Annotated in this window: 49 protein-coding genes and 1 pseudogene (1 of these 50 running past the window's edge); 23 read left to right on the forward strand and 27 right to left on the reverse strand. The window is 57.9% G+C overall.

Annotated features, from left to right (window positions below):
• Positions 1-58: 58 nt before the first annotated feature.
• From ypfH to dapA, 6 genes are all read right to left on the reverse strand, one after another.
• The gene (ypfH, locus tag IM317_RS12875) at positions 59-754 is read right to left on the reverse strand and encodes an esterase (RefSeq protein ID WP_033146166.1); all 696 of its coding nucleotides are present in this window, start codon (positions 752-754) and stop codon (positions 59-61) included.
• A 73-nt stretch (positions 755-827) separates the two neighbouring features.
• Positions 828-2774: a tRNA(Met) cytidine acetyltransferase TmcA gene (locus IM317_RS12880; RefSeq protein ID WP_033146167.1), complete on the reverse strand. Its 1947-nt coding sequence runs from the start codon at positions 2772-2774 to the stop codon at positions 828-830.
• Positions 2774-3643 (reverse strand): neutral zinc metallopeptidase, encoded by an 870-nt coding sequence (locus IM317_RS12885; RefSeq protein WP_033146168.1) that lies wholly within the window; start codon positions 3641-3643, stop codon positions 2774-2776. The genes IM317_RS12880 and IM317_RS12885 overlap by 1 nt, the downstream gene beginning before the upstream one ends.
• A gap of 120 nt (positions 3644-3763) precedes the next feature.
• Positions 3764-4477 carry a phosphoribosylaminoimidazolesuccinocarboxamide synthase gene (purC, locus tag IM317_RS12890; RefSeq protein ID WP_023332985.1) on the reverse strand — a complete coding sequence of 238 codons (714 nt, stop codon included), beginning with the start codon at positions 4475-4477 and terminating at the stop codon, positions 3764-3766.
• Between the two features lie 109 nt (positions 4478-4586).
• Positions 4587-5621, reverse strand: coding sequence for an outer membrane protein assembly factor BamC (bamC, locus tag IM317_RS12895; RefSeq protein WP_033146169.1), 1035 nt, complete (start codon positions 5619-5621; stop codon positions 4587-4589).
• A 16-nt stretch (positions 5622-5637) separates the two neighbouring features.
• Entirely contained in the window at positions 5638-6516 is an 879-nt protein-coding gene (gene dapA / locus IM317_RS12900) for a 4-hydroxy-tetrahydrodipicolinate synthase (RefSeq protein ID WP_033146170.1), read from the reverse strand.
• 145 nt (positions 6517-6661) lie between these two features.
• On the opposite strand from dapA, the gene IM317_RS12905 reads away from it, so the two are divergent.
• Together IM317_RS12905 and bcp are read left to right on the forward strand one after the other, a co-directional pair.
• Entirely contained in the window at positions 6662-7231 is a 570-nt protein-coding gene (locus IM317_RS12905; RefSeq protein WP_033146171.1) for a glycine cleavage system transcriptional repressor, read from the forward strand.
• Positions 7231-7701, forward strand: a complete 471-nt coding sequence (bcp, locus tag IM317_RS12910) for a thioredoxin-dependent thiol peroxidase (RefSeq protein ID WP_032659360.1) — start codon at positions 7231-7233, stop codon at positions 7699-7701. The genes IM317_RS12905 and bcp overlap by 1 nt, the downstream gene beginning before the upstream one ends.
• 96 nt (positions 7702-7797) lie before the next feature.
• On the opposite strand, the gene IM317_RS12915 is transcribed toward bcp, so the two are convergent.
• The gene (locus tag IM317_RS12915; protein WP_033146172.1) at positions 7798-8862 is read right to left on the reverse strand and encodes an AI-2E family transporter; all 1065 of its coding nucleotides are present in this window, start codon (positions 8860-8862) and stop codon (positions 7798-7800) included.
• 221 nt (positions 8863-9083) lie between these two features.
• On the opposite strand from IM317_RS12915, the gene bepA reads away from it, so the two are divergent.
• On the forward strand, positions 9084-10547 hold the full coding sequence (gene bepA / locus IM317_RS12920; RefSeq protein ID WP_033146173.1) for a beta-barrel assembly-enhancing protease: 1464 nt from the start codon (positions 9084-9086) through the stop codon (positions 10545-10547).
• Between the two features lie 18 nt (positions 10548-10565).
• Positions 10566-10922: an arsenate reductase (glutaredoxin) gene (arsC, locus tag IM317_RS12925; protein WP_023308762.1), complete on the forward strand. Its 357-nt coding sequence runs from the start codon at positions 10566-10568 to the stop codon at positions 10920-10922.
• Here the strand turns inward: arsC and IM317_RS12930 are convergent.
• Entirely contained in the window at positions 10919-11743 is an 825-nt protein-coding gene (locus IM317_RS12930; RefSeq protein ID WP_033146174.1) for a helix-turn-helix domain-containing protein, read from the reverse strand. The two genes, arsC and IM317_RS12930, sit on opposite strands and share 4 nt — an antisense overlap.
• 146 nt (positions 11744-11889) lie before the next feature.
• Here IM317_RS12930 and celB point away from each other — a divergent pair, with 146 nt between their 5' ends.
• The 3 genes from celB to IM317_RS12945 are packed head-to-tail and all read left to right on the forward strand — an operon-like array spanning position 11890 to position 15590.
• Positions 11890-13209, forward strand: a complete 1320-nt coding sequence (gene celB, locus IM317_RS12935) for a PTS cellobiose transporter subunit IIC (protein ID WP_024907562.1) — start codon at positions 11890-11892, stop codon at positions 13207-13209.
• Between the two features lie 3 nt (positions 13210-13212).
• On the forward strand, positions 13213-14169 hold the full coding sequence (locus IM317_RS12940; protein ID WP_033146175.1) for a N(4)-(beta-N-acetylglucosaminyl)-L-asparaginase: 957 nt from the start codon (positions 13213-13215) through the stop codon (positions 14167-14169).
• On the forward strand, positions 14169-15590 hold the full coding sequence (locus IM317_RS12945) for a M17 family metallopeptidase (RefSeq protein ID WP_033146176.1): 1422 nt from the start codon (positions 14169-14171) through the stop codon (positions 15588-15590). Before IM317_RS12940 ends, IM317_RS12945 begins: the two co-directional genes overlap by 1 nt.
• A 41-nt stretch (positions 15591-15631) precedes the next feature.
• Here IM317_RS12945 and IM317_RS12950 read toward each other — a convergent pair whose 3' ends face one another.
• The 4 genes from IM317_RS12950 to IM317_RS12965 form a co-directional block, all read right to left on the reverse strand.
• A complete protein-coding gene (locus IM317_RS12950; RefSeq protein ID WP_211438414.1) occupies positions 15632-16333 on the reverse strand; it encodes a DnaA inactivator Hda in 702 nt (233 codons plus the stop codon).
• 96 nt (positions 16334-16429) lie between these two features.
• Positions 16430-17719 carry a uracil permease gene (uraA, locus tag IM317_RS12955; RefSeq protein WP_029739962.1) on the reverse strand — a complete coding sequence of 430 codons (1290 nt, stop codon included), beginning with the start codon at positions 17717-17719 and terminating at the stop codon, positions 16430-16432.
• Between the two features lie 83 nt (positions 17720-17802).
• Entirely contained in the window at positions 17803-18429 is a 627-nt protein-coding gene (gene upp, locus IM317_RS12960) for a uracil phosphoribosyltransferase (protein ID WP_023308769.1), read from the reverse strand.
• Positions 18430-18655: 226 nt separating this feature from the next.
• Positions 18656-20086, reverse strand: a complete 1431-nt coding sequence (locus IM317_RS12965) for a 6-phospho-beta-glucosidase (protein WP_033146177.1) — start codon at positions 20084-20086, stop codon at positions 18656-18658.
• Between the two features lie 266 nt (positions 20087-20352).
• On the opposite strand from IM317_RS12965, the gene purM reads away from it, so the two are divergent.
• From purM to ppx, 4 genes are all read left to right on the forward strand, one after another.
• The gene (gene purM / locus IM317_RS12970; protein ID WP_033146178.1) at positions 20353-21390 is read left to right on the forward strand and encodes a phosphoribosylformylglycinamidine cyclo-ligase; all 1038 of its coding nucleotides are present in this window, start codon (positions 20353-20355) and stop codon (positions 21388-21390) included.
• Entirely contained in the window at positions 21387-22028 is a 642-nt protein-coding gene (gene purN, locus IM317_RS12975; protein ID WP_023308771.1) for a phosphoribosylglycinamide formyltransferase, read from the forward strand. The genes purM and purN overlap by 4 nt, the downstream gene beginning before the upstream one ends.
• 207 nt (positions 22029-22235) lie before the next feature.
• Positions 22236-24296, forward strand: a complete 2061-nt coding sequence (ppk1, locus tag IM317_RS12980; protein ID WP_033146179.1) for a polyphosphate kinase 1 — start codon at positions 22236-22238, stop codon at positions 24294-24296.
• Positions 24297-24299: 3 nt separating this feature from the next.
• On the forward strand, positions 24300-25838 hold the full coding sequence (ppx, locus tag IM317_RS12985) for an exopolyphosphatase (protein ID WP_023308773.1): 1539 nt from the start codon (positions 24300-24302) through the stop codon (positions 25836-25838).
• Between the two features lie 4 nt (positions 25839-25842).
• On the opposite strand, the gene IM317_RS12990 is transcribed toward ppx, so the two are convergent.
• A complete protein-coding gene (locus tag IM317_RS12990) occupies positions 25843-28083 on the reverse strand; it encodes an EAL domain-containing protein (protein ID WP_033146180.1) in 2241 nt (746 codons plus the stop codon).
• A 352-nt stretch (positions 28084-28435) separates the two neighbouring features.
• On the opposite strand from IM317_RS12990, the gene IM317_RS12995 reads away from it, so the two are divergent.
• A complete protein-coding gene (locus IM317_RS12995) occupies positions 28436-28624 on the forward strand; it encodes a YfgG family protein (protein WP_053087497.1) in 189 nt (62 codons plus the stop codon).
• Here the strand turns inward: IM317_RS12995 and IM317_RS13000 are convergent.
• On the reverse strand, positions 28621-29511 hold the full coding sequence (locus tag IM317_RS13000; protein ID WP_032659380.1) for a LysR family transcriptional regulator: 891 nt from the start codon (positions 29509-29511) through the stop codon (positions 28621-28623). The two genes, IM317_RS12995 and IM317_RS13000, sit on opposite strands and share 4 nt — an antisense overlap.
• A gap of 97 nt (positions 29512-29608) precedes the next feature.
• Between IM317_RS13000 and IM317_RS13005 the strand changes: the two genes are divergently transcribed.
• From IM317_RS13005 to IM317_RS13015, 3 genes are read left to right on the forward strand one after another with little or no spacing between them, the layout of a single operon-like run.
• Positions 29609-30838 carry an MFS transporter gene (locus tag IM317_RS13005; protein WP_033146181.1) on the forward strand — a complete coding sequence of 410 codons (1230 nt, stop codon included), beginning with the start codon at positions 29609-29611 and terminating at the stop codon, positions 30836-30838.
• Positions 30839-30888: 50 nt separating this feature from the next.
• Positions 30889-31356 carry a DUF6130 family protein gene (locus tag IM317_RS13010; protein ID WP_033146182.1) on the forward strand — a complete coding sequence of 156 codons (468 nt, stop codon included), beginning with the start codon at positions 30889-30891 and terminating at the stop codon, positions 31354-31356.
• Between the two features lie 11 nt (positions 31357-31367).
• Positions 31368-32111 (forward strand): alpha/beta fold hydrolase, encoded by a 744-nt coding sequence (locus tag IM317_RS13015; RefSeq protein WP_033146183.1) that lies wholly within the window; start codon positions 31368-31370, stop codon positions 32109-32111.
• A 10-nt stretch (positions 32112-32121) separates the two neighbouring features.
• On the opposite strand, the gene IM317_RS13020 is transcribed toward IM317_RS13015, so the two are convergent.
• Positions 32122-32565, reverse strand: coding sequence for a helix-turn-helix domain-containing protein (locus IM317_RS13020; protein ID WP_023308780.1), 444 nt, complete (start codon positions 32563-32565; stop codon positions 32122-32124).
• 115 nt (positions 32566-32680) lie between these two features.
• Between IM317_RS13020 and IM317_RS13025 the strand changes: the two genes are divergently transcribed.
• The gene (locus IM317_RS13025; protein WP_033146184.1) at positions 32681-33895 is read left to right on the forward strand and encodes an MFS transporter; all 1215 of its coding nucleotides are present in this window, start codon (positions 32681-32683) and stop codon (positions 33893-33895) included.
• Here IM317_RS13025 and iolB read toward each other — a convergent pair.
• The 10 genes from iolB to IM317_RS13075 all read right to left on the reverse strand — a co-directional run bounded on the left by iolB (position 33861) and on the right by IM317_RS13075 (position 46986).
• On the reverse strand, positions 33861-34685 hold the full coding sequence (gene iolB, locus IM317_RS13030; protein WP_033146185.1) for a 5-deoxy-glucuronate isomerase: 825 nt from the start codon (positions 34683-34685) through the stop codon (positions 33861-33863). The genes IM317_RS13025 and iolB overlap by 35 nt on opposite strands.
• Before the next feature lie 9 nt (positions 34686-34694).
• Positions 34695-35585 (reverse strand): myo-inosose-2 dehydratase, encoded by an 891-nt coding sequence (iolE, locus tag IM317_RS13035; RefSeq protein WP_033146186.1) that lies wholly within the window; start codon positions 35583-35585, stop codon positions 34695-34697.
• An 11-nt stretch (positions 35586-35596) separates the two neighbouring features.
• Positions 35597-37501 (reverse strand): 5-dehydro-2-deoxygluconokinase, encoded by a 1905-nt coding sequence (iolC, locus tag IM317_RS13040; protein WP_033146187.1) that lies wholly within the window; start codon positions 37499-37501, stop codon positions 35597-35599.
• Positions 37502-37513: 12 nt separating this feature from the next.
• The gene (locus IM317_RS13045; protein ID WP_033146188.1) at positions 37514-38647 is read right to left on the reverse strand and encodes a Gfo/Idh/MocA family protein; all 1134 of its coding nucleotides are present in this window, start codon (positions 38645-38647) and stop codon (positions 37514-37516) included.
• 8 nt (positions 38648-38655) lie between these two features.
• The gene (locus IM317_RS13050; protein WP_028014045.1) at positions 38656-39684 is read right to left on the reverse strand and encodes an ABC transporter permease; all 1029 of its coding nucleotides are present in this window, start codon (positions 39682-39684) and stop codon (positions 38656-38658) included.
• An 11-nt stretch (positions 39685-39695) separates the two neighbouring features.
• A complete protein-coding gene (locus tag IM317_RS13055) occupies positions 39696-41243 on the reverse strand; it encodes a sugar ABC transporter ATP-binding protein (RefSeq protein WP_033146189.1) in 1548 nt (515 codons plus the stop codon).
• A gap of 48 nt (positions 41244-41291) precedes the next feature.
• Entirely contained in the window at positions 41292-42221 is a 930-nt protein-coding gene (locus tag IM317_RS13060; RefSeq protein WP_033146190.1) for a substrate-binding domain-containing protein, read from the reverse strand.
• 31 nt (positions 42222-42252) lie between these two features.
• Positions 42253-43239: an inositol 2-dehydrogenase gene (gene iolG, locus IM317_RS13065; protein ID WP_033146191.1), complete on the reverse strand. Its 987-nt coding sequence runs from the start codon at positions 43237-43239 to the stop codon at positions 42253-42255.
• A gap of 304 nt (positions 43240-43543) precedes the next feature.
• Positions 43544-45469, reverse strand: a complete 1926-nt coding sequence (gene iolD, locus IM317_RS13070) for a 3D-(3,5/4)-trihydroxycyclohexane-1,2-dione acylhydrolase (decyclizing) (protein ID WP_033146192.1) — start codon at positions 45467-45469, stop codon at positions 43544-43546.
• An 11-nt stretch (positions 45470-45480) separates the two neighbouring features.
• Positions 45481-46986 (reverse strand): CoA-acylating methylmalonate-semialdehyde dehydrogenase, encoded by a 1506-nt coding sequence (locus tag IM317_RS13075; RefSeq protein WP_033146193.1) that lies wholly within the window; start codon positions 46984-46986, stop codon positions 45481-45483.
• A gap of 292 nt (positions 46987-47278) precedes the next feature.
• Here IM317_RS13075 and IM317_RS13080 point away from each other — a divergent pair, with 292 nt between their 5' ends.
• From IM317_RS13080 to IM317_RS13095, 4 genes and pseudogenes are all read left to right on the forward strand, one after another.
• Entirely contained in the window at positions 47279-48109 is an 831-nt protein-coding gene (locus IM317_RS13080; protein WP_033146194.1) for a MurR/RpiR family transcriptional regulator, read from the forward strand.
• A 568-nt stretch (positions 48110-48677) separates the two neighbouring features.
• Positions 48678-50228 carry a hypothetical protein gene (locus tag IM317_RS23960; protein WP_223998008.1) on the forward strand — a complete coding sequence of 517 codons (1551 nt, stop codon included), beginning with the start codon at positions 48678-48680 and terminating at the stop codon, positions 50226-50228.
• 94 nt (positions 50229-50322) lie between these two features.
• A pseudogene (locus IM317_RS13090) lies at positions 50323-50596 on the forward strand (transposase); the annotation flags it as partial.
• A gap of 184 nt (positions 50597-50780) precedes the next feature.
• Entirely contained in the window at positions 50781-51689 is a 909-nt protein-coding gene (locus IM317_RS13095; RefSeq protein ID WP_033146570.1) for a hypothetical protein, read from the forward strand.
• 117 nt (positions 51690-51806) lie between these two features.
• Here the strand turns inward: IM317_RS13095 and guaA are convergent, their stop codons facing one another.
• Positions 51807-53384, reverse strand: coding sequence for a glutamine-hydrolyzing GMP synthase (guaA, locus tag IM317_RS13100; protein ID WP_033146195.1), 1578 nt, complete (start codon positions 53382-53384; stop codon positions 51807-51809).
• A gap of 67 nt (positions 53385-53451) precedes the next feature.
• On the reverse strand, positions 53452-54918 hold the full coding sequence (gene guaB, locus IM317_RS13105) for an IMP dehydrogenase (RefSeq protein WP_023333022.1): 1467 nt from the start codon (positions 54916-54918) through the stop codon (positions 53452-53454).
• 158 nt (positions 54919-55076) lie between these two features.
• Between guaB and xseA the strand changes: the two genes are divergently transcribed.
• The 3 genes in view from xseA to IM317_RS13120 are tightly spaced (at most 58 nt apart) and all read left to right on the forward strand, a layout consistent with a single transcriptional unit that may run on beyond the window.
• Positions 55077-56450, forward strand: coding sequence for an exodeoxyribonuclease VII large subunit (gene xseA / locus IM317_RS13110; protein ID WP_033146196.1), 1374 nt, complete (start codon positions 55077-55079; stop codon positions 56448-56450).
• 58 nt (positions 56451-56508) lie between these two features.
• Complete coding sequence (locus IM317_RS13115; RefSeq protein WP_033146197.1) at positions 56509-57528, forward strand: M4 family metallopeptidase; 1020 nt, start codon at positions 56509-56511, stop codon at positions 57526-57528.
• On the forward strand, positions 57529-57671 hold the 5' end (the start) of the coding sequence (locus IM317_RS13120) for a protealysin inhibitor emfourin (RefSeq protein WP_033146198.1). 208 nt of this gene lie beyond the right edge of the window; only the first 143 of its 351 coding nucleotides appear in the window; its start codon is at positions 57529-57531; its stop codon lies off the right edge, out of view. It begins immediately after the preceding gene.

A 57671-nucleotide genomic window follows, 5' to 3' on the forward strand; every position in this document is an offset into this window, starting at 1 on the left:
CTCCCCAGAGGGGCGAGGGGAGCCATGTTCCCTCCCCCTTAGAGGTGAGGGGAAATAATCACATAAACTCTACAATATCATCGTTATCCGGCTTGCCGCCGCTGAGCGCTTCATCAAAGTAGTGCTTCGGTACGGTATAGCGCAAACGATCGAGCGCGAACTGCATGCTACGGTCGTCAATCGCGTGGCCCAGATCGTCAACGATATCCAGCGTCACGTCTCCACCTTCGCGAATCAGCGCTTCCTGAGCGGCAACCGCATGCGAGAGCTCAATCACCCGGTCTTCGCCACCGTGGATCAGGTGGATCGTGGTCTGCGTGGTCGCGCTTGTCGGTAACGTCGCAAAACGACCGTTAAACGCAATGACGCGTGACGCCAGACCCGGCTGCGCTTTTACGCTTTCCAGCGACATGATTGACCCCTGCGAGAAGCCAATCAGCGCGGTCGCGTCAGCACCCACGCCGCTCTGCTGCTGCCAGTAGCGGACGACGTCGATAAAGGTGGGCATGATGGCGTCGATGCGAGCCTGACGATTCTCTTCCGTCACGCCCTGAACAGAGAACCACTGGCGTCCGTTCGGACCACATGGCTCTACGCCACCGATGCTGACAATCAATGCTTCCGGAAACACGGGCGCAAACCAGCTGCCAATCTGACCCATATTGACGGCATTATCGCCAACGCCATGAAACAGAAGCAGTAACTGTTTAGCCGGTTTGTCAGGGCTTTGAACAACAAAATGGTCGTGTTTCATGGTGGTCTCCTTAATAGATGACCTGGATTCTACGCCTCCCGACGTGAATGACCATGCCACTTTACTGAAGAAGTCATTGAAAAAATTGCCATTGCAAAATGTCTTCTTTCAACTGCTGGCTACGGAGATAATCAAGACTTTCAATCGCTTGCGCGGTTTCATTTCGCAACGTTGCCAGCAACGCTTTTCGCCCGACGTCTTCCGTTTTTCCGTCCATTTTCCCGCGCAGGGCCGGAAGCGGCATATCCACGGTTAACAACAGCCGCGTCAGTGCGGCAACCGAGGTTGAAAACGCCCGATGAGCAAAAGCAAACCCCGCCAGCTCCAGCCAGTCGTCATTATTAAGGGTAGCTTCCCAGCCGTCTTCCACGGGGATCTTTTCACCGTTCCAGGCCGATAGCACCCGCGCATCGCGCTTCAGACGCTGCTGCGCCTGCTCGCACAGCTGACGCCCGGCCTCGCTCTGCGGCAGCAAGGCCATCGCGGTGAAGCAGCCGCTGCTGGCTTCACGATGGCTGCCCATCCGCACCAGCTCAAACCCACATTGCTGCCAGAAACGCCACAGCTCATCGGTATAACCAAAGCTCACCGACAGATAGTCTTCGCCGCTGGCGCCGCGAACAAGCGCCTGGCCAATCCCTTCCCGCTGACGGTGAGGATGTACGGCAATGCGGGTCACCCGTCGTCCTCTGAGCGTCGCCGCCAGCGGAGAGCCGCCGTGCGCCGCAAGAGACTGCGCCACCAGGTTACCGCGCGGACGCCGGTATCCTGCCCACACGGCGCGGCTAAGCTCAGGGGAGAGCCCGCCCTCCTCCACCAGCCAGAGCGCCCCGGCGATAACCGGATTCGTTTCGGCAACGGCAAACTGCTGCCCGGGCGCGTCCATCATGCGGCGTAAATCGAGCGGCGAGGTGCGATAATGCGCCGCGCAGAGAAGCTCGTATACGCTCGCTGCAAGCGCCGGGCGGCTTTCCCATGCCGTCGGCGTCAGAGACGTTAAACGCACCTCCCCTTCCGGGCGTCGGTCAATCAGCGTATCGTCAAACAGCAGCGCGCTGGCAACAACCCGCTCAAGCGGGCAGCCCGCCGCCCAGCGTACCGGTGTAGATAAGCTGTAGCGCTGCAGCCCGGCAAACCGACCGCAGAATTTAAGCAAGAATCCCCGGCCCGTCCCCTCATATCCCTGCACCGTGGTGGTCAACAGCACGCGAGGGAAACGGGCAACTAGCTTTTCAAGCAGAGGTCCGGGGATCGCAGCGGCTTCATCGACAATTAGCCAGTCAGCCCGGTGTGAAGAGGCAAGCAGCGCGTCCGGGGCCATAAAATGAAAACGCTCTCCGGCAAAGCGGGCGATGATATCCGTCGCCCCCTTCGACGGCGCGGTAACCACGGCGCTGCCCGCAATGCGGTTTAGCAACATGCCCGCCAGGGCTGATTTTCCGCGCCCGCGCGCGGCGGTGACGGCCACGATGCCCTCCGCCATCCCCTGCAGCACATCCAGGATCTCAGCCTGCTCGCGCTGCGGGGCGCCGCTGGCAGGCTGCCAGTCAGGCGCGTCGGGTAAAGGTGGAAGAGATAACGCACGGCCCTGATGCCAGACAATCGCGTCGGGGTCGGCGGCAATCGTCCGGCAGAAATGGCGTACAAAATGCGGAGTGGCTATCGCTTCGGCGCTGTCGCTCCAGCGCAGTGAATCGCTGTCTGGCAACCCGGGCCACGCGTCGAGCGGCGGAACCCGCAGCACCAGAAGGCTTCCGGCGCTCAGCGTTCCGCTCAGGGCGGCAAACGCGGCGACATCAAACCCGGCGCTGGCGTCAAAAACAGCGTGCCGGTACTCGCGTCCCAGCAGGCCGCCGATGGCTTTTGAAGGGTGTTCGTCAAGCCTTACCCAGTCTCCGGGCAAGGCGTCACGCAGGGTCAGCGCCTGGGTTAACGTCCACTGCGCCTCACCGCTGAGCACCACCAGCCGACGATGGCCGGTGCGCTCAAGCTCGCTTATCAGCTCTTCAAACTGCAGCATTACATCGCTTTGCCGAAGGTATTACACTGCGCCGGATCGCCGCTGTCGAAGCCGCGTTTGAACCAGCTATAGCGCTGCTGTGAAGTACCGTGAGTGAAGCTGTCCGGCACAACGCGCCCCTGGCTCTGCTGCTGAAGGCGGTCGTCACCGATAGCCTGAGCGGCATTTAACGCCTCTTCAAGATCGCCGGATTCCAGCACGCCCTGCTGCTGCATGCTGTGGCCCCAGACCCCCGCGAAGCAGTCCGCCTGCAGTTCCATTTTAACGGAAAGGCGGTTCACGTCAGCCTGAGACGCATTTTGCTGAAGCTGGCGCACTTTGGGCTCAATCCCCAGCAGCTTTTGCACGTGATGACCGACTTCATGCGCGATCACGTAGCCCTGGGCAAAATCACCGTCAGCGCCAAGCTTGCGTTTCATGTCATCGTAAAAAGAGAGATCGATATAGACGGTGCCGTCTGCCGGGCAGTAGAACGGCCCCATCACAGATTGCCCGGTACCGCATCCGGTGCGGGTTGCCCCCCGGTACATCACCAGTTTCGGCTGCTGGTAGGTACGCCCCATCTTCTCAAACAGCTGACCCCAGGTGTCTTCTGTTGTGGCGAGAATAACGGAGGTAAATTTGGCCGCTTCATCTTCATTCGGGCTGATGGAGCGCTGAGAATGCTCCTGCTGCTGCAGCGGCTGACCGGTCATCAACCCGGTGAGGTCAACGCCGTAATACCCCGCAACCAGCACGACAATCAGCAGGATTATCCCGCCCTTGCCGCTGGGTAACCGGAAGCCGGGCCCTCCCATTGAAGGACCGCCGCCGCCATCACTGCGTCTGTCTTCTACATTGTCACTTTCACGACGCCCTTGCCAGCGCATAACCACCTCGAACTATTCCATTTATAATAGCTATGATCGTAGGCGGTTAACGGCAAGATTACCATAGGAAACAAGGGTAAGACGCCAAAGGATGGGAACATCCTTTGGCAAGTGAGGGAGTTAGTCGAGCTTAACGCCTAAACGGTGAGCAACCGCTTCGTACGCTTCAATCAGGCCACCCAGGCTCTGACGGAAACGGTCTTTGTCCATTTTATCCAGGGTTTCTTTATCCCACAGGCGGCTACCGTCTGGTGAGAACTCATCGCCCAGCACCACTTCGCCTTTGAACAGACCAAACTCCAGCTTGAAGTCGACGAGGATCAGGCCCGCGTCATCAAACAGTTTTTTCAGCACATCGTTGGCTTTGTAGGTCAGCTCCTGCATACGCGCCAGGTTCTCTTTGCTCACCCAGCCGAAGGTTTCGCAGTAGGATTCGTTGACCATCGGGTCGTGCATGGCATCGTTTTTCAGGAACAGGTCGAACAGCGGTGGATTCAGTTCGATACCTTCTTCAATGCCCAGACGCTTCACCAGGGAGCCCGCCGCACGGTTACGAATAACGCACTCAACCGGAACCATATCCAGTTTTTTCACCAGACATTCCGTATCGGACAGCAACGCTTCCATCTGGGTCGGGATGCCCGCTTCGGCCAGTTTGGTCATAATGAAGTGGTTGAACTTGTTGTTCACCATGCCTTTACGATCGAACTGCTCAATGCGTGCGCCATCCCCTGCTGACGTATCATTGCGGAACTCGAGCACCAACAGATCCGGGTTTTCCGTGCTGTATACGGTCTTCGCTTTGCCACGATACAACTCAGCTTGCTTCTGCATCTTCATTACTCCTGGTGTGATGATTTGTGTTCAAAACTGGGGATATTATGCCACGCACACGTTTGCGTAGCACTAAAATAAAAAGGGCTGGATTCACCAGCCCTCGTATTTATTTGCTGAATGCTGCCTGGAAGACAGCGACCAGCGCATCGTTCTGCGACTGGGTCAGCGTATGACCTTTTGGATCGATAAACTGCAGACTGCTGCGGTTATCAAGGTCGCCTACCTGAATCTTGTAGTCACCGGAGGCAAGCTGAGGATCTTTCGCGCCCAGTTCCTGCCATGCGCTGTCGGAGAGCGGCTTATACGTTGCCGTCATGCTGCCGGTTGAACGCGTGCTGTCGGTCACTTTCATGCCCACTTTTTCCAGCGTCGCTGGCAGACGCTGCCAGGTCTGGTTAAACGGTGCACGCACCACCAGCATTGGCAGGCCGGTATCATCCGCACCGCTTTGCACATCGAAGGTCGCGCCGTTGCGGCTCTGCGCGGCGTTGGCGGCATCGGTAGCGGTCTTATCCAGACCCGCGGCAATCACGTTCAGCATTTCGGTGCTGTAACGCTGCAGGGACGCGGCATCCGCAACCGGTTTACCCGCCTGCTCCAGGTTCAACAACTTAACGTTAACCGCCTGCTGGTAACCCTGTGGTTTAACGGAGACTTGATAACGACCGCGGTACTGCTGGTCTTCATCCAGGCGGTTCCATTCGATCCAGTCGGTGGTTAACGTCTGGCTGGCGTCATCGCGTTTATCGATGGTGTAGTTCTTCGACTGAATGACGCTGACAACCTGCGGCCACAGCGTGCTACCGCGCGCGCTCTCAACCATCAGAGACGCCGTATCACCGGTGAACTGGGTACGCGCCCCGCTGACCAGCGCCAGAGGCTGTGCTGGCGGACGAATATCAAGCGCTTTACCGACCAGGCCGCTGCCGTTGGTCACGGGAATATTATAATCGCCGTTCTGAATCGGCAGGATCATACCAGCCGGTGCGTGAAGTTCAGCAAGCGGGGTCGCATCCAGATAGGACTCATCACCGCTCACCTGGCGCTTGTAGCGCGAATCTGAACTACAGGCAGCGAGCAGCATAACAAGCGAAACACTCGCAACCTTCGCCAGGCGCGACTTCTGTACTGAATAAGCCATCAAATCTCCCTAAACTCTACAGCAAACCGGCATGCTTCAGCGCCGCCCTGACGATGTCACGACCGTGGTCGGTAATCGGTGTCATTGGCAGACGCAGCGTATCGGTTGCTACAAGCCCCAACTCCTTACATGCCCATTTCACTGGGATCGGATTGGGTTCGACAAATAATTTATTGTGCAGCGGCATCAGACGCTGATTAATGACGCGCGCTTCATCAAAGTGACCGGCTGCGGCCAGTTTGCACATTTCAGCCATATCGCGCGCCGCAACGTTTGACGTTACGGAGATCACGCCATGACCACCGAGCTGCATAAAGTCCAGCGCGGTCGCATCATCACCACTCAACAGGATAAAGTCGTCTGAAACCAGCTCTTTGATCTGATGAACGCGGCTTAAGTTCCCTGTCGCCTCTTTAATACCGATAATATTTTTTACTTCCGAGAGACGACCAACGGTTTCCGGCAGCATATCGCAACCGGTACGGGACGGCACATTATACAGAATTTGTGGCAAGTCAGTATGTTCAGCGATGGCTTTGAAGTGCTGGAACAAACCTTCCTGAGTAGGACGGTTGTAATAAGGGGTCACCGTCAGACAGCCCACGATGCCGCTGTCGTTAAAACGCTTGGTCAGGCTGATAGCTTCTGCGGTTGCATTAGCCCCTGTCCCCGCGATGACCGGAATACGTCCGTCCGCCAGTTCCAGGGTCAGCATCACCACATCGCCGTGCTCGTCGTGGCTCAGCGTTGCGGATTCACCGGTAGTCCCTACCGAAACGATCGCCGAGGTTCCGTTGGCGACATGGTAATCAATGAGCTTCTTCATGCTTGACCGGCAGACATTACCTTTTTCATCCATCGGTGTAACAAGCGCGACAATACTTCCCGTGAACATGAGCCATCCTCTGTGCGAACAAGAGCCTCAATGTTACGTTTGGAACTGTAATAAAAGCAAGCGACCTGAGGCTCGCAGGCGGTTGTATGCATGTTTTTTTTATGCTTTCCTTAGGAAGACTTAACCATGCAAAGGAAGAACAGGTTTGACAACCTCATCACAACATTACCTGGTTATCACTGCGCTGGGTGCCGACAGGCCGGGTATCGTGAACACCATCACCCGTCACGTAAGCAGCTGCGGCTGTAATATCGAAGACAGCCGTCTGGCGATGCTTGGCGAAGAGTTCACATTTATTATGTTGCTTTCCGGGACATGGAACGCCATTACGTTGATTGAATCGACCCTGCCGCTGAAGGGGGCCGAACTGGATTTGCTGATTGTCATGAAGCGCACCACCGCGCGTCCGCGTCCGGCACTGCCTTCTACCGTCTGGGTGCAGGTTGAAGTGCCTGATTCACCGCATCTGATTGAGCGTTTCACCGCGCTTTTTGACAATCATCAGATGAATATTGCCGAACTGGTTTCCCGTACGCAGACAAGCGATGACCATGGTCTTCCGGTGCTGTTTATTCAAATTACCGCGCACAGCCCTGCCTCACAGGATGCGTCAAATATCGAGCAAGCGTTCAAAGCCCTCTGTACAGAATTAAACGCGCAGGGCAGTATAAGCGTCGTCAATTATTCGCAGCACGAACAGGATGGAGTTGAGTAATGAACCCACTGAAAGCCGGTGACATCGCACCGAAATTTAGCTTACCGGATCAAGACGGCGAGCAAGTAAATTTGACCGACTTCCAGGGACAGCGTGTTCTGGTCTATTTCTACCCGAAAGCCATGACCCCCGGCTGCACCGTACAGGCCTGCGGCTTACGCGACAACATGGACGAGTTGAAAAAAGTCGGTGTGGAAGTGCTGGGTATCAGCACGGATAAACCAGAAAAGCTGTCACGATTTGCTGAAAAAGAGCTGCTGAACTTCACGCTGCTTTCTGATGAAGATCATCAGGTGTGCGAGCAGTTCGGCGTCTGGGGCGAGAAGACGTTTATGGGTAAAACCTACGACGGCATTCACCGCATCAGCTTCCTGATTGACGCTGACGGTAAAGTTGAACATGTGTTTGACGACTTCAAAACCAGCAACCACCACGACGTGGTGTTGAACTGGCTGAAAGCAAGCGCCTGATAAACAGCAAAACGGCAACCCAGGTTGCCGTTTTTAATGTTTTCCCCCTCTCCCCGTGGGAGAGGGTCGGAGTGAGGGCATCAGGCCGCACAAAAACTACTTCTCTTCCACCGCCGGCACATCCGGCCACGCGTGGACCACGGCCTTAATCAGCGTCGCCAGCGGAATCGCAAAGAACACGCCCCAGAATCCCCACAGCCCGCCGAAAATCACCACGGACAAGATAATCACCAGCGGATGCAGGTTCACCGCTTCGGAGAACAGCACCGGTACCAGCAGGTTACCGTCCAGGCCCTGAATAATCAGGTACACCGCAAAGCAGCTCCAGAACTCTGTCCCCAGCCCAAACTGGAACAGCGCGACCCCAACAACCGGAATGGTCACCACAAACGCGCCGATGTATGGAATCAGGACCGACAGCCCCACCAGCACCGCCAGCAGCAGCGAGTAGTTCAGGCCGAAAATCAGGAAGCCAATCCAGGTGGCGACCCCCACGACAATCATCTCCAGCACCTTGCCGCGAATGTAGTTGGTGATCTGCTGGTTCATCTCTTCCCAGACCTGCCCTGCCAGCCCGCGGTTGCGCGGCAGAATACGGCGCACGGCGTTGAGCATCTGATCTTTATCTTTCACCAGGAAGAAAACCATCAGCGGCACGAGCACAAGGTAAACCGCCAGCGTCAGCAGTCCGACCAGCGAGGCCAGAGAGTACTTCACCACCGAATCGCCCATCGTCATGATGCGGGCGCGCATATTTTCGGCCATCGCGTCAATAATCCCGGCATCCATCAGGGCCGGGTAACGGCGCGGCAGCGTGGCGGCAAAATCAGACAGCTTGTTCAACATGCCGGGCATGTCGCGGATCAGGTTAATTCCCTGCTGCCAGGCGACCGGCATCACCACAAAGGCCATTAGCAGCAGGATGCCGACAAACAGCACCAGCACGATGCTGGTCGCCCAGCGGCGGGAACAGCCGATGTGTTCCAGGCGCGCCGTCGGCCACTCCAGCAGGTATGCCAGCACAATCGCAACCAGCAGTGGCGCGAGCAGGCCGCTGAAGAAGAACAGAATACCGAACCCGGCAACCAGAATAACCAACAAAGCAATGGCTTCCGGGTCGCTGAACCGACGCCGGTACCACTGCATTAACATTTCGAGCATACAACCCTTCCCTGAATCGAATGGCGGGAGTGAGACGGTGAATTGTATCTAACTGTCACAAAAAAGACTTTCGCTTTTTGTATCCCGATCGCAATCCGCAAAAGCCTGATGAATGGGATTTTCTTCATGCCGTAACACGGCTACACTCGCAGAGCAGCAGAGATGAACGTTATGCCGGTTCATCGGTCAAATTAGCACATCCAACATACAGGACAGTGGTTATGTTCAGGCAGTTGAGAAAAACACTGGTTGCAACACTGATTGCCGCGGTGACGGTCGGTCAGGTGTTGCCCGCTTTTGCTGACTCGTCCGATTCATTGCCGGACATGGGCACCACAGCAGGAAGCACGCTCTCTATTGGGCAAGAGATGCAAATGGGGGATTACTATGTTCGCCAACTGCGCGGTAGCGCCCCGCTGATCAACGATCCTTTGCTGGTACAGTACATTAACGGGCTGGGGATGCGTCTGGTTTCGCACGCCGACTCGGTAAAAACGCCCTTCCATTTCTATTTAATCAATAATGACGAAATCAACGCCTTCGCCTTCTTTGGCGGAAACGTGGTGCTGCATTCGGCGTTATTCCGTTATTCCGACAACGAAAGCCAGCTGGCCTCGGTAATGGCGCACGAAATTTCGCACGTCACCCAGCGTCACCTGGCGCGCGCCATGGAAGACCAGAAACGTAACGCCCCCCTCACCTGGGTGGGCGCACTGGGCTCCATTCTGCTGGCGATGGCCAGCCCGCAGGCCGGGATGGCGGCCCTGACCGGTACGCTGGCGGGAACGCGCCAGGGGATGATCAGCTTTACCCAGCAAAACGAACAGGAAGCGGACCGCATCGGGATTCAGGTGCTGCAGCGTTCGGGCTTTGACCCGCAGGCCATGCCGAGCTTCCTCGAAAAACTGCTCGATCAGGCGCGTTACTCTTCCCGTCCGCCGGAAATTCTGCTGACCCACCCGCTGCCGGAAAGTCGCCTGTCGGACGCGCGTAACCGTGCCAACCAGATGCGTCCGGTGGTGGTCCAGTCTTCGCAGGATTTCTACATGGCGAAGGTGAGAACGCTTGGGATGTACAACTCCGGGCGTAACCAGCTCACCAGCGATCTGCTGGATACCCTGGCGAAAGGCAACGTGCGTGAGAAAAACGCCGCGCAGTATGGTCAGGCGCTCCAGGCGATGGAAGCCAGCAAATACGACGAGGCGCGCAAAGCGCTGCAACCGCTTCTGGCTGCAGACCCGAACAACCCGTGGTACCTCGATCTGTCGACGGATATCGATCTGGGCCAGAAGAAAACGGCCGATGCGATCAACCGTCTGAAGGGGGCGAAAGACGTCCGTACCAACCCGGTGCTGCAGCTTAACCTGGCGAACGCTTACTTACAGGGCGGTCAGCCTGGCGAAGCGGCGACCATTCTGAACCGCTATACCTTTAACAATAAAGACGATCAAAACGGCTGGGATCTGCTCGCTCAGGCGGAAGCCCAGCTCGGCAACCGCGATCAGGAGCTGGCGGCGCGTGCCGAAGGTTTTGCCCTGGTGGGCCGCCTCGATCAGGCGATTTCCACGCTCAGCAGCGCCAGCGCGCAGGTCAAACTCGGCAGCCTCCAGCAGGCCCGTTACGACGCGCGTATCGATCAGCTGCGCGGCCTGCAGCAGCGCTTTAAGCCGTACGAGAAGATGTAATAAAGGAGAATTCACGTCATGACAGACGCCGTAAAAATTTATCACAACCCTCGCTGCTCCAAGAGCCGCGATACCCTGAGCCTGCTGAAGTCTAACGGCGTTGAGCCGGAAGTCGTGCTGTACCTCGACACCCCACCTGACGCGCAAACCCTCCGCCAGCTGCTGCACATGCTGGGAATGGGCAGTGCAAGAGAGCTGATGCGTCAGAAAGAAGATCTGTATAAGTCGCTTAACCTGGATGACAGCCGTCTCACCGAGGCTGAGCTGATCCAGGCGATGGTTGAAAATCCAAAGCTGATTGAGCGCCCGATAGTGGTGGCGAACGGCCAGGCGCGCATTGGACGCCCGCCGGAAGACGTGCTCGAGATCCTCTAGTCCTTATGCCGCAGCGCTTCCAGAAAGGCCTGCGGCGTACTCTCTCCCAGCTTTTTCTGCGCTTTTCCCCGGTTGTAAAATTCGCACAGCTGGATCAACAGCTCGCCTGCCGGTTCACTGTTCAGACGTGGGATGATTTCACATAGCGGTAGATCAACCTGAACGGCGCGGTATTGCTGTGGATGCACCGTTACGGTGGTATTACGCTCCTCAAGCTTCACCTCGAAACCAAAAGTCTCAACAGATTGAATATCAGCCGGACAGGCTGCCAGCGCGTCATTCGTCCAGTGGGCCAGCAGCTGCGGAGAAATGCCCGCGTACAGCCGGGCGTAGCACCAGCCGCTCACGGGTTCACGCGCCCAGAGCAGATGCTGTTCCCCGCCATCGTCCATATGCAGCGACAGAGGCTGATGATGTAACAGGAGTTTTTGCGGCACGATACCTGCCTTCAGCGCCTTTTTTCCCTGCAACGTCGCGCCCTTCTGCTTTATCGAAGCCGGTTTGAGATAGCGGTTCAGGGTCGCGCGGGACACGGCGATCCCGAGTCCGCTATTGACCATCTGCAGCAGGTCGTCCAGCGGGGCGCCAGTGATATCCCGCAGGGCATTGACCAGCGCAACCTGCTCCTGTCTCAATGCTTTGTGTATCACTTTTGGCGTCGTGTGATTATCCGAAACCTGCTCGCGGTTGCGCCAGCGCCTGACGGTAGTGACCGAAATACCCAGCTCCGTGGCCAGCTCCCTGTCGCTTTTATCTGACTGCTGTAGATAGCGACGGATGCGCGGCGTCGTGGTGGCATTAGCATGCAGTTTAATTTCCATCGCAGGATCCTCGGAACCAATCTTATGAGATTTATACTACACCAGCGATTGCTTTGTGACCGATTTCACCTTTCGCTCGCCGCGCTTCACTGATAATCCCCAGACATAACACAAACAACACCCCTCAATCTTGTACGGAGTTCACAATGAACAATGTTCTGGGATTTCTTGAAGCAAAACTGATGCCGCTGGCGGCCAAAACGGCCCAGCAGCGTCATCTCGGGGCCATTCGCGGCGCCTACGTGTCATTCATGCCGTTTATCATCGTCGGCTCTATTCTGCTGGTGATCTCGTCGTTCCCGAATCAAGCCTATCAGCAGTTTATGTCTCAGGCCTTTGGTGAGAGCTGGAGCGCCATTATTGAAATCCCGTTCAACGCGGTCTTCTCCACCATGTCGCTGTTCATCAGCTTCCTGGTGGCCTTCCGCCTGGCGGAACACTACGGTGAAGACCGCATCTCCTGCGGTATCCTGGCGCTGGTCGCCTTTCTCATCCTGACGCCCTTTATCAAAGTGGCGGAAAACGGCGGTATTACCGTCATTCCGGTGGAGTGGATTGGCAGCAAAGGGCTGTTCGTGGCGATGATCGGTTCCCTGCTGTGGACGGAACTGTTCTGCTGGCTCAAGCGCAAAAAACTGGTGATCAAAATGCCGGACGGCGTGCCTCCGGCGGTGCAGGAGTCGTTCGCCGCGCTGATCCCGGCCCTGCTGGTGATGATTCTGGTGCTCGGTATCCGCATCGTGTTTGAAAACACCCACTACAACACCATCCACCAGTTTATTTACGAAGTGGTTGCCACGCCGGTGCGCCACTACGGCACCTCTTACTTTGGCGCGCTGATGACGGTGTTCAGCATCACCATTCTGTGGTCAGTGGGCATTAACTCCGGCTCGATGATCAACGGCATCATTCGCCCGCTGTGGATGGAGAACCAGACCGACAACATCGCCGCGATTCAGGCAGGCACGACGCCGCCGCACATTATCACCGAACAGTTTTTTGACATGATCTGGATGGGCGGCGCGGGGGCCACGCTGTCGCTGGTGATTGCGATGCTGATTTTCGCCCGCAGCAAAAACATGCGTGAAGTGGCGCGCCTCGGCGCCGGGGCATCGGTGTTTAACATCAACGAACCGATCCTGTTTGGCCTGCCGGTGATTATGAACCCGATAATGCTTATCCCGTTCAACCTGGTGCCGCTGGTGCTGGTCACCGTGCAGTATGCGGCGATGAAGATTGGCGCGGTTGCCGTCACCACCGGGGTGTTTATTCCCTGGACGCTGCCGCCGGTTATCAGCGGCTTTATCGTTACCGGACACCTGAGCGGCAGCGTCATGCAGCTTATCAACCTGCTGATTGGCGCCATGCTGTACCTGCCTTTTATGCGTATCGTGGACAAACAGTACCGCGCGGCGGAAATGGCCACCGTTACGCAAACCGACACCACCCTTGCAAAACAGGAGTAAAGCATGTGGGGAATTATCGCGACCTGGAGAATGGCGCTTGAAGGCGTTACGGAGTCTGCGTCTGCGCTGGCTGCGGGTAAACCGGTCTCTGCAGCGGTGGTGGATGCCGTCGCCGCCGTCGAAGACTTTCCGTTTTATAAATCCGTCGGCTACGGCGGGCTGCCCACCGAAAATGGCGAAGTGGAGCTGGACGCCGCCTACATGGACGGCGATACGCTGGCGTTTGGCGCCGTGGGCAACCTGGTGGATATCGCCAACCCGGTGCGCGTGGCGCATGCGTTAAGCCGCCAGCGCTACAACAGCCTGCTGGTCGGCCAGGGTGCGCGGGAATGGGCGCTGAGCCAGGGCTTTGCCGACAAAACTATGCTCACTGACCGCGCCATGCAGCACTACCGCAAACGCTGCCGCGAAACGCTGGATAAGGGCTTAAGCCCTTACGACGGGCATGACACCGTCGGCATTATCGGCCTTGATAAACAAGGGTCAATGAGCGTCGCCACCTCCACCAGCGGCCTGTTCATGAAAAAACGCGGTCGACTCGGGGATTCACCCATTATTGGTTCCGGCTTTTACTGCGACAGTGAAACCGGCGCGGCCACCGCAACGGGCGTCGGTGAAGATCTGATGAAAGGCTGCACCAGCTACGAAATTGTCCGCCGCATGGCGCAGGGTATGACGCCCCAGCAGGCGGCGGATTCGGTGGTGTTCGAGCTGGAAGACAAGCTGATGTCGCGCTTTGGCCGCGCGGGCGATCTTTCCGTGGTGTGCATGAACAACAGGGGCGAATTCGGGGCCGCCACCAACATAAAAACCTTCTCGTTTGTGGTGGCGACGGCTCGCCAGCCCCTCATCGTTTTTCGTACTGAACGCCTGCGGGAGAAAACGCATTATCACGCCGTAGACGATGAGTGGATGCAGGCCTATGCCGCGCGGATCCGCGCGCCGATTGAGGAGTCATAATGATCACGTATCAGTTTATCACCGCGCTTTCTGACGCGGCTCCGCAAAGCCATTTGATTGCGTCCGCCTCCTGTACGCATTTGCCCGAAACGGCGCTTGTCGCGGAAATGCGCGAGTCTGCCAGCATCGCTGACACCCGCTTTGGCTGCGCCCCGTTTGCCCGGATCACTCTGCTGCCGGATGCCCTCTGGCAGGATAGCCTGACCGAAGGATTGCTGACGGCGCTTCGCCCGCTGCTGGCCTCGCCCGTCAGCCTCGGGCTGATACTGGACGTTACCGATATCAACGATGTGGTGCTGGCGCAGGTGCTGCGCTTTCTCTTTAATCAGGCGCACAGGCTGAGCGACCTGAAGCTGAAGAAAACGGATGAATCGGCGGTGCGCCTTACGCGCATCACCGCCCTCTGCCTGCCGGAACAGCAGGCAAAACTGGAGGGTGTCTTCCGCCAGCAGCAGGCCATCGCCCGCGGCATGGTCGCGGCGCGACGTCTGGCGGATATGCCGTCCGACCGCTGCACGCCGCAGTTTGTAGTGGAAGAGGCGCAAAGGCTCTGTGCCGCCTTCCCCGCTCTGCGCTGCGAAGTGCTGAACGAAAAGGCTATTGCTGAGCAGGGTCTGGGGCTGCTGCACGCCGTTGGCAAAGGGGCGACCTGTCCGCCGCGCCTGCTGGCGATCCATTATAACGGCGTCAACGACGGCCCGGTGCGCTGCTATGTGGGAAAAGGCATAACCTTCGATACCGGCGGCCTGTGGCTGAAGGAAGGCGCGGGCATGTACACCATGAAATACGACATGTGCGGTGCGGCTAACGTGCTAGGCCTGATGCTGACCGTGGCAGAGCTGGCGCTGCCCGTACGCATCATGGGCGTGCTGGCGCTGGCGGAAAACGCCATCGGCCCGGACGCCATGCAGCCCGGCACGGTGGCGACGGCCTGCAATGGCACCACGGTTGAAATCAACAACACCGATGCCGAAGGCCGACTGGTGCTGGCGGACGCCATCGCCTGGGCCAGCCTTCGTCATCCGCAGGCGCGCTATATTATTGATATGGCGACCTTAACCGGTGCGGTCGTGAAGGCGCTGGGGTATGAGCTGAGCGGGCTGATGACGCAGGATGAACCGCTGCGTGCGGCGCTGACGCTGGCGGGTAAGCAAAGTGGCGATGAAGTGTGGTCCCTGCCGCTGGATGCGCGGCTGAAAAAACAGACCGACAGCGCCATCGCCGATCTGTGCAACACGCCGACCAACAATGCGGCAATCAGCGCGTCGGCGGCGTGGCTGCTGCACCACTTTTGCCCGCCGACCATTCCGTGGGCGCATCTGGATATCAGCGGTACGGCGCTGTGGCGAGAGAGCGGCAGGAGCGTGGCATCGGGAAGACCAATTCCACTTTTGGTTGAACACCTGCTGGGGGATGTCTAGTTTTCGTAGGCCGGGTAAGGCGCAGCCGCCACCCGGCACAACTACAGCTTGAGAATATCTTTGACAAACGGAATGGTCAGCTTGCGCTGGGCGGTAATGGAGGCGCGATCGAGCTGATCGAGCGTGTCAAACAGCGTGCGCATTTCGCGATCCAGCCGCTTGAGCAGGAAGCGCCCCACGTCCTCCGGCAGCTCAAACCCGCGCTGCTTTGCGCGCAGCTGTAACGCCTGAAGCTTATCTTCATCCGACAGCGGCTGGAGCTTGTAGATTTGCCCCCAGTCCAGACGAGATGCCAGATCCGGCAGCCCCAGATTGAGCTGTCTCGGCGGACGATCGCCGGTGATCAGCAGCCGGGTTTTGCCCGACTCCAGAATGCGGTTGTAGAGGTTAAAGATCGCCATTTCCCACGGCTCGTCCCCCGCCACGCATTCGATATTATCGATGCAGACCAGCGAGAGATGTTCCATTCCCTCCAGCACCTCAGGCACGAACCAGGTACGTTTATCCAGCGGCACGTAGCCTACTGCATCACCGCGCGCCGAAAGCTCCGCGCAGGCGGCATGCAGCAGATGGCTGCGCCCCGCGCCTTCACGTGACCAGATATAGATGTATCCGCTGTGATCCTGGCGCAGCACGTTTTGCAGTGCAGCCAGTAAAGAGGGGTTATCACCCGGCCAGAAACTCGCGAAAGTTTCGTCGTCAGGGAGATAGAGTGGCAGAGAGAGCTGTGCCGGTCCGTTCAGAAATACCTCAACCAGAGATCCTACGTAAAATCGGAATGGAGTTTAACACGGAACCTGCAAGGAGAGAACCGGGCGATCCCTCGCCCGACTTTTCGATCAATGTGGTGCTTTTTCGCTGTCGTCCGCGTCGAGAATTTCTTCTTCCGGGCGGATGACCGAGATCAGCTTGAAGATCAGGCTCAGGCCCACGCCGACGATGGTCGCCAGCGCCATGCCCTTCAGCTCGGCCGCACCAATGTGCACCTTCGCGCCGCTCACGCCGATGATCAGGATAACGGAGGTCAGGATCAGGTTTTGCGCCTTGCTGTAATCCACTTTGGATTCAATCAGCACGCGAATACCGGAGGCGCCGATCACGCCGTACAGCAGCAGAGAAACGCCGCCCATTACCGGCACCGGAATGATCTGAATCGCTGCCGCAAGTTTACCGACACAGGAGAGCAGAATGGCGATAATCGCCGCGCCGCCGATAACCCAGGTACTGTAGACGCGGGTAATCGCCATCACGCCGATGTTCTCACCGTAAGTGGTGTTTGGCGTCGAGCCGAAGAAACCGGAGATGATGGTGGAGAAACCGTTCGCAAACATGGAGCGGTGCAGACCCGGGTCGCGGATTAAATCGCGCTTAACGATGTTCGCCGTCACCACCAGGTGGCCGACGTGCTCCGCAATGACCACCAGCGCCGCAGGCAGAATGGTGAAAATAGCAAACCATTCAAAGCGCGGCGTATAGAAGGTTGGCAGCGCGAACCAGTGCGCCTGAGCAATCGGGGTGGTGTCCACCACGCCCATCGCAAAGGAGAGCGCATAGCCCGCCAGCACGCCGATCAGGATCGGGATAATCGCCATGAAGCCGCGGAACAGCACGGAGCCAAACACCGTCACGCCCAGGGTTACCAGCGAGATGATAATGGTTTTGGAATCCGGTGACTGGCCGTCAGCAGGCAGCAGACCGGCCATATTCGCCGCGACGCCCGCCAGCTCAAGACCGATGACCGCAACGATGGCGCCCATCGCCGCAGGCGGGAACATCACGTCCAGCCAGCCGGTACCGGCTTTCTTCACAATGAAGGACACCACGCAGAACAGGACGCCACACATGATAAAGCCGCCCAGCGCGACTTCATAACCCAGCGGCAGCAGCAGCAACACCGGCGAGATAAAGGCGAAGCTCGACCCGAGATACGCCGGGATTTTGCCTTTACAGATAAAGAGGTACAGCAGCGTACCGATGCCGTTGAACAGCAGCACGGTGGCCGGGTTAATGTGGAACAGGATTGGCACCAGCACGGTTGCGCCAAACATGGCGAACAGGTGCTGCAAACTAAGCGGGATAGTCTGTAAAAGCGGCGGTCTTTCACTCACCCCGATAGCACGGCGCGTCATAGTGTTTTCCTCTGTGTAGTATTGTTGGTGTTTTATTCAAAAAAAAGCCGACTATCAAAGTCGGCTTATTTATCGTTATTCGATTATTTCGTACCAAAGATCTTATCGCCGGCATCGCCGAGCCCCGGGATGATGTACCCGTGCTCGTTCAGGCCCTGGTCGATAGAGGCGGTATACAGCTCAACGTCCGGGTGCGCTTTTTCCAGCGCCGCGATCCCTTCCGGCGCCGCAACCAGTACCAGCACCTTAATGCTGTTACAGCCCGCGTTTTTCAGCAGGTCGATGGTGGCGATCATAGAGCCACCGGTCGCGAGCATTGGGTCAACCACCAGCGCCATACGCTCGTCGATGTTAGAGACCAGCTTCTGGAAGTAAGGAACCGGCTCAAGGGTTTCTTCGTTACGGTAGATACCCACCACGCTGATACGCGCGCTTGGCACGTGCTCCAGCACGCCTTCCATCATGCCGAGACCGGCACGCAGGATTGGCACCACGGTAATTTTCTTACCTTTGATCTGCTCAACCTGCACCGGGCCGTTCCAGCCTTCGATGGTGACTTTTTCTGTTTCCAGATCAGAGGTCGCTTCGTAAGTCAGCAGGCTGCCGACTTCAGATGCCAGTTCGCGAAAACGCTTCGTGCTGATGTCATGCTCACGCATCAGGCCCAACTTGTGTTTAACGAGTGGGTGTTTCACTTCCACAATCTTCATTCTCTTTCTCCTCTGAGGTGGCGTCCGCAAAAAAATCGCGGGATTATACCGCTTTTTTCGGATTAGGCCATACCCATGTTGCTTGACGTATATCAAGCAAAGTGATTTAGAGACAAAAAAACCGGAGGCGAGACTCCGGCTTGGGTGCGGGGTTCTGCCCGGTGGCACTGCGCTTACGCGGCCTACGTGTAGTGTAGGTCGGGTAAGCGTTAGCGCCACCCGACAATTACAGGTTCTCGCCGTTGCTCGCAATCACCTGCTTATACCAGTCGAACGATTTCTTTTTACTGCGGTTCAGCGTGCCGTTTCCATCATTGTCTTTATCCACAAAGATAAAGCCGTAGCGTTTTTTCATTTCGCCCGTGCCGGCAGACACCAGGTCGATGCAGCCCCACGGGGTGTAGCCCATCAGATCCACGCCATCTTCCACCACCGCTTTTTTCATCTCGCGGATATGGGCGGCCAGATAATCAATACGGTACTGGTCGTTCACCGTGCCGTCGCTCTCCTGCACGTCGATCGCGCCAAAGCCGTTCTCAACGATAAACAGCGGCAGCTGGTAGTGATCCCAGAACCAGTTCAGGGAGTAGCGCAGCCCGACCGGGTCAATCTGCCAGCCCCAGTCGGATTTCTGCACGTAGGGGTTAGAGACCAGGCTCTTGCTTTCGTCGTAATCCAGCTGCGGGTTGTCCGCCGTCGCCTTGGTGGCGAAGGACATGTAGTAGCTGAAGCCGATGTAATCGACGCAGCCCTGCTTCAGCGCGGCTTTATCTTCTTCGGTTATATCCAGCGCGAAGCCGCGACGTTCGAAGTAGTTGAGCAGGTGCTGCGGGTACCTGCCGCGCACGTGTACGTCGGTGAACCAGTAGCGGCGGTGCATGGCGTTCATCGCCATCATCATATCCTCCGGCGCACAGGTCAGCGGGTAGATAGGACACATGGCAATCATGCAGCCAATCTGCAGCGACGGGTTAATCTCGCGCCCCGCCTTCACCGCCAGGGCGCTGGCCACGAGCTCGTAGTGCGCCGCCTGGAACATCACCGGCTCACGGTCTTCACCCGGCGCGTACTTCAGCCCGGAGTTCGTAAACGGCGCAAAGTCTTCGTGGAAGTTAGCCTGGTTGTTGATCTCGTTGAAGGTCATCCAGTACTTCACCTTATGCTGGTAGCGCTGGAACACCACTTTTGCAAAACGAACGAAGAAGTCGATCAGCTTACGGTTGCGCCAGCCGCCGTATTCCGTAACCAGATGGAAAGGCATCTCGAAGTGAGACAGGGTGATAACCGGTTCGATGCCGTACTTCAGGCATTCGTCGAACAGATCGTCATAGAATTTCAGGCCAGCCTCGTTAGGCTCAAGCTCGTCACCTTTCGGGAAGATCCGCGTCCAGGCAATAGAGGTGCGGAAGCATTTGAACCCCATCTCGGCAAAGAGTCTGATGTCTTCTTTATAGCGGTGGTAGAAATCGATGGCTTCATGGTTAGGATAATTTTTCCCCTCCAGCACGCCGTTGGTGATTTCACGCGGCACGCCGTGCGCCCCCGCGGTCATCACATCGGCGACGCTCACGCCCTTGCCGCCCTCTTTCCAGCCGCCTTCCAGCTGGTGCGCCGCAACGGCCCCGCCCCACAGAAAATCTGCTTTAAATCCCGACATTCGCTTTCCCTCATTCTGCGTTATTTTCTGCAAAAACAATTACAGAAACCGGTTTCAGTTCGATGATGTGCAAAGGGAATAATCGTTGCAAGCAGTTCTCAGAAACCGGTTTCATTTTCGTGAACAGAGTCAAGTTTGGCTGCATTCACGAGGTACACAGAAAAAAAGATCCCCACGTCCAGAATAGGCTCGCAAACGTTTGCCTGGACTGTTAGAATTGCGCCGATTTTTCTTACTAGCTATGCAATCGCGTGGGGATTTAAGCCGTGACCAACAAAACTTCTCTCAGCTACAAAGATGCCGGTGTTGATATTGACGCAGGTAATGCGCTGGTTGACCGAATCAAAGGTGTGGTGAAAAAAACCCGCCGCCCGGAAGTGATGGGTGGTCTGGGTGGATTCGGCGCACTGTGCGCGCTGCCGCAAAAATATCGTGAACCTGTTCTGGTCTCGGGTACTGACGGTGTAGGCACCAAACTGCGCCTGGCGATGGATTTAAAACGTCACGACACGATCGGTATCGATCTGGTCGCGATGTGCGTGAATGACCTGGTGGTACAGGGCGCAGAGCCGCTGTTCTTCCTCGATTACTACGCAACCGGCAAACTGGATGTGGATACCGCTGCCAGCGTGATTAACGGTATCGCCGAAGGCTGCCTGCAGTCCGGCTGTGCGCTGGTCGGTGGTGAAACCGCAGAAATGCCGGGCATGTATCACGGCGAAGATTATGACGTCGCGGGCTTCTGCGTCGGCGTAGTAGAAAAATCAGAAATTATCGACGGCAGCAAAGTGGCCGATGGCGATGTGCTGATCGCGCTCGCCTCCAGCGGCCCGCACTCCAACGGCTACTCCCTGGTGCGTAAAATCCTCGAAGTGAGCGGCTGTGATCCGCTGACCACCGAGCTGGACGGTAAACCGCTGGCTGACCATCTGCTGGCGCCGACCCGCATCTACGTGAAAAACGTGCTTGAGCTTATCGAGAAGGTCGACGTTCACGCTATCGCTCACCTGACCGGCGGCGGCTTCTGGGAAAACATCCCGCGCGTCCTGCCGGATAACACCCAGGCGGTGATCGACGAATCCTCATGGCAGTGGCCGGCCGTGTTTAACTGGCTGCAGACCGCGGGCAACGTGAGCTCTCACGAAATGTACCGCACCTTTAACTGTGGTGTGGGCATGGTTATCGCCCTGCCGGCAAGCGAAGCGGATAAAGCGGTTAAACTGCTGACTGAAAAAGGTGAAAACGCGTGGAAAATCGGTACGATTAAAGCTTCCGATTCCGAACAGCGTGTGGTCATTGAATGAAAAACATCGTGGTGCTCATTTCCGGCAACGGAAGCAATTTGCAGGCCATCATAGACGCCTGCAAGCAGAAGAAAATCAATGGCACCATTCGGGCAGTTTTCAGCAACAAGGCCGACGCGTTCGGCCTTGAGCGCGCGCGGGAAGCGAACATTCCCGCGCACGCGCTGGAAGCCAGCCAGTTCGCCGGGCGTGAAGCCTTTGACCGCGAGCTGGTGCATGAGATTGATGCCTACGCGCCGGACGTGGTCGTGCTGGCGGGCTATATGCGTATTCTGAGCCCGGCCTTCGTCGAACACTTCGCCGGTCGTCTGCTGAATATCCACCCTTCCCTGCTGCCGAAATATCCCGGCCTGCATACCCATCGTCAGGTTCTGGAAAACGGCGATGAGGAGCACGGTACCTCCGTGCATTTCGTTACCGACGAGCTGGACGGCGGTCCGGTTATCCTGCAGGCCAAAGTTCCGGTCTTTGACGGCGACAGCGAAGAAGACGTGACGGAACGCGTGCAGACCCAGGAACACGCCATTTACCCGCTGGTGGTCAGCTGGTTTGTCGACGGGCGTCTCGAGATGCGCGACGGCGCAGCCTGGCTGGACGGCGTGAAGTTACCCCCGCAGGGTTATGCGGCCGAAGAGTAGTTTGTTACGTCGGGTGGCGCTGCTGCGCTTACCCGACCTGTACATTGCATTACCCGATATTCCCTTCTCCAACCTTCTAAAATCCCCAACAAAAAAAATAACTGTCATACTTTTCTGGCACTGTTGGACATATCGTGGAAATGCTCGCCATAATAAGGACGAGACGGATTTACCACGTCCTGTGATTGAACTGGAGTGTGAGCTGTAATGGGTCAGGAAAAGTTATATATCGAGAAAGAGCTAAGCTGGTTAGCATTCAACGAACGTGTACTCCAGGAAGCGGCAGACAAAAGTAACCCGCTGATCGAGCGCATGCGTTTTTTGGGCATTTATTCCAACAACCTGGATGAGTTCTACAAGGTTCGCTTTGCCGAGCTGAAAAGACGCATCATCATCAGCGAAGAACAGGGCTTAAACTCGCACTCGCGGCATCTGCTGGGCAAAATCCAGTCCCGCGTGCTGAAAGCCGATCAGGAATTTGACGGCCTGTATAACGAACTGCTGCTGGAGATGGCGCGCAATCAAATCTTCCTGATTAACGAACGCCAGCTTTCCGTTAACCAACAAAACTGGCTGCGCCACTACTTCAAACACTATCTGCGCCAGCACATTACCCCGATTCTGATCAACCGCGAAACCGATCTGGTTCAGTTCCTGAAGGATGATTACACCTACCTGGCGGTGGAAATTATTCGCGGTGAATCTATCCGTTACGCGCTGCTGGAGATCCCGTCCGACAAGGTGCCGCGCTTTGTGAACCTGCCGCCGGAAACCCCGCGCAGACGCAAGCCGATGATCCTGCTGGATAACATCCTGCGCTACTGTCTGGACGACATATTCAAAGGCTTCTTCGATTACGATGCGTTAAACGCCTATTCGATGAAAATGACCCGTGACGCCGAATATGACCTGGTGCACGAGATGGAAGCCAGCCTGATGGAGCTGATGTCCTCCAGCCTGAAACAGCGCCTGACGGCCGAGCCGGTACGTTTTGTTTATCAGCGCGATATGCCGGACGCCATGGTGGAGATGCTGCGCGAGAAACTGACCATTTCGCGCTATGACTCCATCGTGCCGGGTGGTCGTTACCACAACTTTAAAGACTTTATTGGCTTCCCGAACGTCGGCAAAGCCAATCTGGTGAACAAGCCGCTGCCGCGCCTGCGCCATCTGTGGTTCGATAAATTCCGCAACGGATTCGACGCCATTCGCGAACGCGATGTGCTGCTCTACTATCCGTATCACACGTTTGAGCACGTGCTCGAACTGCTGCGTCAGGCCTCGTTCGATCCAAGCGTGCTGGCGATCAAAATCAACATCTACCGCGTGGCAAAAGATTCCCGCATCATCGACGCGATGATCCATGCGGCGCACAACGCCAAAAAGGTCACCGTGGTGGTTGAGCTGCAGGCGCGCTTCGACGAAGAGGCCAACATTCACTGGGCGCGCCGTCTGACGGAAGCCGGTGTGCACGTCATCTTCTCCGCGCCGGGTCTGAAAATTCACGCCAAGCTGTTCCTGATTTCCCGTAAAGAGGGCGACGATGTAGTGCGTTATGCCCACATCGGTACCGGGAACTTTAACGAGAAAACGGCGCGAATTTATACCGACTACTCGCTCTTAACCGCCGACGCCCGCATCACTAACGAAGTGCGCCGGGTCTTTAACTTTATCGAAAACCCGTACCGTCCGGTGAGCTTTGACTATCTGCTGGTCTCGCCGCAGAACTCGCGCCGCCTGCTGTACGATATGATCGATAAAGAGATCGCCAATGCCCAGAAAGGGCTGTCGTCCGGCATCACGCTGAAGCTTAACAACCTGGTCGACAAAGGGCTGGTGGACAGGCTGTACGCGGCATCCAGCTCCGGCGTGCCGGTTAACCTGCTGATCCGCGGCATGTGCTCGCTGATCCCGGAACTGGAAGGCATCAGCGACAATATTCGTGTGATCAGCATCGTTGACCGTTACCTGGAACACGATCGGATCTATATTTTTGATAATGCGGGTGATAAACAGGTCTATCTCTCTTCGGCAGACTGGATGACGCGCAATATTGACTACCGTATTGAAGTCGCGGCACCGCTGCTGGATCCGCGACTGAAGCAGCAGATCCTCGACATCATCGAGATTCTGTTCAGCGATACCGTGAAAGCACGCTATATCGACAAAGAACTCAGTAACCGCTATGTACCGCGCGGCAACCGCCGCAAAGTGCGGTCGCAACTGGCGATTTACGACTATATCAAATCACTCGAGCAACCCGATTAACCTATGCCGATAAATGATAAGACCCCACGCCCGCAGGAATTCGCCGCGGTCGACCTTGGCTCTAACAGTTTCCACATGGTCATCGCCCGTGAGGTGGATGGCGCGCTGCAGATCATCGGTCGTCTGAAGCAGCGCGTACACCTGGCGGATGGTCTTGATGAACGCAGCATGCTCAGCGAAGAGGCGATGGAGCGCGGGTTAAACTGCCTGTCGCTGTTTGCTGAACGCCTGCAGGGCTTCTCGCCCTCCAGCGTGTGCATCGTGGGTACCCACACCCTGCGCCAGGCCCTGAACGCCCCGGAGTTCCTCAAGCGGGCCGAAAAAGTGATCCCCTACCCGATTGAGATCATCTCCGGCAACGAGGAAGCGCGTCTGATTTTCATGGGCGTTGAGCACACCCAGCCGGAAAAAGGGCGCAAGCTGGTTATCGATATCGGCGGTGGCTCAACGGAGCTGGTGATCGGCGAAGACTTTGAGCCGCGCCTGGTGGAAAGCCGCCGAATGGGCTGCGTCAGCTTCGCGCAGATGTATTTCCCGGGCGGCACCATCACCCGCGAGAACTTCCAGCGCGCGCGTATGGCGGCTGTCCAGAAGCTGGAAAATCTGGCCTGGCAGTACCGTATTCAGGGCTGGAACGTGGCGCTGGGCGCGTCGGGCACCATCAAGGCGGCGCATGAAGTGCTGCTGGCGATGGGTGAAAAAGACGGGTTTATCACGCCCGAACGCCTGACGTTGCTGACCGAAGAAGTGCTGAAGCATAAAAGTTTTGACGCCTTAAGCCTGCCGGGTCTTTCCGACGAGCGTAAAGCGGTATTCGTGCCGGGGCTGGCTATTCTCTGCGGCGTGTTTGATGCCCTCGCCATAAAAGAGCTGCGTCTGTCGGACGGTGCGCTGCGTGAAGGCGTGCTGTATGAGATGGAAGGCCGCTTCCGCCATCAGGATATTCGCAGCCGCACCGCGCAAAGTCTCGCCAACCAGTACAACATCGACCGTGAACAGGCGAAGCGCGTGCTGGACACCACGGTGCAGATGTACGAACAGTGGCAGGAGCAGAATCCGAAGCTCGCGCACCCGCAGCTTGCCGCGCTGTTGAAATGGGCCGCGATGCTGCACGAGGTGGGGCTGAACATCAACCACAGCGGGATGCACCGCCATTCGGCCTATATTCTGCAAAACAGCGATCTGCCTGGCTTCAACCAGGAGCAGCAAACCATGATGGCGACCCTGGTGCGTTATCACCGCAAAGCCATCAAGCTTGACGACCTGCCGCGCTTTACGCTGTTCAAGAAAAAACAGTTCCTGCCGCTTATTCAGCTGCTGCGCCTGGGCGTGCTGCTCAATAACCAGCGTCAGGCCACCACCACGCCGCCCACGCTGAAGCTTAAAACCGACGACCATCACTGGACGCTGAGCTTCCCGCACGACTGGTTCAGCCAGAACGCGCTGGTCCTGCTGGATCTGGAAAAAGAGCAGCAGTACTGGGAAGCGGTCACCGGCTGGCTGCTCAAAATTGAAGAAGAGAGCGCCGACGTCGCCGCGTAACGGCTCAGGCGTCCGCGGTGGACGCCTCTGCTTCCAGCAGTGACTCAAGCGGTGCCGGTCTGCCAATCAGATAACCCTGCACATAATCGATGCCTAGCGCGTGAACCGCGCTACGTATCTCTTCGCTTTCGACATACTCCGCCACCACCAGCATCTTTTTCATACGCGCCAGATGGCAGATAGACGCCACAATCTGATAATCCAGGCTGTTGTTGACGATATTGCGAATAAAGCTGCCGTCAATCTTGAGAATATCCGCGTCCACGCTTTTCAGCCGCGCATAGCTCGCATAGCCGGTGCCAAAATCATCAATTGCAATACGTACCCCCATTTTCTGCAGCTGCCGGAGGATGTGTAGCGCCTGTTCCGCATTGCAAAAAGTGCTGCACTCCGTCACTTCAAAGATTAGCTGCCACGGCTCAATGGCGTATTTCACCAGCAGGCGATTCACCTCAAGCGGAAACTGCACCCGACACACGGTCGACGGGGCAAGATTAATGGCAAAGCGCTGGCCGGGCAGTCTTTCGCGATGCGCGGCGAGAAAGCGCAGGGTGTGCTCCAGCACCCATAAATCTACCCGCGAGGAGAGACCAAACTCCTGCGCGACGGGCAGGAACTGGTCGGGGGAGATCAATAGCCCGTTGATATCCGGCATCCGGAGCAGGACTTCGTGATAGCAATCGCCACGCATGCCGCGAACGGGTTGAACCAGCAGGGTGAATTCGTCGTTATCAAGCGCCTTTTGCAGGCGGCTCATCATCGCGACTTTATCCTTCAGGCTGCGCTGCAAATGGACGGCCCCACGCTGCTGAAGGTTTTCCGGATGGTTGGAGGAGAGCGACAGGTCGGCAACCACGCCCAGTTCGCCAAGCACCAGATAAAGATGGTTAACCGGGGACCGGACATAGCAATAGCTCACGCCCACCTGCGGCTGCAGCGGCATGCCGTCCCAGACAAAGCGGAACTGCTTGATATGCTCGTCCAGGGCTTCAATCCGCTGCTGGTGCGATTCCGCGTTGAGCCGTACCGCCAGGTCATACCCGGTCAGGTGATACACCAGCTCATTGGGCTGGAGAATGCCATTCACCCACTGCGCCAGCTGCTGCTTGTACTGAATCCGCAGCAACACACCGTAATTTCGGCCCAGAATTTCCAGCTCCGGAATGCGCAGCAGGCAGAGCGCCGACCACGGGTTTTTCGCCAGATCGCGCGACAGCGCCCGCAGATTAGGCATATGGACGACCGGGTCGAGCAGCGCCAGCCTGCGGGAGCGTTTGTTCGCCGCGCGCTGCCGGGTCGCCAGCATCGACATATAAATCACCACGAACGAGAAGACCAGGTAACTGGAAGAGGTGATCGCCAGCTGAATGTCATACCCCGGGTTCACCGGGATATAGCGGTAAAAATAGTGAATAGACACCAGCAGTATCGGCGTCCAGATAAGCGAAATCAGCTTATAGCCAAAACGCATCGCGCCCCAGAGCATCACCGGCATCAGCAGGGAAAGGGTGTAGTTGGTGGTGAAAATGGAGCTGTTCTCATTCATCGGAAGCAGCAGCAGCGAAAGCAGTCCGCCAAGCGCGATAGCCCACACCAACAACTCAACGACCGTCACCTTTTTGTCTATCTCGGAACGGATCTGCGAGAGAAGGCTTTTGATATAGCGCGGATGACGAAGCAGGCGGATCAGCAGATAGCTCAGCGGCACGCCCGTTAGCCCGCTGACCAGCAGCGTCTGATAGTTGATGAGCGTGCGAATATTGAGGGGATTTAATCCCGCAAGGCTCTGACGGCTCTCATACACACCTAAATACACCGCAAACTGGAACAGCACCAGAAATAGCGTCGCGGGGCAGAACGCCTGCCAGAAGATGCGCTGCGCCATCAGCCGCACGTCGCCGTACGCGGTCATATTCCGTCTGGGAGCAAACACCCGGTAGCCACCCCAGCTGAGCACTAAAGGGACGACAAAATGGAGGATCCCCGCGACGGTTTCAAACATCCCGACCGACGGGTAATAGCGGATAAACAGCGACAATACGATCCCGGGCAGCGCTTCCAGGCCAAAGAACATCATCAGCGAAAGCAAAAATGAGAGGGGTAAATAATAGAGTGCCGCAATGCCGTCGCCCAGCTGCGTGAATGTATTCGCGATGCTCAGCACGGGAAGTAAAACCACAGGCAAAATAAGCGGCAATGCCCACCAGCGGTTTTCATTTTTTTTCAGGAAAGCCAGAATGTTCATAGATGCCCGGTTAAACCCCTTTCGCTCCAGAGGGAAAATAAAGACAGGCATCCAACCTGACGTACGCGCCGCCCGGCAAGGTGAGGGGCGAACTGTATGGAGGAAGGATTTTAAATATCAGGGCCGGGAAGCCGTTGACTTAAATCAAACTACTTTACGCAAATAACTTTTTGCGGCGTTTTTTTGAAATTATTTTCTTCATATTATCAATATGGTAAATGCATTAATTAATTTCAATAACATTAATCAATGTAAACATTGACGGTTATTTACACACAGCAGAATTGACCCAGCCTTCCCGCTGTGCCTTAATATCCTTGTCGCCCAAAAGGGCTTATCCAGGAAAAACAGAGTGAGTCAGGTCATGCGTATGCGCAAACGACATCAATTTAATACCCGAATGACCCGCATCATACTGCTCATCAGCTTCCTGTTTTTCTTTGGCCGCTTCGTTTACTCTTCAATTGGCGCCTGGTACCACCATCAGGACAAAACCCAGTCGCAGCAATCCAGCCTGACCGTCGACACCACCGATCGCTAAACAGCCGCAGGATGTTGCACGAGCCGAATAATGGCCGCGATCCCTTTGCTGAGGATTTTATCCTGTCGCATTACCACCGCCAGCTGCCGCTGCAGCATGGGCGTAAGCGACATCACGCATAGCCCTTCGCGATCGGCATCCTGTTCGACCGCCATTCGCGGCACAATACTGTAGCCCAGCCCCGCGCGAACCATGCGTTTGATCGCCTCGATGCTGCCAAGCTGCATCACCGGTGCGATCGCTAGTCCATTAGCCGCAAACCAGCCATCGATCAGCGCCCGGGTACCGCTGCCTGATTCAAAGGCAATCAGCGGCTGAGCGTGCAGCGCCTCCGGGGTAAAATCCCTGAAAGCGTCCTGCTGCTCCCGCGACGCGATAAAAACAAACTCTTCGTCCATTACCGGCATGACGTCCAGCGCTCTGCCGCTCACCGGCAGCGTCACCAGCCCCATATCGAGCCGGTTCTCTTCGATGGCCCTGACGATGTCGAGGGTGTTGCCCGTCGTCACCCCCACGCTCAGGAGCGGATAGTCTCGACGCAGCTTCTCCAGCAGCGGCGGCAGAAGATGGATGCAGGCCGTTGCCCCCGTGCCAAGCGTAATGGTGCCGCTCACATCGTGGCTGAATGCGCTCACGGACCGGATGGCGTCATCCACCGCCAGCTGAATACGCTCCCCATGCGCCAGCAACGCCTGCCCGGCAGCCGTAGCCTTAATCCCTCGCCCGGTCCGCTCCACCAGCCGCGTTTGCAGAAACTGCTCCAGCTGACGTATTTGCAGGCTGACGGCGGGCTGGGAAATACCCAGCGCATCCGCTGCCGCTGAAAAGCTGCCGCGCTGGATCACCAGACGGAAGGTGGCGAGATAGCCCAGATTAAGCGTTGTCATTCAAAGTTTCTCTTATACCGCGCATAAGGTTGCTGCCCTGCCAGCACAATAGCGCGCGAGTTATGCTCAGGACAACTGCATAACGGAATGAAAAACAATGGAAACACCCGCCCTGCCACGCCGCCTCGCCCTCACGGCGGGATGTAATCAGCTTATCAACTGGGGGATCTCGTTTTATATGCCCGGCACCTTTGCGCTGGCGATTTCAGCCGACCGGGGATGGTCATCACCGCAGATTTACCTCGGCCTGACGCTGGCGATGCTGGTGATGGCGGCGGTTTCTCCGTTTGTCGCCCTCCTGCTGGCACGCTTTGGCGGTCAGAAGGTGGTGATGAGCGGCACGTTGCTGATCGCCGCAAGCTGCGCTGGGATGGCGTATACCCAGACGCTTTTTGGCTGGTACTGCGCCTGGCTGATCGGCGGCGTAGGGATGCGCCTGTCGCTGTACGACGCGCTGTTCGCCGCGCTGGTAAACCTCTACGGGCAGCAGGCGCGAAGAACAATCTCACGCGTCACGCTGGCGGGCGGGCTGGCCTCCGCCGTTTTCTGGCCGCTGGGCGATGCTCTGCTTCAGGTCATGAGCTGGCAGGAAGCGCTGCGCGTCTACGCGCTCTTCGGCCTGCTGAGCGCGATGCTGATTCGAACGCTTCCCCGGCAGCGGCTGACGGTGACGACAAAGGTCACCGCGCCGCCGCTGAACAACGAGCGGCGTAACGGCTGGCTTTATGCCGCCTTGATTGCCCTCATCACCTTTGTCTCTAACGGCACGTCCACCCATCTGCCGGAGTTTATTGCCCACTTCGGCCTGCCGGTCGCCATCGGCATGCTGTGGGGAGTCGGCCAGACGGGCGCCCGCTCGCTGGAAGTGCTGGCGGGTGCCCGCTTAACCCCCTTCAAACTGACGCTTTTTACCGCGCTCGCCATGCCGCTCTGCTTTCTTCTGGGGATGAGCAGCGCCCTGTTTATGTGGTGTGCGGCCGGGTTTGTGCTGGGCTACGGCGCCATCAACGGGCTGGTCACCATCGTAAAAGCCACCCTGCCGCTGGAGCTGTTTAGCACCGAAAGCTATGCCCGCCGCACGGGGATGCTGCTTATCCCCGGCCAGCTGATGGCGGCAGCCTCACCGTTTGCCTATGCGTGGCTGAATAAAACGCTGGGGATCGCAGGTGCAATGTGGGTATCAACGGGATTGACGCTGGTGATTGCCGGGCTGGCGATAGCGATTGTGCGTCGTCCTGGCAGGCAAACTGTATCGCACTGTATCCAGAGCGCCACGCTGACAAACGGGTACAAAACGCCGCCTCCGGCAAATATCTCCGATACATAAAAATGGTTTTCTTTCCCTGTCGTCATTCACAACCGATAAGGAGAGAACCCATGATTCGTCGCTATGCACTTTTCCCCCTGCTAGTCCTGGCCTCTGTAGCCCATGCCCGGACCATGCCGCTGGATAACCTGAGCGCCGCGGACGTTAACGGCCCCGCCGCCGTTGCGCCGCTGGCGCAGCCGCAGCCGCCCGCAAAGCTGATAGTCGATCCGCCGCTTGCCGGGCCGCTGAGCAAAGGCGCGGTGTTTATCCAGTACCGTGCCGAAAACCTGCGCATCGAGCCGGTATTCGGCCCGGAGGCGCTCAAGGTCACCCCGCGCATCGGTCACATTCACGTGGTGGTGGATGACGCGCCGTGGCACTGGGCTGACGCCAGCGGAGAGCCGGTGATCCTCGTGGGGCTACCCGCCGGTAAACACAAGGTGACGATTATTCTGGCCGACCCGACGCACAAGCCGCTCGACCACAAAACCGTTGAATTCACCGTCCCGCCCCACGCGACGGTCCACCACTTTTAAGGAGTCTGAAGATGAAAGCACTGTCTGTAGTGGCGGCAGGCCTGCTGGCGGTTTCCGCCAGCGCCTTTGCGCAGAGTAAAACCAGCGTCGTGCTGGTGCATGGCGCGTTTGCCGACGGCAGCAGCTGGAATAAGGTGATTACCCTGTTGCAGAAGCAGCACGCCGAGGTTATTGCCGTCCAGCTCCCGCTCACGTCGCTTAAGGATGACGTTGCGGCCACGCGGCGGGCCATCGCCCGCGCCGAGGGTGACGTGGTGCTGGTGGGCCACTCCTGGGGCGGCACCGTGATTAGCGAGGCGGGCAACGATGCGCGGGTAAAATCGCTGGTGTACGTGGCGGCGTTCGCGCCGGATTCCGGCCAGTCGACGGCGGATCTGGCAGGAAGCTATCCTGCCCCGCCGGGCAGCGCGGGCATTGCTAAAACGGCGGACGGCTATTTATACCTGCCGACAGAAGCCGTCAGAAATGACTTCGCGCCTGACGTGAAGCCAGACATTCAAAACACGATTGCAGCCACGCAGGGGCCAATTAAGGCCGAGGCGTTTGGTGAAAAGGTCGCCCACGCGGCGTGGCATGATAAACCGAGCTGGTATGTGGTCAGCAAGAATGACCGAATGATCAACCCCGATCTTGAACGGGCGATGGCGAAGACGATCCATGCAAAAACCGCCGAGGTGGCGGCAAGCCACGTGTCGATGGTGAGCCAGCCGCAGATCGTCGCCCGGACGATTGAGCAGGCGATAAGCGGTAATTAACCGGAGTGACTCATTCGATCTTCTGCACTTCCGTATCCACCGGCAGCAGCGCAGTGCCGTCATGCGCTGCTGGCGCCATAAAGGGAACCGGCCTGCCCGTCCGCCTGTCGACCAGCAGCGAGTGACGCTCGCCCTGCGCAAACAGATTTTGCTCTCCCCACTGACGCAGCGCCACGATCACCGGGAAAAGACGTTCGCCTTTGTCGGTCAGAACATATTCCTGATAAGCCGTGCCGTCCGATGCTCCCTGTAACGTCAGGATTTCTGCCTCAACCAGCTTGCGAAGCCGGTCAGAAAGGATGTTGCGCGCCACCCCAAGGCTGCGCTGAAAATCCCCGAAGCGCGTCATGCCGTCAAACGCATTACGCACAATAAGAAGCGACCAGCGATCCCCGAGCAGGTCAACGCTGCGGGCAACGGGACAATATTCCTCTTTTACCGTATTTCGGGACATCACCTGTTTTCCTCGCAAAGGCCACCCTATAACTAGTTGCATTTTAAAACTGCTTAGCCTAGCATTCAACCAGTTTCATTTTAAAACCAGGTTATCACAGACGAGGATTTTGAATATGTCACTGACGTCAGCCCTTCCTTCAGCCGACATGCCGCGCAGCATGGTCTGGCTGTTCGCCACCGCCAGCGGCCTAAGCGTGGCAAACGTCTATTACGCCCAGCCTTTGCTTGACGCGCTGGCGAACGATTTCGGCATCAGCCATGCGGCCGTGGGGGGCGTGGTGACCGCGACACAAATTGGCTGCGCGCTGGCTCTTTTGCTCCTCGTTCCTCTGGGTGACAAAGTGGATCGTCGACGACTCATGGCAGTACAGCTGATTGCTCTGGTGGTGGCGCTGGTTTCCGTCAGCATGGCACAGTCCTCTTCAGCGCTGCTTATCGGTATGCTTGCGACCGGTATGTTGGGCACGGCCATGACGCAGGGGCTGATCGCCTACGCCGCCAGCGCCGCGTCGCCCCATGAACAAGGACGCGTTGTCGGTGCGGCACAGGGCGGCGTGTTCACAGGTTTGCTGCTCGCTCGCGTCTTTGCCGGTGGCATCAGCGATATCGCGGGCTGGCGCGGGGTTTATCTTTGCGCTGCCGCGCTGATGCTCATGATTGCGTTACCTCTGTGGTGGCGACTCCCCGCCCTGCCAGCCGTCACTGCCACGATGAGCTACCCGCGCCTGATTGGCTCAATGCTCACGCTGCTGCGGCAGGAAAAAGTGCTGCAGATACGCGGCGTGCTGGCGCTGCTGATGTTTGCATCGTTCAACATTTTCTGGAGCGCGCTGGTGCTGCCGCTGAGCGCACCGCCGTTTAACTTTTCGCATACAGCGATTGGCGCGTTTGGACTGGCTGGCGCGGTGGGCGCGCTGGTGGCTGGCCGGGCAGGACGCTGGGCCGATCGGGGATATGCCCAACGCACCAGCGCGGCGGCGCTGAGTATCTTACTGTTAGCCTGGTGGCCCTTGTCGCTGATGGACCGTTCACTCGGGATCTTGCTTATCGGCATCATACTGCTCGATTTGGGCGGTCAGGCGCTGCACGTCACTAATCAGAGCATGATTTTCCGCACCCGTCCCGAGGCGCACAGCCGGCTGGTCGGGCTTTACATGCTGTTTTATGCCGTCGGCAGCGGGCTCGGCGCGCTCGGCACAACGATGACGTATGCCTGTGCCGGCTGGCCGGGCGTCTGCCTGCTTGGCGCCTCGGTCAGCCTGCTGGCGCTGGTGTTCTGGTGGCTAACCCGCGCTAGCCACCTCTGTCCGCGGGATAATCCCGATTAATCCACGCGTGGTCCTCTTCCCAGGTGAACATCCATTTGCGCACCGGGCCGGCCATCACGTTGAGGTAGTAGCTGTCATACCCGGCCATCGTCGCGACCGGGTGGTAGCCCTTCGGCACCATCACCACGTCACGGTTATAGACCGCCATACACTCATCCAGCGTTCTGTCATCGGTGTAGACGCGCTGCATGCAGAACCCCTGCTCCGGGTTGAGGCGATGGTAGTAGGTCTCCTCCAGATAGGTCTCCTGCGGCGGGTTATCCGTGTCGTGCTTGTGGCTCGGGTACGAGCTGGTGCAGCCTTCATTGGTCCACACCTCCACCACCAGCAGGCTGTCGGCGGGCCTGTCTTCCGGCAAAATATTATGCACGTAGCGCTGGTTATGACCTTTGCCGCGCGCTTCACCGTCGATATCCTGCGGGGCAATCAGCCGCGTCGGATACGTGCCTTTGCCCGGCGCGGCGCAGACCGCCAGCTCCAGCGTCGTCAGCGCCTTCACCTGCACCGACTCCTGCGAGGCGACGTACACCGCCCACGGTTTAATGCGCTCGAAGGGGCTCATCCGCTCGCCGATATCGTTAAACTGCGCGGAAGGGGTGCGGATGGAGGCGCGTCCGGCGACCAGCACCAGGCAGCGCTCTTCGCTGACGCCGGACAGCGTCAGCGTCTGCCCCTCCTGTAGCTCATACGCCTCAAAGCCGACGTAGCCCCACCCCGCGCTTTCCGGTGTAACACACTGGGTGCGCCCCTCCGCGTTCGGCTGTTGCCAGCGTGATAACAGACGTGACATGTTCCCTCCTCAAATCAGTCCGGCGTCGCGCGCCAGGCGGCTCAGGTTGTTATACCCCAGACGGGCGTAGGTCAGCGGATGGGCAATCGCCGGATCCTGCTCGGCCTCGACCACCAGCCAGCCGTGATAATCCTGCGCCTTCAGCAGCCGCATAATCGGTGGGTAATCGACGCAGCCGTCGCCCGGCACGGTAAACACGCCGCTCAGCACCGCATCGAGGAAGCTGGTTTTGCGGTTTTTGACGTCCGCCAGCACGTCGGCGCGCACGTCTTTGCAGTGAACGTGGTTGATGCGCGACACCCAGCGCTGCGCCACCGCCAGCGGATCGGCCCCGGCAAAGGTCAGATGGCCGGTATCCAGCAGCAGTCCGACCGCTTCCCCGGTGTGAGTCATCAGGTTGTCCACGTCCTCGGCAGACTCAATCACCGTGCCCATATGGTGATGGTAGGCAATCTGCACGCCCTGCTGCTGCGTATAGCGGGCAAATTCGGTGAGCTTCTCGCCGTACTCCTTCCAGCGTTCCTGCGGGAAGCGCGGGCGCAGATGCACCGGGGTCTGCTGCTCGCCGTGAATGCAGCCGCTCACTTCCGCAAACACCAGCACCTTCGCCCCCAGCTCGCGCAGCAGCATCAGGTGCGGCTGCACGGCGGCGATCTCCTCCTCCACGCTGCGCTCCAGCAGGCGGCCGGAGTACCAGCCTGAGACCAGCTGCAGGTCGTGACGCTGCAGGATGGGGCCAAGCAGGCGCGCTTCGCGCGGGAATTTATTGCCCAGCTCGAAGCCGGCAAAACCGGCCTCTTTCCCTTCGCTCAGACAGGTTTCCAGCGAGGTTTCCGCGCCGAGAGAAGGCAGATCGTCGTTCGTCCACGTCAGCGGGTTAATGCCTAATTGCACACTCATTGTCGTCTCCATTATGCGTGTCCGCGCTCGCGCCACCAGGCGATAAGCTGCAGGTAGTTGTCCCGGATGCGCGCCACCAGCTGCGCATCGTCAATATCGTGCTTCAGCCACGCGCGGGAGGCATCGCCAAACAGCGTGCGCCCCACGGCGAAGCCTTTCACTACCGTCTGCCCCGCTGCGGCTTTGAAGTCGGCGCGCAGCTGTTCCGCCGGAGCGTCCAGGCCGAGGATCACCACCCCGCGGCAGTGCGGGTCCCGGCGTTCGATAATCTCGCTCAGCGCCGTCCAGCCGTCGGCGGAGAGCGGCGGCAGCTTCCACCAGTCCGGGTAAATGCCGAGGTTGTAGAAGCGGGAGATGGCGCGCAGGTAGAGCTCGTCGCTGCGCGGCATGGTCGCAGGCAGGATCACCTCAAGCAGCAGCTCGTGCCCGGAACGGCAGCAGGCGTGGTACACCTCGGCGATTTTCTGCTCCTGCTCCAGGCGCAGGCCGTGGGCATCTTCCGGGTGGAAAAAGACCAGGCACTTCACCACGTGCTCCTGCGGCCAGCTGATAAGCTGGGTGCCGATGTTGCCGTGCTCCATCTCCAGCGGCCGGGAACCCGGCAGCTCGATGGGACGACCAATCCACCACCCTTCCCCGGTGATCGCGTTCAGCGCGTCCTGACCAAAGGTGCCGTCGCACAGAAGACCGGCTTTGCCTTCCAGCCCGGCGCGGCTCGCCGCCTCGCGGCTGGCCTGCAGGATCAGCTGCTTCAGCGCCGGAATGCGCTTAAGCGACGCGCCGCACTGCATCGCCATATCCTCAAGCTGGCTGCGGTGGTCGAAGGCCATCACGCACAGCTCCGGCCATTCGCGGCGGCGGGTGGTCACCCGGTGGAGATGGTTAAGACGCGGGTCGAGATCCGGGCGAGGCACGTTCGCGGCGCGGGAAAGATAGTCATCCAGCTCGATTTTGCTCGGCATCGCCGGGGCGCAGCCGTGGCGCGAAACCACCAGCGCGCCGCAGGCGTTAGCGTAGCGGCACGCCTGCTCCCAGCCCTCGTCGTTCAGGTAGCCGCGCAGCAGGCCGGACATAAACGCGTCCCCCGCCCCGAGGACGTTCAGCACCTCCACGCGCACGCCGGTCACCGTCAGGCCGTCGTCCAGCCGGGGCGGAATGGCGTCGGTATAGACCGAGCAGCCGAGCGCGCCGCGCTTGCAGACCAGCGCTGCGTCACTGACGGCACGCACCTGTCCCAGCGCCTGCAGGGTATCCGTGCTGCCGCCCGCAATGTGAAACTCCTCTTCGGTGCCGACAATGACGTCGAAGAGGTGCAGCACCTCCTGCAGCTCGCGGGTGACCTTCTCGGCGGCGATAAAACGCGTTTCGCCGTCGCCTAAGGAGGTTAGCCCCCACAGCACCGGACGATAGTCGATGTCCAGCACCGTGCGCACGCCGTGACGGCGGGCATAGCCCAGCGCCGTCAGCACCGCCTCGCGGGTCTGCGGATGAGAAAGGTGAGTCCCGGTGATGGCAAGACAACGTGCGGAGGCAATGTAGCTTTCGTCCACATCGCTGGCGGTAATCGCCATATCCGCGCAGTTATCGCGATAAAAAATCAGTGGAAAGGTGTCCCGGTCTTTAATGCCGAGGAGCACCAGCGCCGTAAGGCGTTGTTTATCGGTAATCAGATGGCTGGTATCGCAGCCCACCTGGTTGAGCTCTTCCCGCAGGAAGCGGCCCATATGTTCATCGCCGACGCGCGCCAGCATCGACGAACGTAAACCCTGACGCGCGGTGCCGTACGCCACGTTGCCCGACGACCCGCCGAGGTATTTGGCGAAGCTGGACGCGTCCTCCAGACGGGCACCAATCTGCTGACTGTAGAGGTCTACCGCCACGCGGCCCATGCATATCACATCAAACTGCTTTTCCACGTTGATACCTCATCAGACAATGTCGTTCACGTTCAGCCAGCGGCCTTCCCGGTGCGAGAGCGCAATCGCGTCCAGCACGCGCGACACCTTCCAGCCCTCTTCGAAGTCCGGCCACATCGGCGCGTCGGCGGCTATCCCGTCCACCAGGTCGCGCACCTCCACCGTTTTTTGATCGTTAAAGCCAATCCCGTGTCCCGCGCCCATGCAGAACGCGGCGTAGTCCGGGTGAGCGGGGCCGACGAGCAGCGTGCGGAACCCCTGGCGGTTCACCGGATCGTCATGCAGATAGAGCTTCAGCTCGGCCATGCGCTCCTGGGTGAAGCTGATGGCGCCTTTCGTTCCGGTGATGACGTAAGACAGCCCCATCTTACGGCCGCAGGCAACGCGGGAGGTTTCAATCACGCCCTGCGCCCCGCCCGCAAAACGCACCATCGCGTGGGCCTGATCCTCGTTTTCGACGGCAATCATCTCCGACGATCCGGCCTTCGCCGGGCGCGCCGGGACCACGATCTTCAGGTCGCCGCAGACCTGCTCGATCTCCCCGACCAGGTACTGCGCCATGTTGACGATATGCGCCGCGAGGTCGCCCAGCGCCCCCAGCCCGGCGGTCTCTTTAAAGCAGTGCCAGTGAATGGGCGAGAGCGGGTCGGCCATATAGTCTTCGTTGTGGGTGCCGTAGAAGTGGATCACCTCGCCAATCTCGCCGCGCGCGATAATCTCCTTCGCCAGCTGCGCCGTCGGGTTCTTCATGTAGTTGAACCCCACCAGCGTTTTCACCCCGGCCCGCTTCGCGGCGTCGACCATCTCGCGCGCGTCGTGGGCGTTAAGCGCCAGCGGCTTCTCCGAGTAGACGTGCTTGCCGTGGCGGATCGCCTCCAGCGCCATCTCCTTATGCAGGTGGTTGGGTGAACAAATATCCACCACGTCAATGGCCGGGTCGGCCACCAGCGCCCGCCAGTCCCCGGTGGAGCGGTTGAAGCCAAACGCCTGCGCGCGCGCTGCCGCCAGCTCCGGCGTGACTTCCGCCACCATCTCGCGCACCAGCCTGCCGCGCAGGTTGAATACCGTCGGGGCCTGGGCATAGGCGATAGCGTGCGCCTTGCCGATATACCCGGTGCCAATTAATCCAATACGAACCTCTTTCATCGTGATCCTCACAGTGCGCCGCGACGGCTTTTGGCATAGGTATCGAATGCCACCGCCAGAACGATAATTAATCCGGTGATAATCTGCTGGTAGTAGGCCGAGACGTTCATCAGCACCAGGCCGTTAATCAGAATGCCCATAATGATGGAGCCGATAATGGTGCCGCCGATGCGCCCGTAGCCGCCCATCAGCGAGGTGCCGCCGATCACCACCGAGGCGATGACGCGCAGCTCAAAGGAGATCCCGGCCACCGCCTCGGCGCTTCCCAGACGTGCGCTCAGGATGAAGCCCGCCAGCCCCGCCAGACAGCCAATCAGCACGTAGACGCTGACCAGCACGCGTTTGACGTTCACCCCCGCCAGTCGCGCCGCCTCCGGGTTGCCGCCGATGGCGTAGACAAAGCGGCCCCAGCGGGTTTTATGCAGCGCCAGATAGCCGCCGACGGCGACGATGGCGAAGATCCAGATAGGAATAGAGATGCCGAGCAGCTCCCCGCGTCCCCACCAGCGGTAGCCAGGGTCGAAACCGGCGATCGGCGCACCGTCGTTAATCACCAGCGTCAGGCCGCGCCAGATGGTCATCCCGCCGAGGGTGACGATGAACGGCGGCAGGCGCAGGCGGGTGACGCCCAGGCCGTGCAGGAAGCCAATCGCCGTGCCCATCGCCAGACAAATCCCCAGCCCAATCAGCCAGCTCATGCCGCCCCAGGCGTTCGGGTCGACGGTGGTGAAGTTGTCGCCCTTAATGACGTACGCCGCGGTCATGGCGCACACCGCGAGAATGGAGCCCACGGAGAGGTCGATCCCGGCGGTCAGAATGACGAAGGTCATCCCCACGGCCATGATCCCGTAGATGGACACTTCGGTCAGGATGTTGAAAATATTGCGTTCAGAGAAAAAGTTGCTGTTCTGCGACTGGAAGAAGATCAGCAGCAGGATCATGAAAATCAGCACCCCGAAGCGCTCGAAGAAGGCGATGGGATCGATGCGTCCGGCGCGTTTGACCGGGGCCTGCGTTTTAGAAATCATCTGCGTCATGAGAAACTCCGTTATGCCGCGTTCAGGGCGTTGTGGTTGATGGCCATCATCGTCATCAGCCGTTCTTCGTTGGCATCGTCGCCGTGGATCTCGCCGGTCACCCGGCCTTCGCTGAGGGTGATGATCCGGTCGGACACCGCCATCACTTCAGGCAGATCGGAGGAGATTACGATCACCGCCACGCCCTTTTTCGCCATGTCAAACAGCACCTGGTGCACTTCCGATTTGGTCCCCACGTCGATGCCGCGCGTCGGCTCATCGACGATCAGCACCCGCGGGTTGAGCGCCATGCAGCGCGCGAGGATCACTTTTTGCTGGTTGCCGCCGGAGAGCTTGCGCACCTCCTGCGCGCTGTTGACCATTTTGATCTGCAGCGCCTTGCGGTAGGACTCAATCAGATCGTCCTCTTTGCGGGTGTTCACGAACCAGCGCCACTGCAGCAGCGAGGAGAGGCTGGAGAGCGACAGGTTGTCGCGAATCGACAGCCCCAGCACCGCCCCCTCTTTTTTGCGGTCTTCCGGCACCAGCGCCACGCCCTGGTCGAGGGCATACAGCGGGTCGCGCGGCTGGTACGGCACGCCGTCCAGCTCAAAGCTCCCGGAGGTAAAGGCGTCTGCGCCAAACAGACAGCGGGCCACTTCGGTACGTCCCGCGCCCACCAGCCCGGCAATGCCCAGAACTTCCCCGGCATGGACGTGGAAGCTGATGTCGTGCAGGGCGATGCCGTGCGGATCCAGCGGCGGCTTTTCGCGGCTCAGCCCCTTCACCGCCAGGCGGACGGGTTTGTCTTCATGATGCGTTTCGCTGGCCGGACGGCGGTTAAAGGCCACGTCGCGCCCGACCATCAGGCGGATCAGCTGTTCGACGTTGGTCTCCGCCACCGCGCCGGTGCCGGTAAAGCGGCCGTCCTGGAAAACGGTGAAGCGATCGCATAGCTGGAAAACTTCGTGCAGACGGTGGGTAACGTAAATAATGCTCACGCCGCGGTTTTTAAGCTCCCGCACCACGCGGTGCAGGCTTTCCACCTCGCTGTCGCTCAGCGCGGCGGAAGGTTCGTCCATAATGATTAACCGGGCGTTGAGGGTCAGCGCCCGGGCGATCTCCACCATCTGCTGCTGGGCGACGCTCAGGCGGGCGACAGGCGTGGTCGGCGCAACGTTCAGCTGGAGGTAATCGAGAATGACCTGCGCCTCCTGGTTGACCGCCCTTTCGTCGACGATCAGGTTACGCCTGCGCGGCTCGCGACCGAGAAACATGTTTTCCGCGACGGTCATGTTGGGCAGCAGGTTGAATTCCTGATAGATGGTGATAATGCCCTTGTTCTGGCGCGCCACCGGGGAGTCGTCCACCGGCAGCGTTTCGCCGTTGAACCAGATATCCCCGCGCGTTTGCGGCTGCGCGCCCGCGAGCGCCTTCAGCAGCGTGGATTTTCCCGCCCCGTTTTCCCCCAGCAGGGCGTGAATTTCGCCGCTGCCAACGGTCAGCTGAGCGCTGCTCAGCGCCCAGACGCCGGAAAAGCTTTTTGCCAGGTCGGTCACTTTCAGTAAGGGTTGCGACATCAGTCTGCTCCTCCTCATGATGAGCCGCCAGAGGCGGCTCGGGACATATTAGTTACCGGCCTCACCGATACGCTCAGCCTGCTGCAGGTTCTCTTTGGTGATCAGCGTCGGCGGGTAGTCGGCCCCGGTGATGGCTTTCTTCTCGCGCACGTTGGCCACCAGCTGGCTCATCGCCGTCTGCACCGCAAAGCCCGGGCGCTGATCCGCCGTTACCGCCAGCCAGCCGTCGCGCACGCGGGCCAGCGCTTCCGGCACCGCATCAAACCCGGTCACGAGGATTTCGCCCGGCTTCACGCCCTGGCTCTGCAGCGCTTCAATCGCGCCCAGCGCCATATCGTCGTTGGCAGAGAGGATCACCTGCGGGCGCTTCGGCAGCGAAGGCAGAACGCTCTCAACGATGCGCATTCCTTCAGAACGCATCCAGTTGCCGGTCTGATCGGCGACGATCTTGTACTTATCCCCGCCCGCCTTCAGGCTGTCGCGGATCCCTTTGGTGCGTTCAATGTTGGAAGAGGAGCCCGGCTGACCGGTGAGGAGAATGATGTCCGCGCCGTCGGGGAATTTGGTTTTAACGAAGTCGCCAACCGCCTGGCCGCCCTTGTAGTTGTTGGCGCCAAAGTGCGGCACTTTCTTCTGGCTGTCGACGGAGCGGTCAAGAGTGACGATCGGCAGCTTTGCATCCTGAATTTCATCCACAGCGCTGGAGACCGCGTTGACGTCGTTCGGGGAGACGATAAAGCCCTGCGCCCCGCGGGTGATGGCGTTTTCCAGGTCAGCCACCTGCTTCGGCGAGCTGCCCTGCCCGTCCAGCACCTGAAGCTTCACGCCCATCTCTTTTGCGGCTTTCACCGCCGTGCGCTGCATGTGAACTTCAAACGGCATGGCCAGGTTTGGCGTACTGAAAACGATTTGCTCGTTTTCGGCGAGGGCGGCCCCGGACGTCATGGCGATGAGGGCGGCTACGATCAGTTTTTTCATTATTATGTCTCTCTGTGTAGGGTTGTTGTGTTTAGAGGACGATCTCGCGCTGGCTGCGCAATGACTCCAGCGCTTTATCCGCAAGGTACAGCGCACGTTCACCATCATCGCCGCTGCAGTCAGGCACCGCTTCGCCGCGCAGGACCGCAACAAAGTGTTCCCATTCCGCGGCGTAAGCGGATTTGTAGCGCTGCAGGAAGAAGTGTTCCGGCAGCGCGCTGGTGCAGCCCTGTTTGCCGTAGTGCTGCACCTGGTTTTCCAGAATGTTGCCCGCGCACAGCAGCCCTTCGGAGCCGTGCAGCTCCAGGCGCTGGTCGTAGCCGTAAGATGAACGGCGGCTGTTGACGATGGTCGCCATCGCGCCGGAGGCATATTTCAGAACGATAAACGCGGTATCGATATCTCCTGCCTCGCCAATCGCCGGATCCACCAGGTTGCTGCCCTGGGCATACACCGACACCGGCTCTTCGCCCATGATGAAGCGCGCTATGTCAAAGTCGTGAATGGTCATATCGCGGAACATGCCGCCGGAGACGCGCACGTACTCAGCAGGCGGCGGAGAAGGATCGCGGGAGATGATGAGCAGCGATTCCGGTTTGCCGATGCGCCCGGCCTGCGCGTCGGTTTTCACGCGGCGAAACTGTGGGTCAAAGCGGCGGTTAAAGCCAATGAACAGCGGCACGTCGTACTCTTTGACCACCTTCAGGCAGTCGCGCACGCGGGCGAGGTCAAGGTGTACCGGCTTTTCGCAGAAGATGGCCTTGCCGTGGCGGGCGGCCATTTCAATCAGATCCGCGTGGGTATCGGTGGCGGAGGCGATCAGCACGGCGTGAACGTTAGGGTCGGTCATCGCCTCGTTCAGGCTCTGCTGGCGGGCCTGATACTGCGCGGCGAGACGGGTGGCAAATTCCTGATTCGGGTCAACCACGGACCAGAGCGTGGTCGCGCCGTGGCTGGCGATGTTAGCTGCATGTACCTGGCCGATTCGGCCAGCGCCCAGTAAAGCAATGTTAAACATAACGGCTCCCGGTGTTGGTGAATGCTGTGAACTAACGACTCTATAAATAAAACATTTATTTCATTTTTATAAATAGTGAAAATTATGTTTTTGAGTGCGGGTTAACACTTTTGAGATGAATGAGATAAATTTTGTTATCAATCTCACAACATGAGTGGACGTGCGGCAACTCCCCTCACCCCGGCCCTCTCCCTCAGGGAGAGGGAGTAAAAAACCGCACCGATCCGTCCCCTCTCCCTGTGGGAGAGGGTTAGGGTGAGGGGAAAACAAAAATGAAATGAAAATTTCGTTACGGCAGGAAAACTTAATACTGACGGGCTTTTTTCACCTGCGCCTGCGTTTGCTCAGCGGCCTCACGCACGGCAGAAGATTCAGCCACCTGCGCGTCACCGGTTCGCCACCACGAGGCGTAATCGTGGGTCATGGTCTTCGGCAGCACCTTGATGTCCAGCAGCGTCGGGCCGGGATGCGCCCGCGACGCCTCCAGCGCCGCCAGCAGGCTTTGCTCATCGTTCACCCGCCACGCGCGGCAGCCGTAGCTTCCCGCGTTTTGCGCAAAGTCGACCTTCACCAGCGGCCCGTCAAGCCGCCCGGTTTCCGGGTTGCGCCGACGGTTTTCCGTGCCAAAGCTGCCCATGCCGTGCCCCATCTGCAGGTTGTTAATGCAGCCGAAGCTGGCGTTATCAAACAGCAGAACGGTGACCTTAATGCCCTCCTGAACGGCGGTTTGCAGCTCGGAGTGCAGCATCATGTAGGAGCCATCCCCCACCATGGCGTACACCGGCTGCTCGGGTCTGGCGAGCTTCGCGCCGATGGCCGCCGCAATCTCGTAGCCCATGCAGGAGTAGCCGTACTCCAGGTGATAGCTGTCCGGCGTTTTGACCTGCCAGAGGCGCTGTAAATCCCCCGGCAGCGAACCGGCCGCGCCCACCACAACGGCGTTATCTTCAACATGCTGGTTGATCAGCCCCAGCACCCGCGTCTGGGTCAGGCGGGTGTTGAGCGTCTCGCCGTATTCCGCCAGCTGCGCATCCAGGTGCCCCGCCACTTCGGGCGCGTCGTCAGGACGCCACTGGCGATCCCACAGGCGGCGGCACTCGTCGCGCCAGGCGGACTTCGCCTCGGCTATCGCCTCTCCCCAGCCGCTGCGGTAATCCCCGAGCGCGTGGGTCAATGCCTGGAGCCCGGTTTGGGCATCGGCAATCAGCGCGGTCGCGTCCAGCTTCAGGGCGTCAAACTCGGCCACGTTCAGCAGCAGGAATTCGACGTCCGGGTGGGAAAAGAGCGCCTTGGAGCCGGTGGTAAAATCGGTCAGGCGCGTGCCGACGCCGATCACTAAATCCGCCTGCGGTGCGAGCTGGTTGGCGGACATTCCCCCCGTCACTCCTACGCCGCCCAGGTTAAGTGGGTGGTCACTTACCAGCGCCCCCTTTCCGGCCTGGGTTTCGGCAAACGGCAGCCGCAGCGTCTCGACAAATTCGCGAAACGCCTCATGCGCGCCGGAATAGCGCACGCCGCCGCCGCACACCACCAGCGGACGACGCTTGCGGGCGATCAGCGCCCGCGCCTGCGCCAGACGCTGCGGATCGGGCGGACGGCGCTCAATGTGGTGCACGCGACGCGCGAAGAAGCTCAGCGGGTAGTCCCAGGCCTCTCCCTGCACGTCCTGCGGCAGGCAAATGGTCACCGCGCCGGTATTGGCGGGGTCAGTAAGCGTTCGCATCGCGCTTAGCATGGCGCTCATCAGCTGCTCGGGACGGTTGATGCGGTCCCAGTAGCGGGAGACCGGACGGAAGCAGTCGTTGGTGCTGATGCTGAGATCGTGATACTGCTCGATCTGCTGCAGCACCGGGTCCGGCTGGCGGCTGGCGTAGATATCGCCCGGCAGCAGCAGCAGCGGGATGCGGTTCGCCGTAGCGGTGGCCGCCGCTGTGACCATATTGGCGGCGCCCGGCCCGACGGAGGAGGTGACGGCAAAAATGCGCTGACGGCGGTGCTGTTTGGCGAATCCCGTCGCCATATGGGCGATACCCTGCTCGTTGCAGCCCTGCATTACCTGCAGATGGCCCGGGTCCTGCTCCAGCGCCTGGCCGATACCGAGCACGTTGCCGTGCCCAAAGATGGTCGCCACGCCCTCCACGAAGGGCGTTTCGTTGCCGTCCACGCTGACGTACTGTTGATTAAGGAACCGGACCAGCGCCTGGGCCATGGTCATACGTTCGGTTTGCATAAAACCTCCTGTCAGCCCAGCGTCGGCATTGAGAACGCAGCGCCTGTCTCCTGCTGCATTTCCGGCCAGCGCGCGGTGATAGTTTTCATTCGGGTGTAGAAGCGCACGCCGTCGCTGCCGTGAACGTTGAGCGCGCCAAAGATGGAACGCTTCCAGCCGCCGAAGCTGTGGAACGCCATCGGCACCGGGATCGGCACGTTGACCCCCACCATGCCCGCCTGCACCTCTTCGCAGAAGCGGCGCGCGCAACCGCCGTCGCGGGTGAAGATCGCCGAACCATTACCATATTCATGGCGGTTAATCAGATCCACCGCGCTGGCGTAATCTGCTACGCGCACCACAGAAAGCACCGGGCCAAAAATCTCTTCTTTATAGATGGTCATCTCCGGAGTGACGTTATCGAACAGCGTCGGCCCGACGAAGTAGCCCTGCTCGTGGCCCTTCACGCTGAAGCCGCGACCGTCCACGCGCAGTTGTGCTCCCTGCACTTCCCCGCTGTCGATATAGCCCAGCACCTTGCTGCGGTGTGCGGAGGAGATGAGCGGCCCCATTTCGTTTTCCGGCGACTGGTCCAGGCCCGGCCCCACGCGCAGCGCGGCAATCTGTTTCTCCAGCCGGGCGCAGAGGTCATCGGCAGTTTTATCCCCCACCGCCAGCACCACCGAGAGCGCCATGCAGCGTTCGCCCGCCGCGCCGTAGGCCGCGCCCATGATGGCGTTGGTCGCCATCTCCATGTCGGCATCCGGCATGAGAATGCAGTGGTTTTTCGCGCCGCCCAGCGCCTGGCAGCGCTTTCCGTGGGCGGACGCGGTCTGGTAAATGTATTCCGCAATTGGCGTGGAGCCGACAAAGCTCACCGCCTGCACGCGCGGGTCGGTCAGGAGCACGTCAACGGACTCCTTATCGCCCTGCACCACGTTGAACACGCCGTCCGGCAGGCCGGCCTCTTTCAGTAGCTGCGCCAGCGCCAGCGCCAGGGAAGGATCTTTTTCCGACGGCTTCAGCACGAAGGTGTTGCCGGTCGCCAGCGCGATCGGGAACATCCACATCGGCACCATCGCCGGGAAGTTAAACGGGGTGATCCCGGCGCAGACGCCGAGCGGCTGCATCAGCGAGTGGCTGTCGACGCCGGTACCGACGTTCGCCGAGTGTTCACCCTTTTGCAGATGTGGGATGCCGCAGGCAAATTCTACTACTTCCAGGCCGCGGGTCAGTTCGCCCACCGCATCGGAGAAGACCTTGCCGTGCTCTTCGCTGATGATGCGGGCCAGTCGCTCCATGTTCTCTTCCAGCAGCGCCTTGAAGCGGAACATCACGCGCGCGCGCTTAAGCGGAGCATGGCGCGCCCACGCCGGAAACGCCTGCTGCGCGGCGGCAATCGCCTGCTCCGTTTCCTGCGCCGTACTCATCACCACCTGGCGGATCTGCTCGCCGGTGGCTGGGTTGAAGATCGCCTGAACGCGCTGGCCTGAACCGGTGACACATTCGCCGTGAATAAAATTCGCTACCGTCTCCATCCTTAACCTCTCGCTGTTGATACGTGACTGTTAACTGAACACTGTGTACTGAACACTATATATGAAACAAATATTCCATTTTAAGTTGAAATAAAATAAATGATGATTATTGTGATCAAGGATGGATTTTTATGTTAACAGCCAACAACACTGACGCAGCGTGCGCTATTAAGGGATTTCGGGCGAGGAAATGACTGAAGTTTCTGTTTCATTTTTGCTGCCAGATGGATGGCCGACATTTAAAAGACGCGGTTTTGCGTTTAGAATCATAAGACTGTATTTGGGGGATAAGATGACGACAGCAACCAGCCTGAACGAACTGCAGCAGCAAATCCGCGATCGCTACGATAGCCTGAGCAAGAGGCTGCAGCAGGTCTCCCGCTACGTGCTGGATAACACCAACAGCGTGGCCTTTGACACGGTTGCCGTCATTGCCGAGCGCGCCGACGTGCCGCCCTCGACGCTGATCCGCTTTGCCAACGCCTTTGACTTCACCGGCTTCAACGAAATGAAACAGCTGTTTCGCATGAACCTGGTGGAGGAGACCGCCAGCTACAGCGACCGCGCCCGGCTGTTCCGCGAGATGGAGAGCGAGGCCGTGCCGGAAACGCCGCTCGATATTCTGCAGGAGTTCGCCCGCTCGAACGCGCAGGCGCTGCAGCAGCTGGCCGCCCGCGCCGAGCCGGAAATGCTGGAGCGCGCGGTGCAGCTATTGGCCGACGCCGACACCATCTACATCGCCGGACTGCGCCGCTCCTTCAGCGTCGCGGCCTACCTCACCTACGCCCTGAGCCATCTGGAGTGCCGCCCTATCCTGCTCGACGGCATGGGCGGGATGCTGCGCGAGCAGATCAGCCGCATTAAGGCGCGCGATATTGTAGTGTCGATCAGCTTCTCGCCGTACGCGGAAGAGACGGTGATGGTCAGCGAAACCGCCGCCAGCGTCGGCGCGCGGCAGATTGTGATTACGGACAGCCAGATCAGCCCGCTGGCTACGTTCAGCGAACTCTGCTTTGTGGTGAAAGAGGCGCAGGTGGATGCGTTTCGGTCACAGTCGGCAACGCTGTGCCTGGTGCAGTCGCTGGTGGTGGCGCTGGCGTATCGGTTGGGACAGGGGAAGTAAGGCAATAAAAAACCCCCTGCACAGGCAGAGGGTTTTGGTGTTAATTCAGCGGGGAATTACTCCCACACAATTACCAATAACAATAAAAAAACATTATAAAACAACACTATGGTAATCACACGCTACTCAACACCATGAAAAATACCCTTGTAGAAATGCATGGCAGCAAGGATAGCATTGTAACGGAGTGTAATCGGGTTTATGGTCAACGCATAGTGTCACGCATCCGCCAACCACGGGAACTCGCATTCAAGGCCTAATGTCCGGGCCAGTCTGATTGCGGTTTTTAAGATTGTTCCACCAGAAGGAAGATATGCGGCGATTCCAGTCGTTTGCGAATGTCGGCTTACTGGAAGTCATTCTATGCAACAGTCACCGGACGTTCGTACACTTCACGTTTGCCGCAATAGAGGTGCATTAAAGCTAACCTTACCTGATACAGCCCTGTGCTAATTGCGTGGCAACAAGCTTGGCCCATTTACATTTATCAAATGACGTCGTACGGCACACATAACATAATATGTCAGCCACTGTTCGATGACTCAACAATTCTGAAAAAGGGAGGCGCATGAATCGCCATTTCAAAAGGGACTTTGACGACCGTGTCAAATTGCCACAAAGTGTATTTGGGCGGGTAGACCATGTCGTTACGTCAGGGCCTCCGGCCAACATTGTGCTAATTGCAGTTGATGCAATTGACGTCAAGTGGCTGAACGACCAGGCAAAACAAGACCCGCGATTTGACATCAATAGTCCTATAAAAGCAGCTGGGGCTTGGAAGAGCCAAGGCTTCCCAACACCCGGAACTCCGAGCATCTTTGAAAGCGCCCCACTATTTCGCATTGAAGTAGAATTAGATGCCAGAACAAATCCATTTGAACTGCCATTCTTGCCTGACTATGACGGACTAAATACGAACAAGGGTACGCAGGCTTTAGAGGGCGCATGGTTTAAGTTCGAGGTGTCTGCAACCCACCGTAAAGGGTTCACGCCTGCGCTAATCTATCCAGGCTTGTTCGCCACGCCAATTTCTGCGTTTGTTCAGGGAACAATGCCGACACCTGTTCGCGCCAATGCTCTGGCAGGAATATTTTCGTTGCAGCATTTCCCAAAAATATCAGAAGATTGTCTTCAAGCTACTCTCAACGAAACTCGCGCAGACAAGCTCGCTGTCTACGGTGTTGGACAGGGAAACGCAAACGCTTTACTCAATGCGAATTCACCCATCACTTGTCATCCGCTGCCGTCGCTATACTTTGACCTTGGTGCTGGGGTATATCGTAACAAGCACACAACGCCGACTCCCCTGCTTTTCTGCTTTACACTCTGCCCGCCAATTATACTGTCACACTGGGATGCAGATCATTGGGCTGGAGCGTACGCGACTGGAGTCAGTACTCCGCCAACCTACCCCGCACTTCTGCGCACATGGATTGCGCCACTACAAACCGTCGGACCACTGCACATTGCCTTTGCAAATGACATCATTGCCCAAGGTGGCAAACTATACATCTACAACCCGCCCCCGGGAAAGATTAATAAGGTCGCACTCTCTAAGAGGACTGAACTCCGATTGGCGCTCGGAACCGGGAACGGCAGAAACGACACTGGAATTGTTGCGGTAGTGGAGAACAGAAATCTAAGTCCTAGTAGAACCTGGCTTCTAACTGGCGACTGCAACTATACGCACATCGAGCCCTCATTAGCACCTAAAAACCCTATAGCTGTGGTAGTCCCTCATCATGGAGCAAACCTAAATGGAGGAACCGCTGCACCAAAACCATTCCGCGGTGTAAACGAGTACTGCCGCCTGCTCTATTCGTTCGGCCCCGACAATGCACACGGGGCAACAGGTGTCCGCCACCCGACGCTCAACACGGCGACACTAAATATAGGGGCTGGGTGGGATCATGGAGCATGGCACTTACCCGCTCCGGCTGATAAGGACCCTAACTCCGTCGATGACGTCAGAGCGACCGCACGACATACTGTTGCTGGAGCCGCCGGCGCAAATCTTGGTAGTATCCTGGTGGGCTGGAACGGCCTTCCCGCATTATTCAAGCCCCCATGCGGTGGTGGTATAAGCATCCAGTGCACCACAACACCAGTACTGAGCTAGAGGCAGCCCGAATTTGTGTGTCTATCGACGTACACGGTCTGGAATCTTGCTTGCTTCTCTGAGTGTAAATTGCATATACGGAGTAGTGGGTGCAGGTCAGGAGTTCACTTGCCGTGCACTGGATCAATGTGCCTTTGAGTGTGGTGTTGAGTTGCGCTTAATCCAGCCGGGCAAGCCAACGCAGAACGAATTTGTTGAGAGCTTTAACGGACGATTTCGCGATGAATGTCTGAATTAGCGCTGGTTCAGCGATATGGGAAATCATTAATGACTGGTAGCGGGATTATAACGAGTGCCGTCCACATTCAATACTGAATTATCAGACGCCATCAGAGTTTGCAGCACGGTGGCGAAATGGAAAATGTTAAGGTAAACAAACTGCCCCTACTAACTGACGATTGTGTCTAATACTAGGGGCAGATCAATCAGTCCCACAACGATCCCTGGCGGATTTTTACCACTCTAGTCTTTTGAACAATTCCCTTGATGTATAAATGTTCAGCAAAGTATAATTACTGGACGTGGAAAAATAATTGATATGCTATGGATACAATGAATATTGGATTAACTGAAATATTATCATTTGCTGCATTAATTGTATCGGTATTCAGTATGCTGTATGCAAAAAAGCAAAGTGATTTTGCAAAGAGAAATCATTTTAATGATTATCGCTCTCATTTATCTCAATCTCATCTGGCATATAGAAAAGCACTAATTAAAACACAAAACAAACATAAAAATGATCTTCTTGAATTAAGTAGACTTGCTGGGGAAACATTAGTAAAAATAGTTAACCATTTCGACCGATATGACACCAATCAACATGCAGAGAGATATCTAAGACATTTACTGCATGAAAGTTCAGAAATGGTTTTCCGTACATTCCAGGGGCAACTTGCCTGGCAAACTGCAGAAAACATATCACATAGATTTCACCAAATATCTTTTATTGAGGATAATCTCAATCCAGTTAAAAATATATTTGGAGATTGCTCTTTCAGGGAGGAAATCAATTTAAAGTATCATTTAGAACCAAATGCATATCTAGAGGCGGATTTAGTGAATGATACTTATTTTTGCAATCTGGTTCTAGAGATGAAAGCAAGACTTGATGAATCTAAACTAAAAGAGTTGATGAGCAACGTTCAAAAAGAAATTATTAACTTCAATACGTTGCACAACAATCTAAAAGCCAATCTTTCCATAAGTGCTAATTACCTTGACGATTTAATCCATCAGGGAAATAAAGAGCACTTCAAACTGAGAGAATCCCCACAACTTTACTCTGAAATGAAAAGAACAAAAACACAATTGAGAACATTAGGTTATATAAACATGCCTGAGGGCTTAGATAAGTCTTTAAGTGGGAAGGTTTATTTCTCAATATCCAAAAGTATCCATTTATGTGCTCTCCTTCATGCAATACAATATTTATATTCATGGGGCTGGGACTATGAATAATAAAGTATTCTTAATTTAATACGGGAATTTAAATCTTTCATATTATTAAAAAGAACACCAATAGATAAAATTTATTGGTGTTCTTTTATCAAGACAGGCAATTAAAAAGTCACCCACTCACTCCCACTCAATCGTAGCCGGTGGCTTACCGCTGATGTCATATACAACTCGCGATATCCCATTGACTTCATTGATTATTCTGTTAGACACGCGGCCTAAGAAGTCATACGGCAGGTGCGCCCAGTGCGCGGTCATGAAGTCGATGGTTTCCACCGCACGCAGGGAAACAACCCAGTCGTACTTACGGCCATCGCCCATCACACCGACGGAGCGAACCGGCAGGAACACGGTGAACGCCTGGCTTACCTTGTTGTACAGGTCAGCTTTGTGCAGCTCTTCGATGAAGATCGCGTCCGCGCGACGCAGCAGGTCGCAGTACTCTTTCTTCACTTCGCCCAGCACGCGCACGCCCAGACCCGGACCCGGGAACGGGTGACGGTAGAGCATGTCGTACGGCAGACCCAGTTCCAGACCGATCTTACGCACTTCGTCTTTGAACAGCTCGCGCAGCGGTTCAACCAGGCCCATCTTCATCTCTTTCGGCAGGCCGCCCACGTTGTGGTGAGATTTGATGACGTGTGCTTTACCGGTTGCGGAGGCAGCAGACTCGATCACGTCAGGGTAGATAGTGCCCTGCGCCAGCCACTTCACGTCTTCCAGCTTCAGCGCCTCTTCGTCGAATACTTCCACGAACACGCGGCCGATGATCTTACGTTTCGCTTCCGGATCGTTCTCGCCTTTCAGCGCGTCCAGGAAGCGCTGCTCGCCTTCCACGTGAATGATGTTCAGACCGAAGTGGTCGCCGAACATGTCCATGACCTGCTGGGCTTCGTTCAGACGCAGCAGACCGTTGTCCACGAAGACGCAGGTCAGGTTTTTGCCGATGGCGCGGTGCAGCAGCATCGCGGTCACGGAGGAGTCCACGCCGCCGGAGAGGCCGAGGATCACTTTGTCATCGCCAACCTGCTGGCGGATACGCTCAACGGCGTCGTCGATGATTTTTGCCGGGGTCCACAGGGCTTCACACTGGCAGATGTCGCGCACGAAGCGCTCCAGCATGCGCATACCCTGACGGGTGTGGGTCACTTCCGGGTGGAACTGCACGCCGTAGAAGCGTTTTTCTTCGTTCGCCATGATGGCGAACGGGCAGCTTTCGGTGCTGGCAACGGTCACGAAGTCAGACGGGATGGCGGTCACTTTGTCGCCGTGGCTCATCCACACGTCCAGCAGCGGTTTGCCGTCTGCGGTCAGGGAGTCTTCGATACCGCGCACCAGCGCGCTGTCGGTGACGACTTCTACCTGTGCGTAGCCAAACTCGCGCTCGTTAGAGCCTTCTACGTGGCCGCCCAGCTGCATTGCCATGGTCTGCATACCGTAGCAAACGCCGAATACCGGCACGCCAGCTTCGAACACGTACTGCGGCGCGCGCGGGCTGTTCTCTTCGGTGGTACTTTCCGGGCCGCCGGACAGGATGATGCCGCTTGGATTGAATTCGCGAATCTGTGCTTCCGTGACATCCCACGCCCACAGCTCACAGTAAACGCCCAGTTCACGTACGCGACGCGCCACCAGCTGAGTGTACTGAGAACCGAAGTCCAGGATGAGAATGCGATGTTTATGAATGTTTTCCGTCATTGACGCTAATTCCGAGGCAAGTGAAACAAAAACAGAGCGCCCGGCAGAAGCCGGGCGCGGAAACTTATCAGGAGCCCAGACGGTAGTTCGGGGACTCTTTGGTGATCGTCACGTCGTGAACATGGCTCTCCTGGATACCCGCACCGCTGATGCGTACGAATTCCGCTTTAGTACGCAGCAGGTCAATGGTACCACAGCCGGTCAGACCCATACAGGAGCGCAGGCCGCCCATCTGCTGGTGAATGATCTCTTTCAGACGGCCTTTATACGCTACGCGACCTTCGATACCTTCCGGCACCAGTTTGTCAGCGGCGTTATCGGTCTGGAAGTAACGGTCAGAGGAGCCTTTGGACATCGCGCCCAGGGAGCCCATACCGCGGTAAGATTTGTAAGAACGGCCCTGGTAGAGTTCGATTTCACCCGGGGATTCTTCGGTACCGGCCAGCATGGAGCCTACCATTACGGCAGCTGCGCCCGCGGCGATCGCTTTGGCGATGTCGCCTGAGAAGCGGATACCGCCGTCAGCGATAACCGGAATACCTGTGCCTTCCAGCGCTTCAACCGCGTCAGACACGGCGGTGATCTGCGGAACGCCCACGCCGGTCACGATACGTGTGGTACAGATAGAGCCAGGGCCGATACCCACTTTCACCGCGCTGCAGCCAGCGTCAGCCAGCGCGCGAGCGCCTGCGCCAGTGGCCACGTTACCGCCGATGATCTGCAGATCAGGGTATTTGGCACGGGTGTCGCGAATACGTTGCAGAACGCCTTCGGAGTGGCCGTGAGAGGAGTCAATCAGCAGGACGTCAACGCCCGCAGCAACCAGCGCGTCAACGCGCTCTTCGTTACCGGCGCCAGCGCCAACCGCAGCGCCGACGCGCAGACGGCCATGCTCGTCTTTACAGGCGTTAGGCTTACGTTCTGCTTTCTGGAAATCTTTAACGGTGATCATGCCGCGCAGGTGGAAGCTGCTGTCAACAACCAGCGCTTTTTCAACGCGTTTTTCGTGCATTTTTGCCAGCACCACGTCGCGGGTTTCACCTTCGCGAACGGTAACCAGACGCTCTTTTGGCGTCATGTACACGCTAACAGGCTGGTTCAGGTCAGTCACGAAACGCACGTCACGACCGGTGATGATACCGACCAGTTCGTTCTCTTCGGTCACCACCGGGTAACCGGCGAAGCCGTTACGTTCAGTCAGGGCTTTCACTTCGTGCAGCGTGGTGGTTGGCAGAACGGTCTGTGGGTCAGACACGATGCCGGATTCATGTTTCTTCACGCGGCGAACTTCTTCCGCCTGACGTTCGATAGACATGTTTTTGTGAATAAAGCCAATGCCACCTTCCTGTGCCAGGGCGATAGCCAGGCGCGCTTCAGTCACGGTGTCCATTGCCGCAGAGAGCATAGGAATGTTCAGGCGAATGGTTTTCGTCAACTGCGTGCTGAGATCGGCAGTATTCGGCAGAACAGTGGAGTGAGCGGGAACGAGGAGGACGTCGTCAAACGTCAGTGCTTCTTTAGCGATACGTAGCATGGGCAATATCTCTGACCTGGGTGGTTAAATATTGCCGTGGCATTATACAGAGCGTAACCGATTGCATCTACACTTTTTTATAAAAAAGCTTGCGATTGCCTCTCAGCAGGTTACTATCGACTGAATAACTTGCTGATTTAGAATTTGATCCCGCTCACATGTTATCCTCTCAATCTCCCTCAATTTATACCGTCAGCCGCCTGAATCAGACGGTGCGTTTGCTGCTTGAGCAGGAAATGGGGCAGGTCTGGATCAGCGGTGAGATCTCTAACTTCACGCAGCCGTCCTCCGGTCACTGGTACTTTACCTTAAAAGACGACACCGCCCAGGTGCGCTGCGCGATGTTCCGCAACAGCAACCGTCGCGTGACGTTTCGTCCTCAGCACGGCCAGCAGGTTCTGGTTCGCGCCAATATCACTCTGTATGAGCCGCGCGGCGATTATCAGATCATCGTCGAGAGCATGCAGCCTGCGGGCGAAGGCCTGCTGCAGCAGAAGTATGAACAGCTAAAAGCCCGGCTCTCTGCCGAGGGGCTGTTCGACCAGCAGTATAAAAAACCGCTGCCCTCCCCTGCCCACTGCGTTGGGGTGATCACCTCGAAAACCGGTGCGGCACTGCACGATATTTTGCACGTGCTGAAGCGTCGCGACCCTTCCCTGCCCGTCATCATCTACCCGACCGCCGTTCAGGGTGACGATGCGCCGGGCCAGATAGTTCGCGCCATTGAGCTGGCGAACGCCCGTCAGGAGTGCGACGTATTAATCGTCGGGCGCGGCGGCGGCTCGCTGGAAGACTTGTGGAGCTTTAACGACGAGCGCGTGGCGCGGGCAATCTTTGCAAGCCTTATCCCCGTGGTGAGCGCCGTCGGCCACGAAACGGACGTAACGATAGCCGATTTTGTCGCGGACCTGCGCGCGCCTACGCCGTCCGCGGCGGCGGAAGTGGTCAGCCGCAACCAGCTGGAGCTGCTGCGTCAGATTCAGAACGGCCAGCAGCGTCTTGAGATGGCGATGGACTACTTCCTTGCCAACCGTACCCGCCGCTTTACCCAGCTTCATCATCGTCTTCAGCAGCAGCACCCGCAGCTGCGTCTGGCGCGTCAGCAGACCGTGCTGGAGCGTCTGCGCCAGCGCATGAATTTCGCGCTGGATAGTCAGCTCAAGCGCGCGGTATCGCGCCAGCAGCGCGTGACGCAGCGCCTGAACCAGCAGAACCCGCAGCCGAAAATTTATCGCACGCAAACGCGGATCCAGCAGCTGGAGTATCGTCTGGCGGAGACAATCCGGGCGCGGCTGAGCGCCACCCGCGAGCGTTTTGGCAATGCGGTGACCCATCTTGAAGCGGTCAGCCCCCTCTCCACGCTGGCGCGCGGCTATAGCGTGACGACGGCGACGGACGGCAAAGTGCTGAAGCAGACCAAACAGGTGAATACCGGCGATGTGCTGACGACGCGTCTTTCAGACGGCTGGGTAGAAAGCGAAGTGAAATCAATTAAACCGGTGAAAAAGACGCGTCAGCGTAAAACCGGATAATTCCTCGCCGGTTACTTACTATACTGCTGCTATTCCCTTTTTTAATAAGGAGAGCAGCATGCCCCATCTTCATAGCGTTATTCCACCTTATATTCTTCGTCGTATTATCGAAAGCGGTTCCGAGCCGCAGCAGCGCTGTGCCCGTCAGACCTTAACCCACGTCCAGACGCTGATGGCCCACATGCCGGGCAAACCCGCCGCGCCGCACGTGAATAAAGCCGGACAGCTGGAACGCGATATTTACGACGCGAAGCAAACCCAGGAGCTACCGGGTACGCAGGTGCGTTACGAAGGCCAGCCGTCGAACGGCGATGTGGCGGTGGATGAAGCCTACGATTATTTAGGTATTACCCATGATTTCTTCTGGAAAGAATATCAGCGTGATTCGCTCGATAATAAAGGGCTTATTTTGACCGGTACCGTGCATTACGGCCGGGAATATCAGAACGCCTTCTGGAACGGTCAGCAGATGGTATTTGGCGACGGCGACGGGGAAATATTTAACCGCTTTACCATCGCTATCGACGTGGTGGCGCACGAGCTGAGCCACGGCGTGACCGAGACCGAAGCCGGGCTTATCTATTTTGAGCAGTCGGGCGCGCTGAACGAGTCTCTGTCGGACGTGTTTGGCTCGCTGGTCAAACAGTACCATCTGAAGCAAACCGCAGATAAGGCTGACTGGCTCATTGGTGAAGGGCTGCTGGCTAAAGGGATCAACGGCAAAGGGCTGCGCTCAATGTCTGAACCCGGCACCGCCTATGACGATCCCCTGCTCGGCAAAGACCCGCAGCCTGCGCACATGAAAGATTTCATTAAAACGCGCGAGGATAACGGCGGCGTGCACCTGAACTCCGGCATCCCAAACCGGGCATTTTATCTGGCCGCGACGGCGATCGGCGGCTACGCCTGGGAAAAAGCGGGTTATGCCTGGTACGACACGGTTTGCGATCGCAAACTGGCGCAGGATGCGGATTTTGAGGCCTTCGCAAAGCTGACGATCGCGCACGGAGAGAAACGCTCCGGCAGCGACGCTGGTGCGGCCATTAAACAAGCCTGGGAACAGGTGGGAGTGTTGTAAATGCAGGTTCCGGAACTGACGGATGACGCCGTGGTTGAGCTGGCCCGGGAAGGCGGCGTCGCTTTTATTCCCAAGCTGAGCGGACAGCGCACCATCGCGCTCTCCTCGCTCAATGAGGCACAGCGCCAGCGCCTGGTGAGCAT

Source organism: Enterobacter cloacae complex sp. S3, from assembly GCF_014930495.1.
In the GTDB taxonomy this organism is placed as follows: Bacteria; Pseudomonadota; Gammaproteobacteria; order Enterobacterales; family Enterobacteriaceae; genus Enterobacter; species Enterobacter asburiae_B.

What these genes read in the sequence shown, in the direction of transcription:
- upp (WP_023308769.1), bottom strand. Translation starts at nt 18,429, where the DNA reads ATGAAGATTGTGGAAGTGAAACACCCACTCGTTAAACACAAGTTGGGC.
- guaA (WP_033146195.1), bottom strand. Translation starts at nt 53,384, where the DNA reads ATGACGGAAAACATTCATAAACATCGCATTCTCATCCTGGACTTCGGT.
- bcp (WP_032659360.1), top strand. Translation starts at nt 7,231, where the DNA reads ATGAACCCACTGAAAGCCGGTGACATCGCACCGAAATTTAGCTTACCG.
- IM317_RS23960 (WP_223998008.1), top strand. Translation starts at nt 48,678, where the DNA reads ATGAATCGCCATTTCAAAAGGGACTTTGACGACCGTGTCAAATTGCCA.
- xseA (WP_033146196.1), top strand. Translation starts at nt 55,077, where the DNA reads ATGTTATCCTCTCAATCTCCCTCAATTTATACCGTCAGCCGCCTGAAT.
- IM317_RS13115 (WP_033146197.1), top strand. Translation starts at nt 56,509, where the DNA reads ATGCCCCATCTTCATAGCGTTATTCCACCTTATATTCTTCGTCGTATT.
- celB (WP_024907562.1), top strand. Translation starts at nt 11,890, where the DNA reads ATGAACAATGTTCTGGGATTTCTTGAAGCAAAACTGATGCCGCTGGCG.
- IM317_RS12945 (WP_033146176.1), top strand. Translation starts at nt 14,169, where the DNA reads ATGATCACGTATCAGTTTATCACCGCGCTTTCTGACGCGGCTCCGCAA.
- IM317_RS13015 (WP_033146183.1), top strand. Translation starts at nt 31,368, where the DNA reads ATGAAAGCACTGTCTGTAGTGGCGGCAGGCCTGCTGGCGGTTTCCGCC.
- IM317_RS12940 (WP_033146175.1), top strand. Translation starts at nt 13,213, where the DNA reads ATGTGGGGAATTATCGCGACCTGGAGAATGGCGCTTGAAGGCGTTACG.
- iolD (WP_033146192.1), bottom strand. Translation starts at nt 45,469, where the DNA reads ATGCAAACCGAACGTATGACCATGGCCCAGGCGCTGGTCCGGTTCCTT.
- IM317_RS12930 (WP_033146174.1), bottom strand. Translation starts at nt 11,743, where the DNA reads ATGGAAATTAAACTGCATGCTAATGCCACCACGACGCCGCGCATCCGT.
- IM317_RS13000 (WP_032659380.1), bottom strand. Translation starts at nt 29,511, where the DNA reads ATGACAACGCTTAATCTGGGCTATCTCGCCACCTTCCGTCTGGTGATC.
- ypfH (WP_033146166.1), bottom strand. Translation starts at nt 754, where the DNA reads ATGAAACACGACCATTTTGTTGTTCAAAGCCCTGACAAACCGGCTAAA.
- purC (WP_023332985.1), bottom strand. Translation starts at nt 4,477, where the DNA reads ATGCAGAAGCAAGCTGAGTTGTATCGTGGCAAAGCGAAGACCGTATAC.
- IM317_RS13095 (WP_033146570.1), top strand. Translation starts at nt 50,781, where the DNA reads ATGAATATTGGATTAACTGAAATATTATCATTTGCTGCATTAATTGTA.
- IM317_RS13050 (WP_028014045.1), bottom strand. Translation starts at nt 39,684, where the DNA reads ATGACGCAGATGATTTCTAAAACGCAGGCCCCGGTCAAACGCGCCGGA.
- IM317_RS13045 (WP_033146188.1), bottom strand. Translation starts at nt 38,647, where the DNA reads ATGAAAGAGGTTCGTATTGGATTAATTGGCACCGGGTATATCGGCAAG.
- iolB (WP_033146185.1), bottom strand. Translation starts at nt 34,685, where the DNA reads ATGTCACGTCTGTTATCACGCTGGCAACAGCCGAACGCGGAGGGGCGC.
- dapA (WP_033146170.1), bottom strand. Translation starts at nt 6,516, where the DNA reads ATGTTCACGGGAAGTATTGTCGCGCTTGTTACACCGATGGATGAAAAA.
- uraA (WP_029739962.1), bottom strand. Translation starts at nt 17,719, where the DNA reads ATGACGCGCCGTGCTATCGGGGTGAGTGAAAGACCGCCGCTTTTACAG.
- IM317_RS12965 (WP_033146177.1), bottom strand. Translation starts at nt 20,086, where the DNA reads ATGTCGGGATTTAAAGCAGATTTTCTGTGGGGCGGGGCCGTTGCGGCG.
- IM317_RS12915 (WP_033146172.1), bottom strand. Translation starts at nt 8,862, where the DNA reads ATGCTCGAAATGTTAATGCAGTGGTACCGGCGTCGGTTCAGCGACCCG.
- bepA (WP_033146173.1), top strand. Translation starts at nt 9,084, where the DNA reads ATGTTCAGGCAGTTGAGAAAAACACTGGTTGCAACACTGATTGCCGCG.
- bamC (WP_033146169.1), bottom strand. Translation starts at nt 5,621, where the DNA reads ATGGCTTATTCAGTACAGAAGTCGCGCCTGGCGAAGGTTGCGAGTGTT.
- purN (WP_023308771.1), top strand. Translation starts at nt 21,387, where the DNA reads ATGAAAAACATCGTGGTGCTCATTTCCGGCAACGGAAGCAATTTGCAG.
- IM317_RS13075 (WP_033146193.1), bottom strand. Translation starts at nt 46,986, where the DNA reads ATGGAGACGGTAGCGAATTTTATTCACGGCGAATGTGTCACCGGTTCA.
- IM317_RS13020 (WP_023308780.1), bottom strand. Translation starts at nt 32,565, where the DNA reads ATGTCCCGAAATACGGTAAAAGAGGAATATTGTCCCGTTGCCCGCAGC.
- IM317_RS13005 (WP_033146181.1), top strand. Translation starts at nt 29,609, where the DNA reads ATGGAAACACCCGCCCTGCCACGCCGCCTCGCCCTCACGGCGGGATGT.
- IM317_RS13010 (WP_033146182.1), top strand. Translation starts at nt 30,889, where the DNA reads ATGATTCGTCGCTATGCACTTTTCCCCCTGCTAGTCCTGGCCTCTGTA.
- iolG (WP_033146191.1), bottom strand. Translation starts at nt 43,239, where the DNA reads ATGTTTAACATTGCTTTACTGGGCGCTGGCCGAATCGGCCAGGTACAT.
- arsC (WP_023308762.1), top strand. Translation starts at nt 10,566, where the DNA reads ATGACAGACGCCGTAAAAATTTATCACAACCCTCGCTGCTCCAAGAGC.
- IM317_RS13055 (WP_033146189.1), bottom strand. Translation starts at nt 41,243, where the DNA reads ATGTCGCAACCCTTACTGAAAGTGACCGACCTGGCAAAAAGCTTTTCC.
- IM317_RS12880 (WP_033146167.1), bottom strand. Translation starts at nt 2,774, where the DNA reads ATGCTGCAGTTTGAAGAGCTGATAAGCGAGCTTGAGCGCACCGGCCAT.
- IM317_RS13080 (WP_033146194.1), top strand. Translation starts at nt 47,279, where the DNA reads ATGACGACAGCAACCAGCCTGAACGAACTGCAGCAGCAAATCCGCGAT.
- ppx (WP_023308773.1), top strand. Translation starts at nt 24,300, where the DNA reads ATGCCGATAAATGATAAGACCCCACGCCCGCAGGAATTCGCCGCGGTC.
- IM317_RS13025 (WP_033146184.1), top strand. Translation starts at nt 32,681, where the DNA reads ATGTCACTGACGTCAGCCCTTCCTTCAGCCGACATGCCGCGCAGCATG.
- IM317_RS12990 (WP_033146180.1), bottom strand. Translation starts at nt 28,083, where the DNA reads ATGAACATTCTGGCTTTCCTGAAAAAAAATGAAAACCGCTGGTGGGCA.
- iolE (WP_033146186.1), bottom strand. Translation starts at nt 35,585, where the DNA reads ATGAGTGTGCAATTAGGCATTAACCCGCTGACGTGGACGAACGACGAT.
- IM317_RS12885 (WP_033146168.1), bottom strand. Translation starts at nt 3,643, where the DNA reads ATGCGCTGGCAAGGGCGTCGTGAAAGTGACAATGTAGAAGACAGACGC.
- IM317_RS13060 (WP_033146190.1), bottom strand. Translation starts at nt 42,221, where the DNA reads ATGAAAAAACTGATCGTAGCCGCCCTCATCGCCATGACGTCCGGGGCC.
- ppk1 (WP_033146179.1), top strand. Translation starts at nt 22,236, where the DNA reads ATGGGTCAGGAAAAGTTATATATCGAGAAAGAGCTAAGCTGGTTAGCA.
- guaB (WP_023333022.1), bottom strand. Translation starts at nt 54,918, where the DNA reads ATGCTACGTATCGCTAAAGAAGCACTGACGTTTGACGACGTCCTCCTC.